This window comes from Pseudomonas syringae, assembly GCF_002157375.1.
GTDB lineage: Bacteria > Pseudomonadota > Gammaproteobacteria > Pseudomonadales > Pseudomonadaceae > Aquipseudomonas > Aquipseudomonas syringae_T.
Genome location: NZ_MTSA01000017.1, coordinates 57,672 through 115,048, shown reverse-complemented (window position 1 = coordinate 115,048; position 57,377 = coordinate 57,672). Strand labels below are relative to the sequence as shown.

At 61.0% G+C, this 57,377-nt stretch carries 52 protein-coding genes and 1 riboswitch (2 of these 53 cut by a window edge); of the genes, 32 read left to right on the top strand and 20 right to left on the bottom strand.

The window, feature by feature from the left end:
- A protein-coding gene (locus BW686_RS20905) for an acyl-CoA thioesterase (RefSeq protein ID WP_002551711.1) crosses the window boundary here: on the bottom strand, positions 1-181 show its start. The gene continues 215 nt to the left of window position 1, outside the view; the window shows 181 of its 396 coding nt (coding positions 1-181); its start codon is at positions 179-181; the stop codon falls past the left edge of the window.
- Between the two features lie 220 nt (positions 182-401).
- Positions 402-512: riboswitch (S-adenosyl-L-homocysteine riboswitch) on the top strand.
- Positions 513-535: 23 nt separating this feature from the next.
- On the opposite strand from BW686_RS20905, the gene ahcY reads away from it, so the two are divergent.
- The 3 genes from ahcY to BW686_RS20890 all read left to right on the top strand — a co-directional run bounded on the left by ahcY (position 536) and on the right by BW686_RS20890 (position 5,151).
- Positions 536-1,945, top strand: coding sequence for an adenosylhomocysteinase (gene ahcY / locus BW686_RS20900; RefSeq protein WP_084919393.1), 1,410 nt, complete (start codon positions 536-538; stop codon positions 1,943-1,945).
- Positions 1,946-2,105: 160 nt separating this feature from the next.
- Positions 2,106-2,951: a methylenetetrahydrofolate reductase [NAD(P)H] gene (gene metF / locus BW686_RS20895; RefSeq protein ID WP_084919392.1), complete on the top strand. Its 846-nt coding sequence runs from the start codon at positions 2,106-2,108 to the stop codon at positions 2,949-2,951.
- A gap of 310 nt (positions 2,952-3,261) precedes the next feature.
- Positions 3,262-5,151, top strand: coding sequence for a DEAD/DEAH box helicase (locus BW686_RS20890; RefSeq protein WP_084919391.1), 1,890 nt, complete (start codon positions 3,262-3,264; stop codon positions 5,149-5,151).
- A 239-nt stretch (positions 5,152-5,390) separates the two neighbouring features.
- Here BW686_RS20890 and BW686_RS20885 read toward each other — a convergent pair whose 3' ends face one another.
- The 3 genes from BW686_RS20885 to BW686_RS20875 all read right to left on the bottom strand — a co-directional run bounded on the left by BW686_RS20885 (position 5,391) and on the right by BW686_RS20875 (position 8,762).
- Positions 5,391-5,969 carry a YceI family protein gene (locus BW686_RS20885; protein ID WP_054988389.1) on the bottom strand — a complete coding sequence of 193 codons (579 nt, stop codon included), beginning with the start codon at positions 5,967-5,969 and terminating at the stop codon, positions 5,391-5,393.
- Positions 5,970-5,996: 27 nt separating this feature from the next.
- Complete coding sequence (locus BW686_RS20880) at positions 5,997-6,545, bottom strand: cytochrome b (protein WP_084919390.1); 549 nt, start codon at positions 6,543-6,545, stop codon at positions 5,997-5,999.
- A gap of 357 nt (positions 6,546-6,902) precedes the next feature.
- Positions 6,903-8,762 carry a flavin monoamine oxidase family protein gene (locus BW686_RS20875; protein WP_084919389.1) on the bottom strand — a complete coding sequence of 620 codons (1,860 nt, stop codon included), beginning with the start codon at positions 8,760-8,762 and terminating at the stop codon, positions 6,903-6,905.
- Positions 8,763-8,972: 210 nt separating this feature from the next.
- Here BW686_RS20875 and BW686_RS20870 point away from each other — a divergent pair, with 210 nt between their 5' ends.
- Positions 8,973-10,379: an adenosylmethionine--8-amino-7-oxononanoate transaminase gene (locus tag BW686_RS20870; RefSeq protein ID WP_084919388.1), complete on the top strand. Its 1,407-nt coding sequence runs from the start codon at positions 8,973-8,975 to the stop codon at positions 10,377-10,379.
- A 102-nt stretch (positions 10,380-10,481) separates the two neighbouring features.
- On the top strand, positions 10,482-11,201 hold the full coding sequence (locus BW686_RS20865; protein WP_084919387.1) for a 16S rRNA (uracil(1498)-N(3))-methyltransferase: 720 nt from the start codon (positions 10,482-10,484) through the stop codon (positions 11,199-11,201).
- Positions 11,202-12,251: 1,050 nt separating this feature from the next.
- Here the strand turns inward: BW686_RS20865 and trhA are convergent.
- Positions 12,252-12,866 (bottom strand): PAQR family membrane homeostasis protein TrhA, encoded by a 615-nt coding sequence (trhA, locus tag BW686_RS20855; RefSeq protein WP_084919385.1) that lies wholly within the window; start codon positions 12,864-12,866, stop codon positions 12,252-12,254.
- Positions 12,867-13,020: 154 nt separating this feature from the next.
- Here trhA and BW686_RS20850 point away from each other — a divergent pair, with 154 nt between their 5' ends.
- Positions 13,021-13,947 (top strand): LysR family transcriptional regulator, encoded by a 927-nt coding sequence (locus tag BW686_RS20850; RefSeq protein WP_084919399.1) that lies wholly within the window; start codon positions 13,021-13,023, stop codon positions 13,945-13,947.
- Between the two features lie 10 nt (positions 13,948-13,957).
- Here BW686_RS20850 and madM read toward each other — a convergent pair whose 3' ends face one another.
- From madM to mdcA, 9 genes are all read right to left on the bottom strand, one after another.
- Positions 13,958-14,722: a malonate transporter subunit MadM gene (gene madM, locus BW686_RS20845; RefSeq protein WP_084919384.1), complete on the bottom strand. Its 765-nt coding sequence runs from the start codon at positions 14,720-14,722 to the stop codon at positions 13,958-13,960.
- 1 nt (position 14,723) lies between these two features.
- Positions 14,724-15,140, bottom strand: coding sequence for a malonate transporter subunit MadL (gene madL, locus BW686_RS20840; protein ID WP_084919383.1), 417 nt, complete (start codon positions 15,138-15,140; stop codon positions 14,724-14,726).
- Between the two features lie 69 nt (positions 15,141-15,209).
- Positions 15,210-16,145 carry a malonate decarboxylase subunit epsilon gene (gene mdcH, locus BW686_RS20835; protein ID WP_084919382.1) on the bottom strand — a complete coding sequence of 312 codons (936 nt, stop codon included), beginning with the start codon at positions 16,143-16,145 and terminating at the stop codon, positions 15,210-15,212.
- Complete coding sequence (locus tag BW686_RS20830; RefSeq protein ID WP_179149339.1) at positions 16,142-16,780, bottom strand: malonate decarboxylase holo-ACP synthase; 639 nt, start codon at positions 16,778-16,780, stop codon at positions 16,142-16,144. The genes mdcH and BW686_RS20830 overlap by 4 nt, the downstream gene beginning before the upstream one ends.
- Positions 16,774-17,574 carry a biotin-independent malonate decarboxylase subunit gamma gene (mdcE, locus tag BW686_RS20825; protein ID WP_084919381.1) on the bottom strand — a complete coding sequence of 267 codons (801 nt, stop codon included), beginning with the start codon at positions 17,572-17,574 and terminating at the stop codon, positions 16,774-16,776. The genes BW686_RS20830 and mdcE overlap by 7 nt, the downstream gene beginning before the upstream one ends.
- A complete protein-coding gene (locus tag BW686_RS20820; protein ID WP_084919380.1) occupies positions 17,571-18,422 on the bottom strand; it encodes a biotin-independent malonate decarboxylase subunit beta in 852 nt (283 codons plus the stop codon). The genes mdcE and BW686_RS20820 overlap by 4 nt, the downstream gene beginning before the upstream one ends.
- Positions 18,415-18,714, bottom strand: a complete 300-nt coding sequence (locus tag BW686_RS20815; RefSeq protein WP_084919379.1) for a malonate decarboxylase subunit delta — start codon at positions 18,712-18,714, stop codon at positions 18,415-18,417. The genes BW686_RS20820 and BW686_RS20815 overlap by 8 nt, the downstream gene beginning before the upstream one ends.
- A gap of 1 nt (position 18,715) precedes the next feature.
- Positions 18,716-19,591, bottom strand: coding sequence for a triphosphoribosyl-dephospho-CoA synthase (locus tag BW686_RS20810; protein ID WP_084919378.1), 876 nt, complete (start codon positions 19,589-19,591; stop codon positions 18,716-18,718).
- Positions 19,591-21,270 carry a malonate decarboxylase subunit alpha gene (gene mdcA, locus BW686_RS20805; RefSeq protein WP_084919377.1) on the bottom strand — a complete coding sequence of 560 codons (1,680 nt, stop codon included), beginning with the start codon at positions 21,268-21,270 and terminating at the stop codon, positions 19,591-19,593. Before mdcA ends, BW686_RS20810 begins: the two co-directional genes overlap by 1 nt.
- Positions 21,271-21,533: 263 nt before the next feature.
- Between mdcA and BW686_RS20800 the strand changes: the two genes are divergently transcribed.
- Complete coding sequence (locus BW686_RS20800; RefSeq protein WP_084919376.1) at positions 21,534-21,926, top strand: PAAR domain-containing protein; 393 nt, start codon at positions 21,534-21,536, stop codon at positions 21,924-21,926.
- 601 nt (positions 21,927-22,527) lie between these two features.
- Here BW686_RS20800 and BW686_RS20790 read toward each other — a convergent pair.
- Entirely contained in the window at positions 22,528-23,307 is a 780-nt protein-coding gene (locus BW686_RS20790; protein ID WP_084919375.1) for a ParA family protein, read from the bottom strand.
- A gap of 308 nt (positions 23,308-23,615) precedes the next feature.
- Here BW686_RS20790 and BW686_RS20785 point away from each other — a divergent pair, with 308 nt between their 5' ends.
- From BW686_RS20785 to BW686_RS20695, 19 genes are read left to right on the top strand one after another with little or no spacing between them, the layout of a single operon-like run.
- Entirely contained in the window at positions 23,616-24,335 is a 720-nt protein-coding gene (locus BW686_RS20785; protein ID WP_084919374.1) for a beta-ketoacyl synthase chain length factor, read from the top strand.
- A complete protein-coding gene (locus BW686_RS20780; protein ID WP_084919373.1) occupies positions 24,311-25,123 on the top strand; it encodes a lysophospholipid acyltransferase family protein in 813 nt (270 codons plus the stop codon). The genes BW686_RS20785 and BW686_RS20780 overlap by 25 nt, the downstream gene beginning before the upstream one ends.
- On the top strand, positions 25,098-25,361 hold the full coding sequence (locus BW686_RS20775; protein ID WP_084919372.1) for a phosphopantetheine-binding protein: 264 nt from the start codon (positions 25,098-25,100) through the stop codon (positions 25,359-25,361). Before BW686_RS20780 ends, BW686_RS20775 begins: the two co-directional genes overlap by 26 nt.
- 2 nt (positions 25,362-25,363) lie before the next feature.
- Entirely contained in the window at positions 25,364-25,618 is a 255-nt protein-coding gene (locus BW686_RS20770; RefSeq protein ID WP_084919371.1) for an acyl carrier protein, read from the top strand.
- Entirely contained in the window at positions 25,615-26,160 is a 546-nt protein-coding gene (locus BW686_RS20765; protein WP_084919370.1) for a hypothetical protein, read from the top strand. Before BW686_RS20770 ends, BW686_RS20765 begins: the two co-directional genes overlap by 4 nt.
- A 10-nt stretch (positions 26,161-26,170) precedes the next feature.
- The gene (locus tag BW686_RS20760; RefSeq protein ID WP_179149338.1) at positions 26,171-27,868 is read left to right on the top strand and encodes an acyl-CoA synthetase family protein; all 1,698 of its coding nucleotides are present in this window, start codon (positions 26,171-26,173) and stop codon (positions 27,866-27,868) included.
- Positions 27,861-28,595 (top strand): glycosyltransferase family 2 protein, encoded by a 735-nt coding sequence (locus BW686_RS20755; protein ID WP_084919368.1) that lies wholly within the window; start codon positions 27,861-27,863, stop codon positions 28,593-28,595. Before BW686_RS20760 ends, BW686_RS20755 begins: the two co-directional genes overlap by 8 nt.
- The gene (locus BW686_RS20750; RefSeq protein WP_084919397.1) at positions 28,592-29,539 is read left to right on the top strand and encodes an LpxL/LpxP family acyltransferase; all 948 of its coding nucleotides are present in this window, start codon (positions 28,592-28,594) and stop codon (positions 29,537-29,539) included. The genes BW686_RS20755 and BW686_RS20750 overlap by 4 nt, the downstream gene beginning before the upstream one ends.
- The gene (locus tag BW686_RS20745; protein ID WP_084919367.1) at positions 29,520-31,067 is read left to right on the top strand and encodes an HAL/PAL/TAL family ammonia-lyase; all 1,548 of its coding nucleotides are present in this window, start codon (positions 29,520-29,522) and stop codon (positions 31,065-31,067) included. The genes BW686_RS20750 and BW686_RS20745 overlap by 20 nt, the downstream gene beginning before the upstream one ends.
- On the top strand, positions 31,057-31,482 hold the full coding sequence (locus BW686_RS20740; RefSeq protein ID WP_084919366.1) for an acyl-CoA thioesterase: 426 nt from the start codon (positions 31,057-31,059) through the stop codon (positions 31,480-31,482). Before BW686_RS20745 ends, BW686_RS20740 begins: the two co-directional genes overlap by 11 nt.
- Positions 31,479-32,093 (top strand): outer membrane lipoprotein carrier protein LolA, encoded by a 615-nt coding sequence (locus BW686_RS20735; RefSeq protein ID WP_084919365.1) that lies wholly within the window; start codon positions 31,479-31,481, stop codon positions 32,091-32,093. Before BW686_RS20740 ends, BW686_RS20735 begins: the two co-directional genes overlap by 4 nt.
- The gene (locus tag BW686_RS20730; protein WP_179149337.1) at positions 32,077-34,440 is read left to right on the top strand and encodes an MMPL family transporter; all 2,364 of its coding nucleotides are present in this window, start codon (positions 32,077-32,079) and stop codon (positions 34,438-34,440) included. The genes BW686_RS20735 and BW686_RS20730 overlap by 17 nt, the downstream gene beginning before the upstream one ends.
- A gap of 2 nt (positions 34,441-34,442) precedes the next feature.
- Positions 34,443-35,690: an NAD(P)/FAD-dependent oxidoreductase gene (locus BW686_RS20725; RefSeq protein ID WP_084919363.1), complete on the top strand. Its 1,248-nt coding sequence runs from the start codon at positions 34,443-34,445 to the stop codon at positions 35,688-35,690.
- The gene (locus BW686_RS20720) at positions 35,687-36,421 is read left to right on the top strand and encodes a class I SAM-dependent methyltransferase (protein WP_084919362.1); all 735 of its coding nucleotides are present in this window, start codon (positions 35,687-35,689) and stop codon (positions 36,419-36,421) included. Before BW686_RS20725 ends, BW686_RS20720 begins: the two co-directional genes overlap by 4 nt.
- Positions 36,418-36,900, top strand: a complete 483-nt coding sequence (locus BW686_RS20715) for a hypothetical protein (RefSeq protein WP_084919361.1) — start codon at positions 36,418-36,420, stop codon at positions 36,898-36,900. The genes BW686_RS20720 and BW686_RS20715 overlap by 4 nt, the downstream gene beginning before the upstream one ends.
- Positions 36,897-38,093, top strand: a complete 1,197-nt coding sequence (locus tag BW686_RS20710; protein WP_084919360.1) for a beta-ketoacyl-[acyl-carrier-protein] synthase family protein — start codon at positions 36,897-36,899, stop codon at positions 38,091-38,093. Before BW686_RS20715 ends, BW686_RS20710 begins: the two co-directional genes overlap by 4 nt.
- Complete coding sequence (locus BW686_RS20705; protein WP_084919359.1) at positions 38,090-38,545, top strand: ApeP family dehydratase; 456 nt, start codon at positions 38,090-38,092, stop codon at positions 38,543-38,545. Before BW686_RS20710 ends, BW686_RS20705 begins: the two co-directional genes overlap by 4 nt.
- Positions 38,542-39,270: a 3-oxoacyl-ACP reductase FabG gene (gene fabG / locus BW686_RS20700; RefSeq protein WP_084919358.1), complete on the top strand. Its 729-nt coding sequence runs from the start codon at positions 38,542-38,544 to the stop codon at positions 39,268-39,270. Before BW686_RS20705 ends, fabG begins: the two co-directional genes overlap by 4 nt.
- Positions 39,270-40,496 carry a beta-ketoacyl-ACP synthase gene (locus tag BW686_RS20695; protein ID WP_084919357.1) on the top strand — a complete coding sequence of 409 codons (1,227 nt, stop codon included), beginning with the start codon at positions 39,270-39,272 and terminating at the stop codon, positions 40,494-40,496. The genes fabG and BW686_RS20695 overlap by 1 nt, the downstream gene beginning before the upstream one ends.
- 217 nt (positions 40,497-40,713) lie before the next feature.
- Here BW686_RS20695 and BW686_RS20685 read toward each other — a convergent pair whose 3' ends face one another.
- On the bottom strand, positions 40,714-41,604 hold the full coding sequence (locus BW686_RS20685; protein ID WP_084919355.1) for a LysR family transcriptional regulator: 891 nt from the start codon (positions 41,602-41,604) through the stop codon (positions 40,714-40,716).
- 115 nt (positions 41,605-41,719) lie between these two features.
- On the opposite strand from BW686_RS20685, the gene BW686_RS20680 reads away from it, so the two are divergent.
- The 6 genes from BW686_RS20680 (at position 41,720) to BW686_RS20655 (ending at position 48,965) form a co-directional block, all read left to right on the top strand.
- Positions 41,720-42,976, top strand: coding sequence for an MFS transporter (locus BW686_RS20680; protein ID WP_084919354.1), 1,257 nt, complete (start codon positions 41,720-41,722; stop codon positions 42,974-42,976).
- 77 nt (positions 42,977-43,053) lie between these two features.
- Positions 43,054-44,322, top strand: a complete 1,269-nt coding sequence (locus BW686_RS20675; RefSeq protein ID WP_084919353.1) for an AAA family ATPase — start codon at positions 43,054-43,056, stop codon at positions 44,320-44,322.
- Positions 44,319-44,963 (top strand): retron system putative HNH endonuclease, encoded by a 645-nt coding sequence (locus BW686_RS20670; RefSeq protein ID WP_084919352.1) that lies wholly within the window; start codon positions 44,319-44,321, stop codon positions 44,961-44,963. The genes BW686_RS20675 and BW686_RS20670 overlap by 4 nt, the downstream gene beginning before the upstream one ends.
- 294 nt (positions 44,964-45,257) lie before the next feature.
- On the top strand, positions 45,258-46,607 hold the full coding sequence (locus tag BW686_RS20665) for a GntP family permease (RefSeq protein WP_084919351.1): 1,350 nt from the start codon (positions 45,258-45,260) through the stop codon (positions 46,605-46,607).
- Positions 46,608-47,468 (top strand): MurR/RpiR family transcriptional regulator, encoded by an 861-nt coding sequence (locus BW686_RS20660; RefSeq protein ID WP_084919350.1) that lies wholly within the window; start codon positions 46,608-46,610, stop codon positions 47,466-47,468.
- Positions 47,469-47,471: 3 nt separating this feature from the next.
- The gene (locus tag BW686_RS20655) at positions 47,472-48,965 is read left to right on the top strand and encodes an N-acyl-D-amino-acid deacylase family protein (protein WP_084919349.1); all 1,494 of its coding nucleotides are present in this window, start codon (positions 47,472-47,474) and stop codon (positions 48,963-48,965) included.
- A gap of 42 nt (positions 48,966-49,007) precedes the next feature.
- Here the strand turns inward: BW686_RS20655 and hemE are convergent, their stop codons facing one another.
- The 4 genes from hemE to gltB form a co-directional block, all read right to left on the bottom strand.
- On the bottom strand, positions 49,008-50,072 hold the full coding sequence (gene hemE / locus BW686_RS20650; protein WP_084919348.1) for a uroporphyrinogen decarboxylase: 1,065 nt from the start codon (positions 50,070-50,072) through the stop codon (positions 49,008-49,010).
- Positions 50,073-50,211: 139 nt separating this feature from the next.
- The gene (locus BW686_RS20645) at positions 50,212-53,466 is read right to left on the bottom strand and encodes a dermonecrotic toxin domain-containing protein (protein WP_179149336.1); all 3,255 of its coding nucleotides are present in this window, start codon (positions 53,464-53,466) and stop codon (positions 50,212-50,214) included.
- A 284-nt stretch (positions 53,467-53,750) separates the two neighbouring features.
- Positions 53,751-55,169: an FAD-dependent oxidoreductase gene (locus BW686_RS20640; RefSeq protein WP_084919347.1), complete on the bottom strand. Its 1,419-nt coding sequence runs from the start codon at positions 55,167-55,169 to the stop codon at positions 53,751-53,753.
- A gap of 118 nt (positions 55,170-55,287) precedes the next feature.
- Positions 55,288-57,377 carry the end of a glutamate synthase large subunit gene (gene gltB / locus BW686_RS20635; protein ID WP_084919346.1) on the bottom strand. It continues 2,356 nt past the right edge of the window, so only the last 2,090 of its 4,446 coding nucleotides appear in the window; the start codon falls outside the window, past its right edge; it ends in the stop codon at positions 55,288-55,290.

Below are 57,377 nucleotides of genomic sequence, written 5' to 3'. Positions count from 1 at the left end.
GCGAGGCGCTGACAAAGTTGATTTCGGAAATGTACTTGGTCACTACCCGCTGATTGCCCAACTGGACAATCGCGTAGATCGCGGCCTCTTCATCGATCCAGCGCAGCAGGCTGCCACCGAACAGGGTGCCGTTGGGGTTGAGGTCTTCGGGCTTTACCCACTTGCGGGTGTGGAAATTCATGTTCACTCCTGAGCATCTGGCCGGTAGAGACCCGCATGATGGCAGAGCCGACGGCGCACGCCCATGCCCGCGTCATAGCGACAGCATATCGACCCTATTAGCGATAGATGGCTCAATAGTGGCCTTTAAGCCGACAGAAAGCCTTGGGAAGAAGCGCGAGCGAGGCTATACTGGCAAACGTTTCAAAACGGTCATCAACGCTTGATACCGTTCCCGCCACCTGTCCGAGGGGCGCTGCAGCAGGTTCTCCCTGTCAGGCTCGGATGGGGCGTTGTTTGTCAGGTTGATCATCAATCGGCAAGCCTTAAACGCACAACGGCGCCCATTCGCATTTTTATGGAATGGAGACTCTCAATGAGTGCTGTAATCACGCCCGCAGAATTTAACGACTTCAAGGTTGCCGACATTTCCCTGGCTGCCTGGGGCCGTCGCGAAACCATCATCGCCGAATCCGAAATGCCTGCCCTGATGGGTCTGCGCCGCAAATACGCCGCTGAGCAGCCGCTCAAGGGCGCGAAAATCCTCGGCTGCATTCACATGACCATTCAGACCGCCGTGCTGATCGAAACCCTGGTTGCTCTGGGTGCCGAAGTACGCTGGTCGTCGTGCAACATTTTCTCCACTCAGGATCAGGCCGCCGCGGCCATCGCCGCTGCCGGCATTCCTGTGTTCGCCTGGAAAGGCGAAACCGAAGAAGAATACGAGTGGTGCATCGAGCAGACCATCCTCAAGGATGGCCAGCCGTGGGACGCCAACATGATCCTCGACGACGGCGGCGACCTGACCGAGATCATCCACAAGAAATACCCGGCGATGCTGGACAAGATCCACGGCGTGACCGAAGAGACCACCACGGGCGTTCACCGTCTGCTGGACATGCTGGCCAAGGGCGAGCTGAAAATCCCGGCCATCAACGTCAATGACTCGGTAACCAAGAGCAAGAACGACAACAAGTACGGCTGCCGTCACAGCCTGAACGACGCCATCAAGCGCGGCACCGACCACTTGCTGTCCGGCAAGCAGGCTCTGGTGATCGGCTACGGTGACGTGGGCAAGGGCTCGGCTCAGTCCCTGCGTCAGGAAGGCATGATCGTCAAAGTGACCGAAGTCGACCCGATCTGCGCCATGCAGGCCTGCATGGACGGTTTCGAACTGGTTTCCCCGTTCATCGACGGCGAAAACGACGGCACCGAAGCGAGCATCGACAAAGCGCTGCTGGGCAAGATCGACCTGATCGTGACCACCACCGGTAACGTCAACGTGTGCGACGCCAACATGCTCAAAGCGTTGAAAAAGCGTGCAGTCGTGTGCAACATCGGCCACTTCGACAACGAAATCGACACCGCTTTCATGCGCAAGAACTGGGCATGGGAAGAAGTGAAGCCACAGGTTCACAAGATCCACCGTACTGGCGCCGGTTCGTTCGACGCACAGAACGACGACTACCTGATCCTGCTGGCCGAAGGCCGTCTGGTAAACCTGGGCAACGCCACAGGCCACCCAAGCCGCATCATGGACGGCTCGTTCGCCAACCAGGTTCTGGCGCAGATCTTCCTGTTCGATCAGAAATACGCTGACCTGGCACCTGCCAAAAAGGCCGAGCGTCTGACGGTCGAAGTACTGCCGAAGAAGCTCGACGAAGAAGTGGCCCTGGAAATGGTCCGCGGCTTCGGCGGCGTGGTGACCAAGCTGACCAAGACCCAGGCCGACTACATCGGTGTGACCGTCGAAGGTCCGTTCAAGCCGCACGCTTATCGCTACTGATTGATCTTCTGTGAAGAGTGCGCGGCGTTCCTGACGCCCCTCACTCTTGCAGATGGCAATGACCTGTGGGAGCGGCCCTGCCCGCGAAGGCTGTAGGCCACTTCGCGGACAAGTCCGCTCCTGCAAGTATGTGTTCGCTTCTATATCGAGATCGGCCTCCATGAGCCAAGAACGCCGCTTCAGCTTCGAGTTCTTCCCCACCAAGACCGACGCTGGACATGAAAAGCTGCTGACCGTTGCGCGTCAGCTCGCCACGTACAACCCCGATTTTTTCTCCTGCACCTACGGTGCCGGTGGTTCTACCCGCGACCGCACGCTCAATACCGTGCTGCAGCTGGAGAACGAAGTAAAAGTACCGGCTGCCCCGCATTTGTCATGCGTGGGTGACGGCAAGGAAGACCTGCGCAATCTGTTGGCCCAGTACAAGGATGCAGGCATCAAGCGCATCGTGGCCCTGCGTGGCGACCTGCCTTCCGGTATGGGCATGGCCAGCGGTGAGCTGCGTCACGCCAACGACCTGGTGCAATTTATCCGTGAGGAAACCGGCAGCCACTTTCACATCGAAGTCGCCGCCTACCCGGAAATGCACCCTCAGGCGCGCAATTTCGAAGATGACCTCAAGCACTTCGTCAACAAGGCCAACGCCGGTGCCGACAGTGCGATTACCCAATACTTCTTCAACGCCGACAGTTATTTCAACTTTGTCGAGCGCGTCGAGAAGATGGGCGTGAACATCCCGATCGTGCCAGGCATCATGCCGATCACCAATTACAGCAAGCTGGCCCGCTTCTCCGATGCCTGCGGTGCGGAAATCCCGCGCTGGATCCGCAAGCAGCTCGAAGCGTACGGCGATGACGTGCAAAGCATTCAGGCGTTTGGCGAAGACGTCATTACCCGGATGTGCGAACGCTTGCTGCAAGGCGGCGCACCGGGGCTGCACTTCTACACGCTGAACCAGGCAGAACCGAGCCTGGCGGTGTGGAATAACCTGCAATTGCCACGCTGATACCGCAGTAAAGCCGTGATCTGAAGGCTGATTCCCGGAAGATCGCGGCCTGATACACCGTTGGGCAGCAGGAAAGCGGCGTATTGCGCGCGCTCTGTTATACTCCAGCCTTCCCGCCAGGCTTACGCCCGGACGCGCGGTCTTGCAATCGTCACTCGTTCACGCCATCAGCGCACTTTTCATCAAGCGCAGACGTCACGAGATGCACTGAAGACCCTGCAGGACCGGACGGGATCGCGTTGTCTTTACACGCCATTCGCGCCAGGCAAGACATCCCTTGAGCTTAAGCTCCAACAGAACAGGATTACTCATGTCCTTTGCTTCCCTCGGTCTCTCCGAGGCTTTAGTCCGCGCCATCGAGGCAGCGGGCTACACCCAGCCGACCCCCGTGCAACAGCGGGCCATTCCCGCCGTGTTGCAAGGTCGCGACCTGATGGTTGCGGCGCAGACAGGTACTGGTAAAACCGGCGGTTTCGCCCTCCCTATTCTGGAGCGGCTATTTCCCAACGGTGTTCCGGACAAATCCCAGCGTCACGGCCCGCGCCAACCGCGCGTTCTGGTCCTGACCCCGACTCGCGAACTCGCTGCGCAGGTGCATGAAAGCTTCAAGCTGTATGCCCGCGACCTGAAGTTCGTCAGCGCCTGCATCTTTGGTGGCGTCGGCATGAACCCGCAGGTTCAGGCCATGTCCCGTGGTGTGGATGTACTGGTGGCCTGCCCTGGCCGACTGCTCGATCTGGCCGGTCAAGGCAGCGTCGACTTGTCCCACGTCGAAATTCTGGTGCTCGATGAAGCAGACCGGATGCTCGACATGGGCTTCGTTCACGACGTCAAGAAAGTCCTTGCCCGTCTGCCGGCCAAGCGCCAGAACCTGCTGTTCTCGGCAACGTTCTCCAATGACATCACGTCGTTGGCTGGCAAGCTGCTGCACAACCCGGAACGCATTGAAGTCACGCCACCGAACACCACGGTCGAGCGCATCGAGCAACGGGTTTTCCGTCTCCCGGCCAATCACAAGCGCTCGTTGCTGGCGCATCTGATTACCGTGGGCGCTTGGGAACAGGTGCTGATCTTCACCCGCACCAAGCACGGCGCCAACCGTCTGGCCGAGTATCTGGACAAGCATGGCCTTGCGGCTGTCGCGATCCACGGCAACAAGAGCCAGAATGCACGCACCAAGGCTCTGGCCGATTTCAAGGCCGGTGATGTTCGCATCATGGTGGCGACCGATATCGCCGCACGCGGCCTGGATATCGACCAGCTGCCACACGTCGTCAACTTCGAATTGCCGAACGTTGACGAAGACTACGTACACCGTATCGGCCGTACCGGCCGTGCAGGTCGCTCGGGTGAAGCCATTTCGCTGGTTGCCCCGGACGAAGAAAAGCTGCTCAAAAGCATCGAGCGCATGACCAAGCAGAAGATCCCGGACGGCGATCTGATGGGCTTTGACATCACGGCAGTCGAGGCTGAAAAGCCGGAAGTGCGTGAGCGTCCGGATGTTCGCAATTCCCGTGGTGCGCGCCCGGCTCGTGCTGACGGCGACAAGAACAACGGTGGTCGTCGCGACAAGGGCAAGGACAAAGGCAGAGATAAGCCTGCTGCCGCAGCCGCAGCTCCTGGCGAACGCCCTGCCCGGCAACCCCGCGAAAAAAAGCCACGTGAGGGCACGCCTCGCAGCGAACAACGTGCATCGCAGCCTGCAACACCGCGTCCGGCCTCGGATCGCGCGCCGGACGAATTCCGTGATGACGAGGTGGATAACTTCGGCAACCGCGCTGATTACGTAAGCCCTTATCAGGGCAAAGGCCAGAATCGTGGCCGTCGCCCTGCTGCCGCGCCTGGTGCTGCACCGGCTGCGGGTGGCGCACGTCCGGCCAATTCGGGCCGACCTGCAGGCGGCGCACCACGTTCCGGTTCCGGTACTGGCGCACCCAAGCGCAATGGCTCGGGTTCTTCGGCACCGCGTTCGCGCGACGGTCAACCGCGCGGTCGTCGTCCTGCACGTGAAGAGCAGCCCTTGCCACGTGAAGGTCAGGAACCCGCCGTACGCGCTCCACGCGACGGCCAGCCGCAGCCGAAGATCGTTCACAAAGAGTCGAAGATCGACCGCTTCCCGTCTGCCGAGCAACTGGATCAGTTGCCAGCACGCCCACGCGGAGAAAAACCGGCCCTGCTGACCCGCAACCGCGACAGCTGATAGCCACATAACAAAAAAACGCCCCGACATGTTCGGGGCGTTTTTGTTTGTTGTATCGATGATCGCTCCCACGCTACGCGGCCGGTCTTGAGACGGCAGCGCGGCTCAGATCTGTGACGCAGAGCGTCATCCACTGCATGCCAACGCGGAGCATTGCCACGAGAGTCATCTCAGGAAGTTTCATCGCACCAACAAAAACGCCGACCCAAGGGTCGGCGTTTTTGCGATCAGGCGAGCATTTACTTCTTCTGTACGCCTTCGAAGGTGATGTCCAGGTCCAGCGTCTGCGACGTCGGGCCAGGGCCTTTGATACCGAAATCGTTCAGGTTCAGCGTCGATGTACCGTTGAAGCCGGCACGGTAGCCGCCCCACGGATCCTTGCCTTCGCCGTTGAAAGTGGCCTTGATCACGATTGGCTTGGTCACGCCGTGCAGGGTCAGGTCGCCGGTCACGTCAGCCGTTTTCTCACCCGTCGACTTGACGCTGGTGGAGACGAACTTGGCTTCCGGGTACTTGGCAACGTCCAGGAAGTCTTTGCTGGCGATATGCTTGTCGCGCTCGGCGTGGTTGGTGAACAGGCTGGCGGTTTTCAGCTCGACATTGATTTTGCTGGCCTCAGGCTTGGCAGCGTCGAAGCTGAATGTGCCGTCCCAGTCCTTGAAGGTGCCGTGGATGAAGCTGTAGCCCAAATGGCTGATCTTGAAGTCAACGAATGCGTGCTGACCTTCCTTGTCGATAACGTAGTCGGCAGCCATGGCCTGACCAGCAGACAACAGTGCGGTACCCAGAGCCAGAGCGGCGAGAGACTTCTTCAACATGCTTTTCTTCCCGTTTTGGTTGAACAATCAATGACGACCCAGCATGCGCTTAAGGGTCACATCGCGATCGATGAAATGGTGTTTCAGTGCAGCAAGGCCGTGGAGCACCGCGAAAATCACGATGACCCAAGCCAGATATAAGTGAATCCAGCCAGCCGTTTCCGCCTGATCGGGAAGGCCTGAGACCAGTGCAGGCACATCGAACAGGCCAAACACCGGGATACCCACGCCATCAGCGGTGGAGATCAGGTAACCGGCAAACATCACGGCAAACAGTGCAACGTATAAAAACAGGTGACCGAACGCAGCGCCAAGACGCGTCAACTTACTGTAGCTGGCCAACGGCGGCGGTGGCGGACTCAACAGACGCCAGACCACACGGATCAGCATGATCGCGAACAACGTGATGCCAATGCTCTTGTGCAGGTCAGGACCCGCCTTGCGCCAGGTATCGTAGTAATCCAGTCCGACCATCCATAGCCCCAGCGCAAACATGCCAAACACGACAGCAGCCACGCTCCAGTGCAGCACCATGCTGACCAGACCGTAGCGAGAGGATGAGTTACGTAGCTGCATTACCAGTACCTTGTCAGAAGTGTTACCAGACTAGCTTTTTATCTATCGAATGAAAGCGCAAAATGTTGCTTTGACCTATCGAACAATACGATCAGTCCCGCTGCCATTTTTTGCTTATGCCTTGCTGGTGTTATCAGTGCCTGGCAGGCTTCTCAGCATTGCCAGACGGCCCTTGTCGCAGCAGCATCCCGATAATGTGCAGTCAGTAACACTTTGCAATGACCATCGGCCGTCCGGTGCCGATGAACGGCATCATGCGCTCCTGAATGGCCAGCCTGTCAGGGTAGAACGAATTCAACAGGCGAAAAAAAAGGGCGCGGTATTCACCGCGCCCTTTCTCATTCAGCTAACGCTCGATCAGTTGTTGACGTCTGCGGGGGCTGTCCCGTTTGTCGACTTGGCCGGAGCGGGCTGGGTCTGCGCTTTTTTAGCGGCTTCCTTTTTCGCCGCAGCTTTCTTCGCCGCTTCTTTTTTGGCGGCTTCCTTCTTCGCTGCTTCCTTTTTCGCCGCATCGGTCTTGGCAGCAGGCTTTTTAGCCGGTTCGGCTTTTACCGGCGGTTTGACGGGCTCGACTACCGGCGCAACCACTGGCGCGGGTGCCGGAACCGGTGCAGGCGCTGGAGCGGGCTCCGGCGCCTTCTCTACCGGCGCAGGTGCAGGCGCTTCGGCGCCACCGAACAGGCGCGAGAAGAAGCCTGGCTTGTCAGCCTGAGGTTTCGCGGGTTCAGCCGGCTTGTCGGAAGAACCACCCCCAAACAGGTTGCTGAAGAAGTTGCCTTCGGATTTCTGCGAAGCGGGTACCGGGGCTTTCGGCGGAGCGACCTTGACCGGCTCGAACGACTTGCCAGCAGCCAGATCCTGTACCTGGCTGGCGGCTCGCTGACCGCTGCGCAGCGCGCCTTCCAGAGTGCCGGGGTACAAGGTGTCAGTGTGCTCGCCAGCAAAGGCTACGCGCAGAATCGGCCTTTCCCACAAGCGCCAGTATTTGCTGATCTGGCCAGGGCCGAATGCCAGATAGGAGCCGCCCGTCGATGGGTCAACGCTGTAACGGCGAATTTCATAGCCGGTGTACGCACCACGCGCTTCCGGGTAGAACGCATGCAGGCGGATCAGCACCTGATCGACCATCTGCTTGTCGCCGAACGCCTGCATGATGCGGGCGTTATCGCCGGACAGGTTGATCACCACATTGGCACCGCCCTTGAGGGCAGGCTCGACCCACAGCATCCCCAGACCGGTGTTGCTGAACACTTCGCCCGACATGCGCGCCTTGCTGTCCCAGACCGGGGTCTTGAACTTGAGCATGATCTGGTCGCGCCAGCCATAGTTGGTGCTCTTGATCGCGCCCGTGTGCTGAGCATCCAGCGCAGGTGTCATCTGAATCTTGCCCAACGAACGCAACGGTACAGCCATCACCACGTAATCAGCCGTGTAGCTGGTAGCGCCAGCCTTGACGGTGACCTTGTCCTTTTCCTGGATGATTGCCGACACCGGCGAGTTGGTCTTGACGGTCTTGAGCTGTTTCACAAAGGCTTGCGTCAGTACCGCACTGCCACCGGGCAAGCGCGCAGCACGCAAGTCACGCTCATCGACGGCGCGATACACCCGCGATTGCTGGGCAAGGTAAAGCAGCGACAGGCGCGAAGGCTCGTCGTAGCGAGTACGAATCTGCTGGTTGATCAACTGACGAGCCGTGGCAGGCAGGTTCAGACGGTCCAGCCAGTTGGCCACGTTGATCTGGTCCAGGGCAAACAGGGTGCTGTTGGACGCCGGGTTTTCCGGGTCATCCACCGAGCGCGCCAGATTATCCAGCGTGTCGTTGTAGCGCTTGATCGCTTCGGCGGTCGCAGGCTGTTTGGCGGCCAGGTCAGCCTGAGTGAAGTACACGCCATCAATCAAATAGCTGGGCGTTCGCACGAATTCAGGTGCTGGCACGGTAGGAAGCTTGAAGCTGTCCAGGTAGTGGTTCAGTACTGGCTGCGCCTTGGTGTTGCCGATCCACTCGCTGGTCGCCAGACCGGAGCGGCCACCCAAAACCGGTTTGGCTTCCAGCAGCGTCACTTGCCAGCCTTTGGCCTGCAGCTCATAGGCCGCAGTCAGGCCTGCCAGACCACCGCCGACGACTATGGCCGTTCGTTGTTTTTCATCGGCGAGCGTCGAAACGCTGACCAACCCTGCCACTATCAGCGCACATGCGCGCAGCCACCCAGAAAGCATTCGGCGAACTCCGAAAAAACGTAGGAAAGGTTGGGCCAGTCAGCCCGAAACATCGACTCGCTGCGCAGGATACGCGAGCCATCAAATCGCCGCCAGCAATGTCCATCAGGCGTTAAAACTGCATCAAAGGTTGTTCCACGGGCGGGCATTGCATAGGCTTGCGCGATTGTTCGTCCTCGCATCAGGCGAGTCGCTACCCGGAGATTGAAAATGGGCCTCAATGACCAGTGGATGCAGCGTGACCTCAAGGTCCTGTGGCACCCCTGCACCCAGATGAAAGACCACGAAAATCTGCCGCTGATACCGATCAAACGTGGCGAAGGCGTATGGCTCGAAGACTTTGAAGGCAAGCGCTATCTGGACGCTGTCAGCTCTTGGTGGGTCAACGTTTTCGGGCATGCCAACCCACGCATCAACCAGCGCATCAAGGATCAGGTCGACCAGCTTGAGCACGTGATCCTCGCCGGCTTCAGCCATCAGCCGGTGATCGAACTGTCCGAGCGGCTGGTCAAACTCACGCCCGAGGGCCTGACCCGCTGTTTCTATGCTGACAACGGTTCGTCGTGCATCGAAGTCGCCCTGAAGATGAGCTTTCACTACTGGCTCAATCGCGGCCAGCCGGACAAGAAACGCTTCGTCACCCTGACCAACAGCTACCACGGCGAAACCATGGCCGCGATGTCGGTCGGTGACGTGCCGCTGTTCACGGAAACCTACAAGGCGCTGCTGCTGGACACCCTCAAGGTGCCAAGCCCCGATTGTTATCACCGCCCTGACGGCATGAGCTGGGAAGAACACTCGCGCAACATGTTCGCGGCAATGGAGCAGACCCTGGCCGAGCACCACGCCAGCGTCGCGGCGGTGATCGTCGAGCCGCTGATTCAGGGCGCTGGTGGCATGCGCATGTACCACCCGGTCTACCTCAAACTGCTGCGCGAAGCCTGTGACCGTTACGGCGTACACCTGATTCACGATGAAATCGCCGTGGGTTTCGGCCGCACCGGCACTATGTTCGCCTGCGAACAGGCGGGCATCCGACCGGACTTCCTGTGCTTGTCCAAGGCGCTGACGGGCGGCTATCTGCCGCTGGCGGCGTGTCTGACCACCGATGATGTGTACGACGCCTTCTACGACGACTACCCGACACTGCGCGCCTTTCTGCACTCGCACAGCTACACCGGTAATCCGCTGGCCTGCGCGGCGGCACTGGCGACACTGGATATCTTCGAGCAGGACAACATCATCGAAAACAACAAGGCCCTGGCGCAGCGTATGGCGACGTCGACGGCGCATCTGGTGGATCATCCGCATGTGGCCGAAGTGCGTCAGACCGGCATGGCCATCGCCATCGAGATGGTTCAGGACAAGGCCACCAAAACGGCTTACCCGTGGCAGGAGCGCCGTGGCATGAAGGTTTTCCAGCATGCGCTGGAGCGCGGCGCCTTGCTGCGGCCGCTGGGCAGCGTGGTGTATTTTCTGCCGCCGTACGTGATTACGCCGGAACAGATCGACTTTCTGGCTGAAGTGGCCACTGAAGGCATTGATATCGCGACCCGCAGCAGCATCAGTGTGGCGGTACGCGAGAACTTCCATCCGGACTTCAGGGATCCGGGTTAAGGGCTGGCACTTGCGGCGCAAGGGCTGAGCGGCCCCTGACATGGGAGCGGACTTGTCCGCGAATACGCCATCACAGAACGAACACCGGAACCGAGACACACCATGAGACTGTCCCGCTTTTTTACTGAAACGCCGCTGAGCCTGGGCGAGCACGAGCTGCCTGAAGCGCAGGCGCATTACATCAGCCGCGTGTTGCGCATGACCGAGGGCGATGCGCTGCAACTGTTCGACGGCTCGGGCCACGAGTTTCGCGGCACGCTGCTGGAGGTGGGCAAGAAACGCGTGCGCGTGCAACTGACTGAACGCTTCGACGGACAGATCGAGTCAGGCCTGCGCATTCATCTGGGGCAGGGTTTGTCGCGCGGCGAGCGCATGGACTGGGCGATTCAGAAAGCCACCGAGCTGGGCGTCAGCGAGATCACCCCGATTGTCAGCGAACGCTGCGAAGTGCGCCTCAAGGACGAACGCGCCGAGAAGCGTCAGGCGCATTGGCAACAGATCGCAATCAGCGCGTGCGAACAGTGCGGTCGCTCGGTAGTGCCGGTGATTCATCCGCCCATGCCGCTGGCCGACTGGATCAGGCTGACCGAAGCCGACCTGAAACTGGTTCTGCACCCGGTGGCAGAACCGCTGACCAGCCACGACAAACCCGCCCGCCTGGCCTTCCTGATCGGCCCGGAAGGCGGCCTGAACGATGCAGAAATCGATCAGGCACAACATGCCGGCTTCCAAGCCGCCCGCCTCGGCCCCCGCGTCCTGCGCACCGAAACCGCCCCAGTGGTCGCACTCAGCGTGGCGCAACAATTGTGGGGCGATTTTTGATCGCTTGATACGTCATCAAACACACCGCAGCGCTCATAGCCAGACACTCGCTTTGTGGGAGCGAGCTTGCTCGCGAAGCGGCCGGTACAAACCCTGAAATGGTGCGTCTGGACCAGCGTCTTCGTGAGCAAGCTCACTCCCACAGGGATCACGGTTTCAGGTACTACGGCTTCCACTCGCGCAGCAGTTGTGGGCCGATTTTTATCGTTTGATTACGTCATCAAACACCGCAGCGCTCAGAGTCAGACACTGGCCTTGCTCGCGAAGGGGCCAGTACACCCCCTGAAATTGGGCGTCTGGACCAACGTCTTCGTGAGCAAGCTCACTCCCACAGGGATCGCGGTTTCAGATACTACGGCTTCCACTGGCGCAGCAGTTGTGGGGCGATTTTTGATCGTTTGATACGTCATCAAACACACCGTAGCGCTCAGGGTCAGACACCGGCTTTGTGGGAGCGAGCTTGCTCGCGAAGAGGCCGGTACAACCCCTGAAATGGGGCGTCTGGACCAACGTCTTCGTGAGCAAGCTCACTCCCACAGGGATCGCGGTTTCAGGTACTACGGCTTTCACGCCGCCCGCCTCGGCCCCCGCGTCCTGCGCACCGAAACCGCCCCGGTTGATCGTTTGATTACGTCATCAAACACCGTAGCGCTCATAGCCAGACACTGGCTTTGTGGGAGCGAGCTTGCTCGCGAAGAGGCCGGTACAACCCCTGAAATGGTGCGTCTGGACCAACGTCTTCGTGAGCAAGCTCACTCCCACAGGGATCGCGGTTTCAGGTACTACGGCTTTCACGCCGCCCGCCTCGGTCCCCGCGTCCTGCGTACCGAAACCGCTCCGGTTGATCGTTTGATACGTCATCAAACACACCGCAGCGCTCATAGCCAGACACTGGCTTTGTGGGAGCGAGCTTGCTCGCGAAGGGGCCGGTACATGGTGCGTCTGGACCAACGTCTTCGTGAGCAAGCTCACTCCAACAGGGATCACGGTTTCAGGTACTGCGATGAGCGCTCCAGCAAGGCAACGAGAGCTTGGCCGAAACGCTCACTTTCACAGCACGTAAAAGCAGATCGCCACGAAGTGCATCAAACTGCCGCCGATCACGAACAGGTGCCAGATGCCGTGAAAGTGGCGGACCTGGTCGTAGGCGAAGAACAGGATGCCGACGGTGTACAGCACGCCGCCGCCAGCCAGCCATATGAAGCCCGCCAAGCCAAGCGCCGCGATCAGGGGTTTGACGGCCACCAGCACGATCCAGCCCATCACCGCGTAGATCACGATGGACATGATTCGCGCTTCAGAGCGGGGTTTGATCTCTTGCAGAATACCGATCAGCGCCAGCCCCCAGACGATGCCGAACAAGGTCCAGCCCCAGGCACCGCGCAAGGTCACCAGGCAGAACGGCGTGTAGCTGCCTGCAATCATCAGGTAGATCGAAAAATGATCCACTTTCTGCATGATTGCTTTCGAACGGCCTTTGACGCTGTGGTACACCGTCGAGACGCTGTACAGCGTGACCAGACAGACACCGTAGATGGCCATGCTGACCACCTTCCAGACATCCCCATGCAGGCACGCCATCACCAATAGCCAGATCGCGCCGACGGCGGCCAGCACAGCGCCTACCAGATGTGACCATGCGTTGAATTTTTCTCCGTAGTACATCCGCTCATTACCCTCGTCTGGCGAAAACACTGATTGCAGAGACTCCGGGTTATTGAAACAAACCGCAACATCTCTGTCTGTGACGGATATTTTAAGCAGCTATCGGCGCATGAGTTGGGCACAATCAGCGCACACCAACAACCAGCGCCACGACATGCAGATCGATGACGAACTCACGCTGAAGAAACTGGAAATATTCCTGGCGTTCATGCGCACTGGCAACCTGGCCCGTGCAGCGGAAGCGTTGCAGACCAGTAATGTCAGCGTCCACCGGGCGATCCATTCACTGGAAAGCGCCCTGCGCTGCCCGCTGTTCAAACACGAAGGCCGTAACCTGACGCCGCTGGAAAGCGCTTATGTGCTGGAAGAACGTGCGCAGAAGCTGGTGCAGGATGTGCTCGCAACGGTCGAGCTGACCCGTCAGGCGGCAGGCTTTTCGGCGGCGCGGTTCCGGCTCGGGGCGCTGTACTCACTGACGGTCAAGACTGTCCCGCAGTTGATCATGGGGCTGAAGATACGCCGCAGCGAGCTGAACATCGACCTGATCCTGGGCTCGAACATCGACCTGCTCTACAAACTCAAGAACATGGAAGTCGATGCGATGCTGGTGTCGCTGGACGAAAGCACCAACGACCCGGACTGCGAGCACCTGGCACTGTTTTCCGACGATATCTTTCTCGCCGTGCCTACGGATTCGCCGTTCGCCGAACACAACGAAGTGGACCTGAGCGACCTGCGCGAGGCGACGTTCATTACCCTGACCCAAGGCTTCGCCACCCATCGCGACGGCATACGGGTTTTCCAGCAAGCGGGGTTCGAACCCAAGGTGGCGATGCAGGTGAATGACATCTTCACCTTGTTGAGCATGGTCAGCTCAGGCGTGGGCTACGCCCTGCTGCCAGGGCGCATTGCCGCGGTCTATGAAAACCGCGTCCGGCTGATTCCGTTGCAAGGCCGCTACCGGATGCAGCAGCACATCGGCATGGTCTTTCTCAAATCAAAAGAACGCGATCCCAACCTGCTGGCGCTATTGGCCGAATGCCGAATGTACGCCAATCGCCTGCTGGAACAGGCGACCTGATCGACAGCCTCTAACCGACGATGCCACGCACGATGAAATACAGCACCGACGGCCCGAGCAGGCAGCCAAGCCCGGTATGGAAGGTGGCCGTCAGCGCACCGTAAGGCACCAGACGCCGATCCGTCGCTGCCAGCCCTGCCGTGACGCCGCTGACCGTGCCGGCCAGACCACCGAAGACCATCGCCGAACGCGGGTTGTCCAGGCCCATCCAGCGCGCAGCCATCGGTGTACCGACCATCACCAGAATCGCCTTGATCAGGCCGGTGGCAATCGACAGTGCCATGACGTCAGAGGTCGCGCCCAAGGCAGCCCCCGTTACCGGACCCACGATATAGGTCACCGCGCCCGCACCGATGGTGGTCATGCTGATTGCATCGCGATAACCGAACACCCAGGCGATGCTCGCACCGACGATAAACGGCAGGATGGTGCCCAGCAGCAGGGCAATCGCGCCGATCAGGCCGGCCTTGCGTGCTTCGGTGGCCTGTACTTCGAAGGCGGTTGCGACGATAGCGAAATCGCGCAACATCGCCCCGCCCATCAGCCCGATGCCGGAGAACAGCGTGATATCGGCAAGACCTTTCTGGCCGCCGGTCATGGTGCCCCCGACCCAGGCCAGCACCAGACCAATGACGATGGCGATGGCTGAGCCATGCACCCTGCCAAACGTCAGGCGTTTTGAAAGCACCACGGAGACCCACATGATGATGCCGACGAAGGCGAAAGCGGTGATCAGGCCGTTGTGCTCAAGCCCCTTTTCGATAAGGTCCCACATATCAGCGACCTCCAGCCGGGGTGATTACAGGGGGCAGCAGCGGCTCTTCCTTGGGCAAAGGCTCACCCCGATTGGTGCGGCTGATCAGCGCGATAGTGCAGGCACACAGCACCACGGAACCGACCGCAGCCAGCACGGCCACAGGCCCGCCCTTCAAGGCGGTCACGACGTTCTGTTGCGCCGCCATCGCGACCACGACCGGAATGTACAGCGCGCCCCAGAAGCCGACGCCCATTTCGCAGTCCTTGGTCATGCCGCCGTTTTTTTGCATCCAGAGGCGTGCGCAGATCAACAGGATCATCGCGATCCCGACCCCGCCCACGTTGGATTTGACGCCCAGCAGAACGCCGAGCATGTCGCCGAGAATCACGCCCGCAAGCGTGCAGATAGCCAGTAGTGCAACACCGTAGATAATCATTGTTGTTATTCCTCTGTTTGCATTGCTGAAGTTGTTGTTTTTGTCCTTCGTAGCAGCTGCACGGCGGCTCTATCGGGTTCGGCAACCCTCCTCGCGCGACAGCGCGATCAAGCTGTCCAGACGCGCCGCCTGAAAGGCCAGCGCGGTCCCCTGCTGGAAGACCTTGCGCGCCAGCCCGGTCAGTACGGCACCGGGCGGCAGTTCGATGTGCAGACGCACACCGCGCTCGTAAGCGGTTTCAATCGTGCTGCGCCAGTCGATGACCCGGCACATGTTGAACGCCAGGTCGTCACGCAGTTTTTCGGCACTCAGCACCGGACGCGCCGTGCTGCCACTGAGGTAGCGCACGGTGGGTGTTTTCAACTCAACCCTGGAAAAAGCCTCGGCCAGTTGCTGCGCAGGCGCCTCAAGCAACGCGCAATGAGAAGGCACGCTGACTGCAAGCCGCTTGATCGCGGCAGCGCCGGCTGCTTTGGCCTGTTGCCCGACCTGCTGCATGGCGTGGGCACTGCCCGAGATCACCATCTGGTTATCGGCGTTGATATTGGCGAGGAACACCGGTGTCTTCGCGCTGTGTACCTGGGCGATCATTGCCTCGACCTGAGCCTGGTCCAGCCCGATGACAGCGGTCATGCCATAACCTTCGGGCCAGGCGCTTTGCATCAGTTCGCCGCGCAACGCGACCAGGCGCACGGCATCGTCGAAGGCCAGCGCCCCCGAAATCACGGCGGCCGGATAAGCGCCGATGGACAGCCCGGCGACGTAATCCGGCACGCCCGCCCGGGCCAGCAGCAAGCGGGCACAGGCAACACCGGCGATCAGCAGGCAAAGCTGGACGGCACGGGTCGATTGCAACGCGTGAACCGTGTCCAGCGCCAGCACGTCTTCACCCAGCGCATCGGCAGCTTCTTGCAGGCAGTCGCGAATAACCGGGTCATCGGGCAATTGATGCAGCATGCCTGCCTGTTGCGCGCCCTGGCCGGGAAACACCCAAAGGCTGCTCATGCGCACACCTCAACCAGGTGCCACGGGTCTGTGACCAGTCGCGCACCGGTCGCGGTCTTCAGCAGCACCCGCCCGCTCGGGCGTGCCCATTCACGCAGCGCCACGGCGCCCTGATCAAGTTGCAACTGGACATCGACGCGACAGACCGGCGTGTCCAGCGCTTCAACCAGCTCGGCAGCGCAACGACGGCTGAACGGCTCGGGCGTGCGTAAAATCAGGTCCAGGTCACTGTCCTGATTCAACGCCGCAAAGCCGCTGGCCAATTCAAATCCGGCACTGCCGGCGATGCCCCAGGTCATGTCCAGCGCAACCATCACCGGGCTAACCTGACGCAAGGCCCGCAACGCCGGCCAGTCACGCACGCTGTCAGCCGGGCTGTCGATCAATTGCTCGGGGCTTACCCGGCGCTCAATATCCGACAGCGACATGCTCGCGCCATAACGTTGCTCACGCCCACGACCACGCAACCCCACCGCCACCTGACCGGACGGCATCGCCTGACGCCGCACCACCACCGGTTGCCCGGCCAGCAGCGCTTCGACCGCCCATTTGGGCGCGTCATCCGGCAAGGCCGACAGCGGCATGCCCCACAACAAATCATGGGGCAGCACTGCCAGGGCGCGGTCGATCACCACTGCGCCCGCAACAACTGACGCACCTTCGCCGACGCCGCCCGGTTGCTCGCGCCCAGGCGGCTGCTCAGGTCAACACCGCCGGCCTGCACGTCTTTGATCGCGTTGCTCAGCACGGTGCGAACCTGCGCAAGGTCATCCGCCGCAGGTTGTTCGATCTGGCTGACCGACAAGGTTTCCCACAGCAGACCAAGGCTGGCATAGCTGTCGATGTCGTAGGCCATCGGCGGGATGCTGGCGGCGAGTTTTTCCAGGTCTTCGACGCTGCGCAAGGTCACGCGGGCGGCTGATGCCTTGCCCATCGCATGCACCATGACGCCGGGATCACGCAGCGCAATCAGCCGATTGGCCTGATACCCATGCGCCAGAAACGCGCCGGACATCGCTTTGCCGACCAGCAGGCCAATGACCGGATGCCCGGCCAGCCTTGCCCGCGCATAACTGTCCACCGCCCCGGCCAACGCCTGATGAATGCCGAGCGCCTCTTCACGTCGTCCGTAGGCCTGGCTTGGCACATCGACAATCGCGATCAACGCGCGCTTGCTGGCACGGTCGCGATCCTGCTCGATGGCGTCATCCACTGCTTTGGCCAGGCCCCAGCCTTCCAGCAGGCCAACCTCACCCTGGCGCGCCCGGGGAAAGCGATTGTCGGTATCGGCCACCACCGCCAGAAAGCGCACCGGCTGCTCACCCAGCAGACCGTCGGCCACGTTGAGCGAGGCAGGCAGACCGGTGACTTCAGTCGCGCCTGCGCTTAATGCGTTGAACCAGTTCAAACCGCGTTGCGAATGGCTCATGACCGGGCTCCTTGATAAAGGGTGCGCACACGTTGTGGTTCGATTTGCGGTTCAGCGTCGAGGCTGGTCAGGCGTTGCAGGAACAGTTCGTGTTGACTGCTGCGATGCGTTGCCGGTACGCCTTGCTTGAGCCAGCCACTGACGTGTTGACGGATGTCGGCAACATCGTCAGCAGCAAAACCGTCCACCAGGTGGCTGGCGAAACGCTGTTCGCCACCGGTCAGGCTCCAGATAAACGGCCGGTCGCGGGAGTCGTACTCTTCGATGCCAGCTTCCTGCTCGATCACTTGCGGACCGTTCAGGCCCAGACGGGCTTCCTGAGTCACCAGCAAATAGCTGCACAGGCCTGCGGCGATGGACATCCCGCCAAAACAGCCGACGCTGCCCGCCACTACCCCGATCACCGGCTGGTACTGGCGCAGATCGACCATCGCGGCATGAATCTCGGCAATCGCCGCCAGGCCCAGATTGGCTTCCTGCAAACGCACGCCACCGGTCTCCAGCAGCACGATGGCCGCGGTGGGAATGCCGTTGCGGTTGTCTTCGGCTGCCAGCTCCAGCGCACCGGCCATTTTCGCGCCGCCGACCTCACCCATGCTGCCACCCTGAAATGAACCTTCGATGGCCGCGATGACCACCGGCAACCCGTCCACAGTGCCTTTGGCGACCACAACACCGTCGTCGGCCTGCGGCACGACGCCCTGCATGGCCAGCCAGGGCGACATGACGCGGTCGAACGGGCCGAGCAGTTCACGAAAGCTGCCGGCATCCAGCAAGGCGCGGGCGCGTTGACGGGCTCCGAGTTCGATAAAGCTGTGCTGGCTCAGCAAGCGTGCGTTATCAGTCATGACCGATCTCCTCGAAGCCTTGCTCCAGACGCAGACGCACCACGCCGGGGGTTGCACCGAAATCGTGAATATCGATGCTCAATGCCGGCGGGTTCTGCCCCTCGAACATGCGCTCGAACAGGTGCTTCCAGCGCAACGAGGCACCGTTGACCGACGTCACCACCTGAATGGACAACGTGCCCGGCTGGCCCGGTTCCAGCAGCACTTCCAGATCACCGGAGCCAACCACACCCACCAGCGCCCGGCCTTGCGGCGGCTGACCGGCGGGGAATTCAAAAGACAGGGTTTCCATTTCAGGCACTCCTCGAAACAGGGCCGAGCGCAGGCTCCAGGCCATCAATGAACAGGCAGGCGGCAAGCAGGTCAGCCGCTCCGCCCGGCGACGCGTTGAGGGCCAGCAGTTGCTGATCCAGTTCGTTCAGCGCACGTCGACCGGCCAGACTGGCGCTGCCGCCAGCGTCCAGCACGCGTTGCGCGCCGACGTGCATGGCGTTCAGCCCTTCGATCCCGGCGCGATGCAACACGCAGGTGTCCGCCAGGCCCGTCATGATTGCCAGCAGCGCATCCAGCCGGGCGTTCTGCTCGCCACTGCCCGCCGCCCGGCTGCGCTGCAATTGCGGCAAGGCCCTCTGAATCACGGCGGGAAAGCCCTGTTGCGCTTGCTCTCTGGCACCCATGACACCGTAGCGACGAACCGCTTCACTGCCGTGACTCTGTTGCGCAGGCGCTTGTCGATCCTTGATCAGCGCCAGGCCAGCCGCACGTTGGCAAACCGCCTCAGGCCTGCAACCTTGAGGGTCCAGCGCCGCCGCCGTGACCAGCAGGCCCAGCGCCCAGATCGCGCCACGGTGAGTATTCACCCCGCCAGTGGTGCGCAACATGACGGCCTCACCTTCGCGCCCGATACGGCCCAGCGCTTCACGCAGCGGCTGGGCCACGCTCCCGAATTGAGCAACAGACTCGGCCATCAGCTTGAACGTCGGCCATAACGAGAGCGCCGAAGAATGCATCAGCCCCAGGTGCAGGTCGGTGTGCGCGCCACTGCCACGCCGGTCCACCAACGCAGGTTTGGGCGACAGGTCGGCCTCGGCAATCAGTGCATCGACGGCCAGATCAGCCAGTCGTTCGGCCAGCGAAGCCGGCTGCGGTGTCAGTTGAAGTGCGCTCATCACCAGCTCCTGAATTTGGCAGGCGGGTTGTAGAGGCCACCGGACCACTCGACCAGCTCGGCAATGCTCTTGGCGGCCAGCAGTTCGCGGCTGGCATCAGTGCGCCGGATGCCGAGGTCTTCAGGCAGTGCGATCAGCCCTTCGCGACGCATGCGGGCGGTGTCTTTCGGGTTATGGCGCAAACCGATCACGGTCACGCCGGCCACGGCGGCGGTCATCGCCTGCCGCTCTTCCAGGCTGCGCGCCTTGTAGAGGTAGGCGATGCCTTCTTCGGTGAGCAAATGGGTGACGTCATCGCCGTAGATCATGATCGGTGCCAGCGGCATGCCGCTTTTTTTCGCCACTTCGACTGCGTCCAGGGTTTCAACGAAGGTCGGTTTGCCGCCTTCCTGGAAGGTCTCGACCATCTGCACCACAAGCTTTTTGCCACGTTCCAGGTAAGCGGCCGGTCCGTCCTCGCTCTGCTGGCGCATGTCCAGCCAGGCCGGGGTGGCATGACGCCGACCGCGAGGGTCGTGCCCCATGTTTGGCGCGCCGCCGAAGCCTGCCAGGCGGCCTCGGGTCACGGTCGAGGAATGCCCGTCGCCATCGACCTGCAGGGTCGCGCCGATGAACAGGTCCACGGCGTACTGACCGGCCAGTTGACAGAGTTGCCGGTTGGACCGCAGCGAACCGTCGCGACCGGTGAAAAACACGTCCGGGCGGGCGGCGATGTAGTTTTCCATGCCCAGCTCGGTGCCAAAGCAATGCACGCTCTCGACCCAGCCGCTTTCGATGGCCGGAATCAGGGTCGGGTGCGGGTTGAGTGTCCAGTTGCGGCAGATCTTGCCCTTCAGCCCCAGCGACTCGCCGTAAGTCGGCAGAATCAGTTCGATGGCCGCAGTGTTGAAACCGATGCCGTGGTTCAGTGACTGGACGTTGTGTTTTTCGTAGATGCCGCGAATCGCCATCATCGCCATCAGCACATGGACTGGCTTGATGTGGCGCGGGTCGCGGGTGAACAGCGGCTCGATGTAAAACGGCTTGTCGGCCACCACCACGAAGTCGACCCACGAGGCCGGGATATCGACCCGTGGCAACTCGCTGACGTCATCAACAAGCTGATTGACCTGCACGATGACGATGCCATCGCTGAAGGCTGCCGGCTCGATCAGTGCGGGGGTGTCTTCGGTGCTGGGGCCGGTGTAAATGTTACCGGCCCGGTCGGCCATGAAACCTGCGGCCAGTACGACGTTGGGGATCAGGTCCACCACCAGCCGCGAATACAGTTCGATGTAGGTGTGAATCGCGCCGATTTCCAGCAGGCCGTCTTCCAGCAATTGGCTGATGCGCAGGCTTTGCGTGCCGGCAAACGAGAAATCCAGCTTGCGGGCAATGCCCTGCTCGAACAGGTCCAGGTGCTCGGCGCGGCCAACGCTCGGCATGATCATGTGCAGGTCATGCACCTTGCCCGGATCGACCTTGGCCAGCGCGCGCGACAGGAAGTCCGCCTGCTTCTGGTTATTGCCTTCAAGCACCACCCGATCACCGGACACCAGCAAGGCCTCCAGTGCCGCGACGATTTTGTCGGTCGGCAACACCACGCCATCGGCCAGTACACGCACCTGTTCCAGACGTCGCTGCTTCTCGGTGCGACGACGTGTCCAGCGCGCGTCGGGGGAAGTTGTTGTTGTTGTCATGATCGCTCCACGATTTTGCTGTCGTGGGCCACCTTAGGAGCGATGGACGTCGGGCATCAATCAAGCACCGCGCCGAATCATTACGGCTGGAGTAACGATGAAGAAAATGATCATTTTTTGACCACCTACGCCGGTCACAGCAACATGCGTGAAACGCCCTGCTGATGTTCGCGTAGGACAGGTCTTTAAGTGGTTTTTAACCATCACGAGCCACAGATTTGCGCCTAGCCTTCAGGTTTTCCAGAACCCGAGGAAGTACAGCCATGTCGTTCGTAGTCAGGGAAGGCGATCCAACCACCACCGGCGGCTTTGTGCTGAGCGCAACGGCCAGCGAGGTCATTGATCAGCGTCGAGTGGCCCGCATGGGCGACCCGGTATGGTGTCCGGCCTGTGTGCGCATCGGCTTCATCGCCCAAGGCAACCCGACGTACGTCGACGACCTGGTGGCGGTCGCCACTCACGGCCATGAAGTCGCATGCGGCTGCGCCCCCGGCAGCAACCGACTGACTGCGTCACAGGAACACGTTAAAGCCGACATGGACGCTGCTGTCACCCTGTCCGAAGAAATGACCTCGACAGCGCGACTGAATGCCGAGCATCTGGCCCGCTCATTGAGAGACGGCAGTTACACACCAGAGGTGCTCAAGCCGCGCTGACTCATGCATGCGGCGCAGCGCAGGTCTGTGACGCGGAGCGTCACCCAAGGCATTCCCACGCTGGAGCGTGAGGAACGATAGGTGTCCGCAAGAGCACCTCTCGTGCCCATGCTCCGCGTGGGCATGCAGTTCTGGACGCTCCGCGTCCTGCCCCGGACATGCAGCGTGGCGCAGATCTGTGACGCGGAGCGTCACCCAAGGCATTCCCACGCGGAGCGTGAGGAACGATAGGTGTCCGCAAGAGCACCTCTCGTGCCCATGCTCCGCGTGGGCATGCAGTTCTGGACGCTCCGCGTCCTGCCACGGACAGGCGGCGCGGCGCAGATCTGTGACGCGGAGCGTCACGCAAGGCATTCCCACGCTGGAGCGTGAGGAACGATGGGGGTCCGCAAGAGCACCTCTCGTGCCCATGCTCCGCGTGGGCATGCAGTTCTGGACGCTCCGCGTCCTGCCACGGACAGGCGGCGCGGCGCAGATCTGTGACGCGGAGCGTCACGCAAGGCATTCCCACGCGGAGCGTGAGGAACGATAGGTGTCCGCAAGAGCACCTCTCGTGCCCCCGCTCCGCGTGGGCATGCAGTTCTGGGTGCGCAATGGCCCATCACGGATGAGCGTTGGTTTCCAGCAGGTGGTGCAGGTCCACAAACTGTTGCGTCAGTTTGTGCCGGGGGTCCAGGTGGATCAGCGGCAGGTTGGCCTGGTGGGACTCACGCATTTTCACCGACGCGTTGAGATAGACCGGCAGCACTGGAAGGCCTTCGGCGATCAGTTCGTCGAGCATCTGCTGAGGCAGGCTGGCTCGGGGCTGGAACTGATTGACGATGATGCCCTCGACCAGCAGGTCCTCGTTGTGATCCTCTTTCAACTCGTCTATTTCACGCATCAGCCCGTACAGCGCTTGCCGCGAGAAGCTGTCGCAATCGAAGGGGATCAGCACGCGATCCGATGCAATCAGCGCCGAAACCGCATAGAAATTCAACGCTGGCGGGGTGTCCAGGTAGATCCGCTCGTAATCTTCGCTCAGTTCATCCAGCAGTTTGCGAAGCTTGTTGATCTTGTGCTTGGCCTCAAGCTTGGGTTGCAGGTCGGCCAGCTCGGCGGTGGCGGTGACCACGTGCAGGTTGTCGAACGGCGTTTCATAGATATCGACATGGTTCTTCTTGGCGAACGGTGCCGCTGACAGCGTGTTCTTGAAGAATTCGGCGATCCCCATCGGAATATCGTCGCCGGTCAGGCCGGTCAGATACTGGGTCGAGTTGGCCTGGGCATCGAGGTCGATCAACAGCGTCCGGTAGCCTTCGTGAGCGCTGACAGCAGCCAGATTGCAGGCGATGCTTGACTTGCCGACACCGCCTTTCTGATTGAATACCACGCGACGCATGCTTTGGACTCCTTGAAAGATGAAGAAACGGCAAGAGTGGCCGATAACGACCATAGACAGGTCGAGTCTAGGCAGTGCATATGACAACGACGAGCTTAACCCAAAACAGAATGTGTCTGGTTGTCATGCACATACCCGACTTGAACCTTACAATACCGCCCTGTAAACAGTTTTTATGTAACAAATTTGCTAGTAATGACCCCCATCGGGATAATGCGCGCACTCGGAACAATGACCGCACCCAGGCTGATATCGACCTGATATCGATGTAGCGAGAAACAGGCCCTCAGGGGGCGGGAAGAGAAGTCTTGATCACGTTCAATATTGCGAGATGGCAGGCTTGGGCTCCGGGCCTGGCGAGTGCGGATGACTGGCAGGAATGGAGTCGAAATCCGACGCGTTTGCAGGACAGTGATGAAGCGCCGGACGTGTCTTTTCTGCCTGCCATGCAGCGCCGACGTCTGGGCCGCATGGCGCGAATGGCATTTGCGGTCGGCTGGCCGCTGACCGAGGGCTACGGGCGAGTGCCGCTGGTGTTTGTTTCGCGCCACGGAGAAACCCCCAGGACGTTTGAAATTCTGCGTGATCTGGCCGCAGACGAGCCGCTTTCACCGACCCAGTTCAGCCTGTCAGTGCATAACGCAGTGATCGGTCTGTGGTCGATAATGCGCGGCGAGACCAGTGAGATGACGGCGTTGGCAGCCGCAGGCGATGGCCTGGAATATGGAGCATTCGAGGCAGCTGCGCTGCTGGCCGAAGGAGCCGAAGCAGTGCTGCTGGTGGTGACGGAAGAGCAACCACCGCAAGCCTATGCCCAATGGATTGATGATGTGCCTTTTCCCTACGCCGTCGGCTTGCTGCTGACGCCTGGCAGCGAGTGGGAATTGTCTTTGCACTGCGACACACAAGGAACCACGCGGACTCAATGGCCCCACGCCCTGAATCTGCTGCAAGCCTTGCACACTAATCAATCCGCCTGCCTGCACCCCTGGAATAACCGGTTATGGAACTGGCAACGCAATCACTGAAAAAAGGTCGGGACGCTTACTACTGGCGCCTGTTGGCAACCGGCATCAGTTTTGCCCTGTTCGGGGTGAGCGGCCTTTGTCTTCGATTGTTCGTTTTTCCGGTATTGAGTTGCCTGCCCGGCACCACAGCCAGCCATCAGCGCCGCGCCCGGCGGACCATCAGCCGCCTGTTCTGGCTGTTTATCCGCATCATGGCGCGCATGGGTGTGTTGACCTACGAGGTACAGGGCGCCGAAAAGCTGGGGCGGCCCGGCCAGATGATCATCGCCAATCACCCGTCGCTGATCGACGTGGTGTTTCTGATCGGGCTGGTGCGTGACGCCAACTGCGTGGTCAAGCGCAGCCTCTGGGAAAACCCGTGTACCCGCGGCCCCGTGCGCTCTACCGGCTATATCAGCAACGACGGCAGCATGGACATGCTCGACGCCGCCGTGGAGCGCCTGCAAAGCGGCCAGACACTGATTATCTTCCCGGAGGGCACGCGCACCCAGCCCGGTCAGCCGCCGGTCTTTCATCGTGGCGCGGCCGCCATTGCGCTGCGGGGCGCGAGCCTGATCACGCCTGTGACCATCAAGGTTCACCCGACCACCCTGACCAAGGCCGAGCCCTGGTATCGCATTCCGCAACGCCGCGTGCATTTCACTTTTCGTGTCGGTGCCGATATAGACCCCAACGCCTTCAGTTCGCTTGGCCCTGCACCCATTGCGTCCCGCAAGCTGAACGATTACCTGCATGACTATTTCACCAAGGAGCTCGCCTCAGATGAGCGATCTGCACCAGGACATTAAATTGTTGATCATCGATGCCCTGGGCCTCGAAGACATCTCTCCCGAGGATATCGGCAACGATATGACGCTGTTCGGTGAAGGGTTGGGACTGGATTCGGTCGATGCGCTGGAACTGGGTCTGGCCATCCAGAAACGCTACGGCATCCGGATAGACGCCGATGCAAAGGACACCCGTAACCATTTTGCCAGCGTCGACAGCCTTGCGGCCTTCGTCAGCGCCAACCGGCCTGAGAATTGAACATGCAAACCCGTGAAGACATCTTCGAAATCCTGCGCACCGCAATGGTGGAACTGTTCGAACTGGAGCCTGAGAGGGTCACGCTTGAAGCCAACCTCTATCAGGACTTGGAAATCGACAGCATTGATGCCGTGGACCTGATCGACCACATCAAACGCAAGACAGGCAAGAAGATTGCCGCTGAAGAGTTCAAGTCGGTCAGGACCGTCAACGATGTGGTCGAAGCCGTCTACCGACTGGTCAACGCGACCGAATGAAACGCCTGATTGGCCTGATTCTGGTCCTGGTCGGTGTGCTGTATCCGTTTGCCGTCTACTGGGGAACCGAGCACTTCGCTGCGTGGCAGTTTGCGCTGCTGCTGGGAAGCCTGTGGCTCGCGCGCGCCCTGACCGGCGAACGCAAACCCGGCAGCCTGGCCATGGCAGTCGTGGCATTGGCGTTCTGCGGGGTGCTCGGCGTACTCGACAGCCACGCGATGCTGCGCTGGTATCCGGTGCTGGTCAGCGCGTTCATGCTCGGCCTGTTCGGCTCAAGCCTGATCTACGGGCCACCGATTGTGGAAAAAATGGCGCGACTGAACCGCCCCGACCTGCCTGAGACCGGCATTCGCTACACCCGCAGGGTCACACAGGTCTGGTGCGGTTTTTTTCTGTTCAACGGCCTTGCCGCAACGGGGTTGACGCTGTGGGCGCCGTTGTCATGGTGGACGCTGTACACCGGGCTGATTTCCTACGGATTGATGGGCGTGTTGTTCGCCGTCGAATGGATCGTTCGCCCACCCGCTGCGGGCGGCAAATGAAATGGACCGCATGAACTGGTCGAATCTGGAATCACTGCTGCTCGAGGCCTTGCCGGACCGGCTGCTGACCCTCGCCCCGGCGCTGGATCACGCGCAGTTTCGCGATCAGGCGCTGAGCGTCGCAGCCGCCTTGCAAGCCCGGGGCACAACGCAGATTGCGGTGCATCTTGAAGATGCCGCCGAGCTGGCCATTGCACTGTTCGGTGCCTGGCGCGCGGGTGTTCACGTCTTGTTGCCCGCCGACCTGCAGGGACAAACGCGCGCGCGCTGGGCGAGTCAGGTCGATCTGTGGCTGACCGACCTGCCGGGCGACACGCACCTGAACGACCTGCACGCCGCGCCTTTGCCAGCGGCAGCGCTGGACCTTGACCAGTGCCGGCTGAGCCTGTGTACCTCAGGCTCCAGCGGCGAGCCGAAGCTGATTGAAAAGCGCCTTCGACAAATTGCCAACGAAGTCTGCGGGCTGGAACGGTTGTGGGGCGCGCAGCTGGGTTCGGCGTGCATAATCGGCAGCGTGTCCACCCAACATATTTACGGCCTGCTGTTCCGCCTGCTGTGGCCGCTGTGTGCAGCACGTCCGTTCGTGCGTCGCCAACTGCCGTTTGCCGAAGACCTGCAGCGCGCCAGCCGCGAATACCCGAGCTTTGCCTGGGTCGCCAGCCCGGCGCTGCTCAAGCGCATGGGCGACAACCTCGACTGGGCCAGCCTCAGTGCCGTGCGCCGGGTGTTTTCGTCCGGCGGCGCGCTGCCTGCCGACGCCGCACAAATCCTGCAACAACGCCTCGGCCAGTGGCCTACGGAAATTCTCGGCAGCTCTGAAACCGGCGGCATCGCCTGGCGTCAAGGCGAGCCACACTGGCAAGCCTTCGAGGGTGTCGAGCTGAGTCAGGACGGTGAAGGTGCGCTGCGCATTCGTTCGCCCTACCTGCCGCCCGGCCATGTCGAACAGACGGCCGACGCCGCTCGCATCGGCGAGGACGGGCATTTCGAGCTGCTGGGCAGGCTGGACCGCATCGTCAAGCTCGAAGAAAAACGCATCTCGCTGCCGCTGATCGAACAGGCGCTGGTGGCCCATGAATGGGTCGGTGACGCACGCCTGGGCGTGGTTCAGACCAACCGGGCGTCCCTCGGTGCGCTGCTGGTGCTCAGTGACAGCGGGTTGCTGGCGCTGCGCACTCAAGGCCGTCGCGCCCTGACGGAAACCTTGCGGCACCATGTGCGCCCCCACTGTGAAACCATCGCGCTGCCCCGCCGCTGGCGCCTGCTGCGGCAGATGCCACTCAATGCGCAGGGCAAACTGCCGCAGACGGACGTTCAGGCCTTGCTGATGGCGCCCCGTCCGAAACAACCGGAAGTCCTCGAACACCAGACCGTCGAAAACGAGCTGCTCGGGCATGTGCTGCACCTGCAATTGATGGTCCCGCCGGATCTGGCGTTTTTCAGCGGTCATTTTCCCAAGGCCCCGGTCTTGCCTGGCGTGGTTCAAGTCCAATGGGCAATCAGCCTGGGCCAGCGCCTGCTCGACCTGCCAGCAGATTTTGCCGGCATGGAAGTGCTCAAGTTTCAGCAACTGGTGCGCCCCGGTGACCGTCTCAATCTGACCCTGCGCTTCGATGCCGCGCGCTCCAAGCTGCATTTCGCCTTTCACAACAGCGAAAACGCGCCCTGTTCCAGCGGCCGAATCGTACTGGGGAGCGAGCATGCATAAGCCTTGCGTGATCATTCCGGTGTTCGATCACGAGTTGGCCGTGCCCAATGTGGTCAGGGCCGTCAGGGACGCCGGGTTGCCCTGCGTGCTGGTGGACGACGCCAGCAGCCCGGCCTGCGCCGCCGTGCTGCAACACCTTGCCCGAGGCGACGATATCTATCTGCTGCGCCTGCCGGTCAATCAGGGCAAGGGCGGCGCGGTCATGGCCGGCTTCCGCGAAGCGGCACGGCTGGGTTTCAGCCATGCGTTGCAGGTCGATGCCGACGGCCAGCATGACCTGAGTGACATCCCGGTGTTTCTGGAGCAGTCGCGCCAGCATCCCGAAGCGTTGATCTGCGGTTACCCGCAATACGACGACAGCGTGCCGAAAAGCCGTTTGTACGCGCGCTACCTCACCCACGTCTGGGTATGGATCAACACGCTGTCGTTGCAGATTCGCGATTCGATGTGCGGCTTCCGGCTGTACCCGCTGGCCCCCGTGCTGACCCTGATCAACCACGTGAAAATCGGCAAACGCATGGACTTCGATTCGGAAATCCTCGTGCGCCTGGCTTGGCGTGGTCAGGCCATGCGCTGGCTGCCGACCCGCGTTCATTACCCACAGGACGGCCTGTCGCATTTCCGCCTGTTTCACGACAACGTACTGATCTCGACCATGCACGCCAAACTGTTCATCGGCATGCTGGTTCGCCTGCCGGTGATCCTGTGGCGGCGGTGGCGTTCATGAGCCTTCATAAAACGCCTAAAGAACATTGGGCCAACCATCAGGAACGTGGCAGCTTCATGCTCATGAAGCTCACGGCCTGGGGCATGCGCGTGCTGGGTCGTCGCCTGCTCAGCCCGGTGCTGTATGGCATCGTCCTGTATTTTTTCGTGTTCGGGCGACGTGCCCGGCGCAGCATCTGGCACTACCAGCAACGCCTCTGTGACTGGAGCGGCAGGCGAGAACTGCGCCCCAGCCAGCGACGCGTGTTCGGCCAGTTCATGGCGTTTGCCGAGGCGCTTCTCGACAAGCTCGACGTATGGAACGGCAGGCTGGGCCTCGACCAGATCGAGATCATCGACAGCGGCCAGATCCGCCAGAACCTGCGCGGCGAACGCGGCCAGATGCTGGTGGGTGCGCACCTGGGCAACCTTGAGGTGTGCCGCGCACTGGCTGAACTCGGCGAAAAGATCACCATGAACGTGCTGGTCCACACCAAGCACGCCGAACGCTTCAACCGCCTGCTCGGTGAGGCCGGGGCGACCAACCTGCGGCTGATTCAGGTCAGCGAGCTGGACCCGGCGATCATGCTGCAATTGAGCCAACGCCTGGACGAAGGCGAGTGGCTGGCCATCGCCGGTGACCGCGTCGCATTGCATGGCGGACGCAACGTACGTGTCGATTTCCTCGGCCATCCCGCCGCTTTTCCGCAAGGCCCGTGGCTGCTGGCCGGCCTGCTCAAATGCCCGGTCAGCCTGTTCTTCTGCCTGAAGGGCGCGACGGGGTATCGGGTGATTCTCGAACCGTTCGCCGAGGCCATCGAATGGCGCCGCAGCGACCGCCCGCACGTCATAGCCCACTGGGCCACACGCTACGCCGAACGACTGGGGCATTACTGCCTGGAAGCGCCGCAGCAGTGGTTCAATTTCTACCCGTTCTGGAAGTCCGATGACGAATCAAGCTCCTGACCCGATCATTTTCGGCGAACGCGCCCTGTGTATCGAAGACGTGCTGGCCTTGGCCAATCGGCAGGCACCCAGCGCGTTGCAAGGCGACGACGAGTTTCGCGCACGCATCGCCAGGGGCGCGCAGTTTCTCGATTCGTTGCTGGACAAGGAAGGCGTCATTTACGGCGTCACCACCGGCTACGGCGATTCCTGCGTGGTGGCCGTGCCGCTGGAGCACGTCGAGGCGCTGCCACGCCATCTGTACACTTTTCACGGCTGCGGGCTGGGCAAGCTCTTGGACGAGCAGGCCACCCGCGCGGTACTGACCGCGCGATTGCAGTCGCTGTGTCAGGGCGTTTCCGGCGTACGTGTCGAACTGCTCGACCGTTTGCAGGGGTTTATCGATCAGGACGTCCTGCCGCTGATACCCGAAGAAGGCTCGGTGGGCGCCAGTGGCGATCTGACGCCGCTGTCTTATGTGGCGGCAACCCTCTCTGGCGAACGTGACGTGATGTTCCGTGGCGAGCGGCGTTCGGCCAGTGATGTGCATCGCGAGCTGGGCTGGACGCCGCTGGTGCTGCGCCCCAAAGAAGCACTGGCGCTGATGAACGGCACCGCCGTGATGACCGGCATCGCCTGCCTGGCGTTCGCCCGCGCCGATTACCTGCTGCAACTGGCGACCCGCATCACCGCCATGAATGTGGTGGCGCTTCAAGGCAACCCGGAGCATTTCGACGAACGCCTGTTCGCTGCCAAGCCGCACCCGGGGCAGATGCAGGTCGCGGCGTGGCTGCGTCAGGACCTGGCCATCGATGCGCCGACCGCCCCGCTGCACCGTTTGCAGGACCGCTATTCGCTGCGCTGCGCACCGCATGTGCTGGGCGTGCTGGCCGACAGCCTGACCTGGCTGCGTTCGTTCATCGAGATCGAACTGAACAGCGCCAATGACAACCCGATCATCGATGCCGAAGCCGAGCGTGTGCTGCATGGCGGGCATTTCTACGGCGGCCATATCGCCTTTGCGATGGACAGCCTGAAAACCCTGGTCGCCAACGTCGCAGACTTGCTCGACCGGCAATTGGCGCTGCTGGTGGACAAGCGTTACAACCACGGCTTGCCGAGCAACCTGTCCGGCGCCAGCGCCGAGCGGGCGATGCTCAATCATGGCTTCAAGGCGGTACAGATCGGCACCAGCGCGTGGACGGCCGAAGCGTTGAAAAACACCCTGCCGGCCAGCGTGTTCTCGCGCTCCACCGAATGCCACAATCAGGACAAGGTGAGCATGGGCACCATCGCCGCGCGCGATGCCATTCGCGTGCTGGAGCTGACCGAACAGGTTGCCGCCGCCACGCTGATCGCCGCCAACCAGGGCGTCTGGCTGCGCAGCAAGGCCGCCGATGCGCGTCCGCTGCCGCCGGCACTGGCGACCATGCACGCCGAGCTGGCCGAAGACTTTGCCCCCGTCATCGAGGACCGGGCACTGGAGAGCGAACTGCGCCTGTGCCTGAAACACATCGCCAACCGCCGCTGGAGGTTGCATGCGCAGTAAAGGCTTTCTGCACATCGACACCGAGATCGTGGTGCCGTTTTTCGACGTCGACATGATGAACATCGTCTGGCACGGCCACTACGTCAAATACCTTGAAGTGGCGCGCTGCGCGTTGCTGGACCGTATCGGTCATAACTACATGCAGATGCTCGAATCCGGTTATGGTTGGCCGGTGATCGATCTGCAATTGCGCTATGTGCGCAGCACCGTGTTCGGTCAGAAGCTGAACGTGCGCGCCAGCCTGGTGGAATGGGAGAACCGTCTGAAGATCAACTACCTGATCACCGATGCACACACCGGGGAGCGACTGACCCGCGCCAGCACGGTGCAGGTCGCTGTCGAGATCCAAAGCCGCGAAATGCAACTGGCCTCACCCAAGGTCTTTATCGACGCCGTAATGAGAGCATTGCCATGACCCGCCCCTTTCGCACCTTGATGCTGCTGGGTTTGCTGTGCCTGTCTTCACTGGCGCAGGCGTTCGATCTACAGCAACTCAGCGACCAGCTCGCCAGACCTGCGGTGGTGCAAGGTCGCTTCATTCAGGAAAAACACCTGCGCGCCCTGCCACAGCCGCTGATCAGCAAAGGCCGCTTCGTCCTCGCCAGGGATTTCGGTCTGCTCTGGCTGCTGGAAACGCCGCTGAAACAGGATTACCGCATCACCGCCACCGGCATTGCCCGTCGCGAAGCCGTGGGCGACGTCAGCACCTGGAAGCCGGTGCCTAACAAGAATGCCGGCGCCGAGCAGAACCGGCTGTTCCTCGCCGTGCTGCAAGGTGACAGCAGCGGCCTGCAGCGGGATTTCGACTTGCAGCTCAAAGGTGAAGCAAGCGCCTGGCAACTGACCCTGGTGCCGCGCTCGCTGTTGCTGCAACAGGTGTTCAAACAGATCAACATTGACGGCGGCGAGCTGGTGCAGCGCATCGAACTGCTGGAAACCCAAGGCGACAGCACGGTCCTGAAGATGATCGACAGCAGCAGCGCCCCTACCCTGACCGATGCGCAGCGTAATGACTTCAACCACTGAGCGGCTCCTGCCGCGCCTGTTCCTGCTGATTCTGACGGCCGTGCTGGCGCTGGCCGTCTGGCAGTGGCACGACCGCTCCCCGCTGTCGGCCAACCTCATGGAGCTGGTGCCGGGCACTGACAACGACGCGCTGGTGGCAAGCGCCGAAAAACGTATGCAGGAACCGCTCAATCGCGAAATGCTGGTGCTGGTCGGCCATGCCGATCGCCAGCAGGCCGTCGAGCTGGCTCGCACACTGGGCGAGCAGTGGCAAGCGAGCGGCCTGTTCGAGAAGGTCCAGTGGACGCTGCAAGCCGACCTGCCCGCCCTGCGCACCCAATTGCTGCAAGGTCGGATCGCTATGCTGCCGGCAGCAGATCGCGCCCTGCTGATCGACGACCCGAAAACCTTTATCGAGCAACGCGTCCAGACCCTGTTCGATCCGTTTGCCGGTTTCAGCCTTGTGCCGGGCCAGGATGACTGGCTGGGCCTGACCGGACGCATTCAGAACGGTCTGCCGAAACAGGGCTCGGTCGAGGCCGATCTGACCAGCGGCGCATTGATTGCCACCGCCGAGGGCAAAAGCTGGGTGCTGCTGCGCTCGCGAACCCGCAGCGATGCCTTCGACATGCAACTGCCCGGTCAGGTCGCTGATCTGCTGGCGAAAGGTCGTGTGCAGGCGAGTGGAGCCGGTGGCCAGTTGCTCGCCGCCAGCGGCCTGCTGTACGCCGCAGACGGCCAGAAACAGGCCAGCCGGGAAATCACTTGGGTGGGCGGCGGCGCAACGGTCGGCATTCTGTTGCTGCTGTTGCTGGCCTTCCGCCGCTGGAGCGTGCTGCTGGCCTTCGTTCCGGTGGTGGTCGGCATGCTGTTCGGGGCGGTGGCCTGCGTGGCGTTTTTCGGCAGCATGCACGTCATGACGCTGGTGCTGGGTTCCAGCCTGATAGGCGTGGCCGTGGATTACCCGCTGCATTACCTGTCCAAAAGCTGGAGCATGAAACCCTGGCGCAGTTGGCCGGCCTTGCGCCTGACCCTGCCGGGGCTGAGCCTGAGCCTGATCACCAGTTGCATCGGCTACCTGGCGCTGGCCTGGACGCCCTTCCCGGCGCTGACGCAAATAGCGGTGTTTTCGGCTGCCGGCCTGGTGGGCGCTTACCTGACCGCGGTATGCCTGCTGCCTGCGCTGCTCGCCAAGGTAGAGATTCGTCCTGCCCAATGGCCACTGAAACTGGCGCAGCAAATGCTCGATTGCCGGGCTGCGTTGTTGCAGCGCATCAGCACGCCGATCCTGCTGGCCCTGCTGTTGGCGTTTTGTGCCGGCGGCATCTGGCACCTGACCACCAAAAACGATATCCGCCAATGGGTGGCTGCCCCTCAGGCACTGACCGACGAAGCGCAGACCATCGCGCGGATCACCGGTTACCAGCCGACCAGCCAGTTCTTTCTGGTGCGTGGCAAGGATCAACAGCAATTGCTGGATCGCCAGTCGGCATTGACCCAGCGGCTCGATCAACTGGTCAGTCTGGACAAGCTGCAGGGCTACATGGCAATCAATCAATTGCTCGATTCGCCTGCCGAGCAGCAGGCGACCCGCGATGCTCTGGGCACGTTGCCGCAACACTGGGCGCCGCTGGTGCAGCTCGGCGTTCCGGCCAGCGCCTTGAAAACCGAACTCGCTCAGTTGCAGGCCTTGCCGACGCAAGACATCGACCTTGCCCTGCAAGGCCCGCTGAGCGAACCGTGGCGGACACTCTGGCTGGGCGCCACGGATGACGGCGTGGCCGGCATCGTCAGCCTGCGCGGCCTGAACAGCATGGCCTTGTTGCGCGTGCAAGCAATCGGGCTGGAAGGCGTGCAACTGGTCGACCGCCTGGGTGAACTCAATGATGTGTTCGCCCACACGCAGGTCAGCGCCGCAGAACTGAAACTGGCCTCGTGTGTATTGATCGTTTTGCTGCTGACAGTCCCGTTCGGCTTCAACGGTGCGTTGCGCATCGTCGCCCTGCCTTTGCTGGCAGCCTTGTGCAGCCTGGCGAGCCTGGGCTGGCTTGGCCAGCCGCTGACGCTGTTCAGCCTGTTCGGGCTGTTGCTGGTCACAGCGATCAGCGTCGATTACGCCATCCTGATGCGCGAGCAGATCGGCGGTGCAGCGGTGAGCCTGCTGGGTACGCTACTGGCAGCCGTCACCACCTGGCTGTCGTTCGGCCTGCTGGCGGTTTCCGGCACCCCGGCCATCAGTAATTTCGGCCTGTCGGTGAGCCTGGGGCTGGCGTTCAGTTTTCTTCTGGCGCCGTGGGCCAGCCCTCGTCAAAACCCTCATGCGCCCTTGTCGTCATCCCCTGCCACCGTCAAAACCGGAAAGGAATAGCCGTGCCCATCATTGATAGGGAAATTCGTCAGGTTGTCGTCATTGGTGCCGGCCCCGCCGGCTCAATCGCCGCTGCCCTGCTCAAACGCCAGGGCCACGACGTGCTGATCATCGAGCGCCAGCTTTTTCCGCGCTTCTCAATCGGCGAAAGCCTGCTCTGCCATTGCCTGGACTTCGTCGAAGAGGCCGGAATGCTCGACGCGGTGCAGGCCGCCGGTTTCCAGCGCAAGAACGGTGCAGCCTTCGCGCGCGGCGAGCAGTACAGCGACTTCGATTTTGCAGACACTTTCAGCGACGGCAAACCCACCACCTTTCAGGTGCAGCGCAGCGAGTTCGACAAACTGCTGGCCGATCAGGCCGAGCTGCAAGGCGTGGAGATTCGCTATCAGCAGGAAATCGTCAGCGCTGACTTCGACGGCCCGCAACCGGTGCTGCGCGTGAAGCGCGAGGATGGCAGCGAATACAGCGTGCAGACGACCTTTGTGCTCGACGCGAGTGGCTACGGTCGCGTTCTGCCACGTTTGCTGGACCTGGAAGCCCCTTCAGGTTTTCCGGTGCGCCAGGCGGTGTTCACGCACATCGAAGACCACATCGACAGCCCGCCTTTCGACCGTCAGAAGATCCTCGTCAGCATTCATCCGCAGCACAGCGATGTGTGGTTCTGGTCGATCCCGTTCAGCGAGGGGCGCTGCTCGGTCGGCGTGGTGGCCTCCGCCGAGCGTTTCAAGGACAAGCCCGACGATCTGGACGCCTGCCTGCGGGCCTTTATCGATGAAACACCGCAACTGGCCAACGTGCTGAAAAACGCCGTCTGGGATACGCCCGCGAGAACCATCGGCGGCTATTCTGCCAACGTCAAAACCCTGCACGGCAAAGGCTTTGCGCTGCTGGGTAACGCGGCGGAATTTCTCGACCCGGTGTTTTCCTCGGGCGTGACCATCGCCATGCGCTCGGCGAGCATGGCGGCTGGCGTACTGAGCCGGCAGTTGCAGGGTGAACCTGTGGACTGGGAAAGCGAGTTTGCCGTCCCGCTGAAGCGCGGTGTCGACACCTTCCGGGCCTATGTCGAAGGCTGGTACGACGGCACGTTCCAGAGCGTCATTTTCTACCCCGGCAGCGCCCCGGACATCCGCCGCATGATCAGTTCGATTCTGGCCGGTTATGCTTGGGACGAACGCAACCCCTTCGTCAGCGAGCCCAAACGACGCTTGCGCACGCTGTCGGAAATCTGTGCGGACAGCGGCTCATGACTCGACCGTTTTTGAGCGACAGCTACGTCGAAGAAACCCGTTTCGGGCTTTGGTTTCTGCGCAGTCATACCTGGCAACACCGCGTGCTGCGCGTGGCAATAGACGACTTGCGTACGCTGTTTGCCAGCCCGCCCCCGGTCGCGCCGGTCCTGCTCGATGCCGGTTGCGGTCAGGGCAAGTCGTTCCAGCACCTGAGCAAGGTCTTCAAACCGTCCAGGCTGATCGGTGTCGACGCCGACCCGCACAGTCTGAACATGAGCCGCCAGGAGGCAGTTGCCAAGGGCCTTGAGGTCGAGCTGATCGGCTGCGATTGCGCCGCGCTGCAATTGCCGGATGCCAGCGTCGATCTACTGTTCTGTCACCAGACCTTTCATCACCTGGTCGAACAGGAACAGGCGCTGGCCGAGTTCTATCGGGTACTCAAACCGGGAGGTTATCTGCTGTTCGCCGAGTCCACCGAAGCCTATATCGACACGTGGGTGATTCGCTGGCTGTTCCGTCACCCGATGCACGTTCAGAAAAGCGCCGCTCAGTACCTGGACATGATCCGTGAGCAGGGCTTCGAATTCGCCGCACCCAACGTTTCGTACCCTTACCTGTGGTGGAGCCGCGCCAGGGATTTCGGTTTGCTGGAAGCCCTCAAACTGCGCAAGCCCAAGCCGTTCGGGCAACGGGAAGAGACGCTGGTCAACGTTGTGGCCCGCAAACCGTTGTCAGGTGCAGCCTCATGATTCGTTTCCTGTTCGTGGCTTTTCTCCTGCTCGGCGGCTGCGCTGCGCAGGCACCGCTGCCAGCGACCACGCCGACCCTGCCATTGCCGATGCAACTGCACATCGAGCGTCGGCAGGCCGAGCAGCATCAGGACTGGGTGCTGGTCATCCAGCGCGAAAATGCCGGGCTGCGCTGGTCGATGATGGACCCGATGGGCATTCCTCAGGCGCGCCAGTTGCTGATCAACGGGCAATGGCAGGCCGACGGCCTGCTGCCGCCCAATCCCGAGGCTCGCGAGCTGTTCGCGGCGCTGATGTTCGCCATGACTCCGGACATGGAAATGCATGGCCGCTACCCCACGGCTTATCGCCAAGGCATGCAACGCCGCCTGGATGACCGCTGGCTGGTCGAGTACCAGTCGGCCAACGCGTTCACCATTCGCCTCAAGGACGGGCTGAGCTACGGTGTAACGCCGTTGAACAACGAGACCGCGCCATGACCGCCTACCTCAATGCACTCGGGGTCATCTGTTCGCTGGGCGCAACTCGCGATGACGTCTCGCGCAGCCTGTTTGCCGGCGACAGTTCGGGCATGGTGACCGAAAGTGGCTGGGTGCCTGATCGCGCGTTGCCGGTCGGCGCCGTCAAAGCCGAGCTGCCCGCCATGCCGCCCGCCATGAGTGCGCAGCACAGCCGTAACAACCAGTTGCTGCTGGCCGCCGCCTTGCAGATCGAAGACGACATTCGTCTGGCCATCGAACGCTTTGGTGCCGCTCGCATCGGCGTCATCATCGGCACCAGCACATCCGGCATCGACGAAGCCAGCAGCAGCATGGCCATCTGGCTGCGTGATCAGGCGTTTCCCGAGCATTACGATTATCGCCAGCAGGAACTGGGCGCACCGGCGAATTTTCTCGCCAACTGGCTGCAACTGACCGGCCCGGCCTACGTGATTTCAACCGCCTGCACCTCCAGCGCGCGGGCCTTGCTCAGTGCCCGGCGGGCCCTGGACATGGGCCTGTGCGACGCGGTGCTGTGTGGCGGCGTCGACAGCCTGTGCAAACTGACCCTCAACGGCTTCTCGGCCCTTGAAGCGATGTCGCCACACCTGTGCAACCCGTTCTCGCGAAACCGGAACGGGATCAATATCGGCGAGGCGGCGGCGCTGTTTCTCATGACGCGCGAAGCCGGCAGCACGCATTCGATTGCACTGCTGGGCGCGGGTGCCAGTTGCGACGCTCACCATATCTCCGCCCCTGAACCCAGCGGGCGCGGCGCGCAGAACGCCATGTTGCAGGCACTGAGCAATGCCCGCCTGGATGCAGCCCGGATCAACTACCTGAACCTGCATGGCACCGCAACGCAGCTCAACGACGCGATGGAAAGTCTGGCCGTGCAGGCCGTGTTTCCGGACGGCGTGCCCTGCTCTTCGACCAAACCGCTCAGCGGCCACACGCTGGGTGCGGCGGGCGCACTGGAAATCGCGTTCTGCTGGCTGAGTCTGACGTCTCACAACCGTGAACAGGTTCTGCCCCCTCATGTCTGGGACGGCGAGGCCGATCCCCTGTTGCCTGCCCTGCAATGGACGGTGCCAGGCACACGCCTTGTGGCTGATGGCGCTCGCTGCATGATGAGCAATTCCTTTGCCTTCGGTGGCAATAACATCAGTTTGATTATCGGAGATGCCCCATGATCGAGTGGTCGCTCGCCGAACTCATTCCCCATGCTGGCGACATGATCCTCATCGATCAGGTGCTGGCCTTCGACGAAGAGCAGATTCGCACCCGGCTGACCGTGCGCGCCGACGGGCTGTTCAATGAGCCGGACGGCAGCCTGCCCGCCTGGCTGGGTATAGAGCTGATGGCTCAAAGCGTGGCGGCCTATGCGGGCTGTCAGGCGCGCAGCAAGGGCGATGCGGTCAAGCTGGGTTTTCTGCTCGGCAGCCGCAAGTTCGACTGCAACGTGGCACGCTTTCCACTGGGCAGCGAACTGCACATTCATGCCGTGCGCTCCCTGCAAGACGACAGCGGCATGGGCGTGTTCGAATGCACCCTGACCGGCCCGGGCATCACAGCGTTTGCCCGCCTCAATGTATATTGCCCACCCAACACTGCTGATTACCTGGCTGAAGGAGCCCCGGCATGACTGAATCGATACTGGTCACCGGCTCCAGCCGGGGCATCGGCCGCGCCATCGCCTTGCGTCTGGCTCAAGCCGGGTATGACCTGATCCTGCATTGCCGCACCGGGCGCAGCGAAGCCGAGGCTGTGCAGGCCGAGGTCATCGCGCTGGGCCGTCAGGCGCGGGTCCTGCAATTCGATGTTTCGGACCGTGCGGCCTGCAAAGCGATTCTCGAGGACGATGTGGAAACCCACGGCGCGTATTACGGCGTGGTGCTCAATGCCGGCCTGACCCGTGACGGTGCTTTTCCGGCACTCAGCGACGACGACTGGGATCAGGTGCTGCGCACCAATCTGGATGGGTTCTACAACGTCCTGCACCCGCTGACGATGCCGATGATTCGCCGTCGTGCGGCGGGCCGTATCGTGTGTATCACCTCGGTATCGGGGCTGATTGGCAACCGCGGACAGGTCAACTACAGCGCGTCCAAGGCGGGGCTGATCGGCGCCGCGAAGGCATTGGCCATCGAACTGGGCAAGCGCAAGATCACCGTGAACTGTGTGGCGCCCGGGCTGATCGACACCGCCATGCTCGACGAGAACGTTCCTGTCGAAGAACTGATGAAAATGATCCCGGCGCAGCGCATGGGCACGCCCGAAGAAGTAGCCGGCGCGGTGAATTTCCTGATGTCGGCGGAAGCCAGTTACATCACCCGTCAGGTGCTGGCCGTCAATGGAGGGTTGTGCTGATGAAGCGTGTGGTGGTTACCGGTATGTCCGGCATTACCTCGGTGGGCAGCGACTGGCCCACCATCAATGCGAGCTTTACGGCCAACCGCAGCGGTATTCGCCGGATGGACGAGTGGGACCGTTTCGTCGAGCTGAATACCCGGCTGGCCGGCCCCATCGATGACTTCGCCGTGCCTGCGCACTGGACGCGCAAGCAACTGCGCAGCATGGGCCGTGTATCGCGACTGGCGGTCGGCGCTGCAGAGCAGGCGCTGATCAATGCCGGGCTGCTCAATGACCCGATCATTCGTGACGGGCGCATGGGCACAGCCTGCGGTTCATCCACCGGCAGCACCGATGAGATCAAGGCATTCGGCAACATGCTGATCAACTCGGTGGCACTGGACCTGAATGCTAACTCGTATGTGCGCATGATGCCGCACACCACGGCGGCCAACATCAGCATCTTCTTCGGCCTGACCGGACGCCTGATCCCGACTTCCAGCGCCTGCACCAGCGGCAGTCAGGGAATCGGCTATGCCTACGAGGCCATCAAGTTCGGACGCTTGCCACTGATGCTGGCGGGCGGCGCCGAAGAACTGTGCCCGACCGAAGCGATGGTCTTCGACGCGCTGTATGCCACCAGCCTGAAGAACGACGCGCCCCACACCACGCCGCGCCCTTACGACAGCGGCCGCGACGGGCTGGTCATTGGCGAAGGTGGCGGCATGCTGGTGCTTGAAGAGCTCGAACATGCCTTGGCCCGTGGAGCGTCTATCTATGCCGAGATCGTCGGTTTCGGCAGCAACGCCGATGGCGCCCACAGCACCCGCCCGGAACAGACCACCATGCGCCGCGCGATGGAGCTAGCGCTGGAAGACGCCGGTTTGCCGCCTGAAGCCATCGGCTACGTCAACGGCCACGGCACTGCTACCGAGCAAGGCGACATCGCCGAAACCCTGGCCACCAGCAGCCTGTTCGGCTCACGCATGCCGCTCAGTTCCCAGAAAAGCTTTCTCGGCCATACATTAGGTGCCTGCGGCGCACTGGAATCGTGGTTCAGCATCGAAATGCTCAACAGTGACCGGTATATCCACACGCTGAACCTGGTCGATGTCGATGCACAATGTGGCGAACTGGACTACATCGTCGGCGAACCCCGGCACATGAGCAATGAATACGTGATGAACAACAACTTCGCGTTCGGTGGGGTGAATACGTCGCTGATCTTCAAGCGTTGGGCGTGATCCACGATAACCTCAACTATCGTGCGACGCTCCGCGTCGCATGCAGTTCTGGACGCTCTGCGTCCGATCCGAAATGTGCGGCGCGGCGCAGACTTGTGACGCAGAGCGTCACGCACGGCATTCCGACGCTGGAGCGTGCGGAACGATAATCTCAACTTCTCAACTATCGTGCGGCGCTCCGCGTCGCATGCAGTTCTGGACGCTCTGCGTCCGATCCTCACCCGACATTACGCGTCAAGAGCTCGGTAAATGCCTTGGCCATCGGTGACTGTTCGTCCTTGCGTTGCACCAGCCACACTGCGCTGGTCGCGCCGGGGTCGAGGACGTTGCGGTAGACCACACCGTCGATGCGCATGCGCCGGTAGGAGGCAGGCAACACCGTCACGCCCAATCCGGCTGCGACCAGGCCGATGATGGTCATCACCTCCCCTGCTTCCTGAGTGATCAACGGGCTGAAACCTGCGGCGCGTGCCAGGCTCAGGACCTGCGCGTAGATGCCGCTGCCGTAGGTGCGGGGAAAGAACACGAACGGCTCTGCAGCCAGTGCCGACATGTAGATGCCGTCCTCGCTACCTGCGGCAAGCGGATGGTCCGCGCGCATGATTGCCACCAGCGGCTCGCTCAGCAATTCGAACACCACCAGCGAATCGGGCAACGCCAACGGGCGCATGATGCCGACCTGTATGGTCTTGTCTTCAAGGCCTGCGGCCACTTCCTGACTGGTGATTTCCGTCAGGGTCAGGTGTACATCGGGATAAGCCTGACGAAACGCAAAGATCGCCTGCGGAATGCTGGACGTGAACGGCGCAGACGAGGTGAAGCCGATCTTCAGCTCACCGATTTCGCCCAGTTGCGCGCGGCGTGCGACATCAGTGGCTTTGTCGACCTGCGCCAGCACCAGCCGCGCCTCATCAAGAAACAGCCGCCCGGACTCACTCAGTTCGACGCGCCGGTTGGTGCGTTCGAACAAACGCGTGCCCAGCTCCTGCTCCAGCGCCTGGATCTGCTGGCTGAGCGGCGGCTGGGAAATGCCCAGCGCCAGCGCTGCACGACCGAAATGCAGCTCTTCGGCCACCGCAATGAAGTAACGCAGATGGCGCAATTCCATGCGGCCTCCATTAAGTCGTTTTACCTATCAAACAGGTCGAACAATATATTGGATGGAATGATTAGCGGGCTATATGATTTTTTCATCGCCCGCCCCATCTGTTCCGAGGTCTCTCTTGAATCCTGCCGTCGCCCCGCCCACCACCGACCTGAATACGTCCGCTAAACCGCCTGGCGACAGTTACATTGAAAAGAACACACCGCTTTTCAAACGCACCGCACTGGCGCTGTTCGCGGGCGGATTCTCGACGTTTACCCTGCTGTATTGCGTCCAGCCCATGATGCCGACGCTGTCCAGCGAGTTCTCGCTCTCGGCGGCCCAGAGCAGCCTGATTCTGTCGGTCGCCACGGCGATGCTCGCCATTGGCCTGCTGATCACCGGCCCGATATCGGACCGGCTTGGGCGCAAGTCGGTGATGGTCATGGCGCTGTTCTGTGCGTCGCTGTTTACCATTGCCAGCGCGCTGATGCCGAGCTGGGAAGGCGTGCTTGTCACACGGGCCCTGGTCGGCCTGTCATTGAGCGGGCTGGCGGCGGTGGCTATGACTTACCTGAGCGAGGAAATACACCCCGCGCACCTGGGCCTGGCGATGGGGCTGTATATCGGTGGCAGCGCGGTCGGCGGCATGAGCGGACGCCTGATCGTCGGGGTCATGATCGATTACGTGAGCTGGCATGCGGCGATGCTGGTGGTCGGCGGGCTGGCGCTGATCGCGGCGGTGGTGTTCTGGAAAATCCTCCCGGAATCACGCAACTTCCGCCCCCGCTCGCTGCACCCTCGCAGCCTGCTGGACGGTTTTGTGGTGCAGTTTAAAGATGCAGGCCTGCCGCTGCTGTTTCTGGTCGGTTTTCTGCTGATGGGCGCCTTCGTCACGCTGTTCAACTACATTGCCTATCGCTTTTTGAGCGAACCCTACAACCTCAGCCAGGCCGTGGTCGGCGTGTTTTCCGTGGTGTATCTGTCGGGTATCTACAGCTCGGCGAAGATCGGCTCGCTGGCCGACCGTCTGGGCCGCCGGAAGGTACTGTGGGCCGTGATCGTCATGATGCTGGCCGGTCTGACCCTGACACTTTTCACGCCGCTAGCGCTGGTGATCATCGGCGTACTGATCTTCACCTTCGGCTTCTTCGGCGCGCATTCGGTGGCCAGCAGTTGGGTAGGCCGCAGGGCCACCACCGCCAGGGGTCAAGCCGCGTCGCTGTACCTGTTCTGCTATTACGCAGGCTCCAGCGTGGCCGGAACCGGCGGCGGAGTGTTCTGGCATTACGCCGGGTGGAACGGCATCGGGCTGTTTATCGCCACGCTGCTGCTGATGGCGCTGGGTGTGGCACTGAAGTTGGCGAGGTTGCAGCCGTTAGGCGCCAGTATTTAGTCACTGATCAGGCGCTGGCAGATGGGGTGAGCCAAGGTACACTGGCGCATCCGCCAGTTCTGGTAAAGGAAACCGACATGCGCCTCGACCACCTCCGCCTGCAGAATTTTCGTTGTTACGAAGATGCTCATTTCGATTTCCAGCCGGGGTTCAATCTGGTGGTGGGGGTCAATGGGAGCGGGAAGACGTCGTTGTTGCTGGGGGTCGCGGAATGCCTCGTCCCTTATGGCAATGCACTGGGGCAAAACGAAGAAGTGTTGAGTAGAGAAGACATTCGTTTTGTCATTGACAGGCATGAAGGACGTAGTCGATTTGAGAGAAAGTATCCTGTCTTCATCAAAGCGGATGGCAATATTTTCGACCTGCCAACCTGGGGGACACTCCGTTTAAGCGAGTCTTGGGAAGGAGGAATCGATCCGTCTCTACGCCCCCACTTAGATGCTGTGCTAGCCAGAAGCAACGCCGGAGAGCAGATTGACTTTCCGATGCTTGCCTTTTATCGCGCCAATCGTCGCTGGAGCAGTGCCCGCGTATCTGCCGAGTTCGCAGCACAGCAGCGGACTTCCCGATTTGACGGGTACGCAAACTGGTTTGACGCAGTGGCTGATCTGCGCGACTTCGAAAGCTGGTTAATTGCAAGGACGCTTGAACGTCTTCAGGACCGCCTGGATTCAACGCCACCTGTCGAGCTTGAAGATGAACTTGAATGGGTCAATCGGGCGATAAGACTTGCCATACCGGATGCCCATGATCTCCGATATGACTTGAGGCTACAAAGCCTGCTTGTCGATATGGGGAAAGGCCACGCTGTTCCGTTTCACGAACTCAGTGATGGTCAACGCAGCTTGATTGCGTTGATTGCAGACATTGCACGACGCATGTGCGTTCTCAATCCGCACTTGGGAAAAGACGTTCTGGCGAATACCGGTGGCATCGTCATTATTGATGAGCTGGACATTCATCTTCATCCCGCCTGGCAACGCACTATTGCGCCGACGCTCAAAAAAGCATTCCCAAAAGTGCAATTTATCGCCACCAGCCACTCACCTCAGGTGATTGGCAGCCTGCAACCTGGCGAAGTCATCCTGCTGAACAACGGCGACAATTCTCACCCGCGAGCAACCTACGGCCTGGATTCCAGCACCATTCTGGAAGAAGTCATGGGCGTGCCCCCGCGCGAGCCCGACATTGAAGCGTTGCTTGACCAACTATTCGGTACTCTGGAAAACAATGAACTTGAAAAAGCCAGACTGCAGCTCGATGCACTAAAGAAAAAAGCACCCGATCTGCCCGAGTTCGCCGGTGCCGAAGCACTGCTCAAGCGCAAGGAGCTCATTGGCCGATGAAACGCATCATCAAAGGAACTGAGCCTGCGTCATTCACCGAATGGAAAGCCGGTGCGAACGAAAACTGGGCGCCCACTTATCCAACCTTGCAAAACCCGCAAAAACGCGACCTGCACACAAGCCTGCTGCAAGAGCAGGACTTCTCATGCTGCTACTGCGGCAGAGAGATAGGGCTGGACAGCAGCCACATCGAACATTTCAGGCCGCAAGAGCACTACAAGCCACTGGCACTTGAATACAACAATCTCCATGCGTCCTGCCTGCGAGAAACAAAGCCAGGCAATCCATTGCACTGTGGCCACCACAAGAGCAGTTGGTTCGATGAGAACTTGCACATCTCGCCAACAGAAGAAAATTGCGAGCAACGGTTCCGCTACCTGCTGACAGGCAAAATCCAGAGCAACCATCCAGAAGACGCTCCCGCCGCAACGATGATCGAAAAGCTCGCACTCGATATTACCTACCTGACAAGAAGACGCCAGGAAGCCATTACGGGCGTTTTTGATGAACAGTTTCTAACCAGCGCCAGTGAAGCGGAGTTAACGCATTTGGTGCAGGGCCTGCGCTCGAGGGATGCCGATAAACAGCTCACGTTTGGTCATGTCGTTGCACGCTATGCGGAGCAGTTGCTGGCGCCCTGACACATGGTCACGAAAAGCAGGGCTGGAACATGCGGCAAACGCGCCTTTCCGTCCCAAACTCGACACCGGAATAGAAATTTATTTTCATATATTTGTTTATATCCAGTTTTCGTGTAATTTATTTTCATCACGAAAACAGAGATAAAAACAATGAATGCCTGTGATCGCCCTGAAACCGTCTTGCACTCTCTTCTTGCGTCGTCCCTGCCGAGTACTCACGGGTTGCCTCCCAACTGACAATTTGCGTCGTTGGTGTTGCGCGCTCGCCTACCTACTTTGCAAGGAACCGTCGCTATGTCGCCGTCACCCGGTATGTCGCTGTTGGTTTACGCCGCTGTCGCAATCATTGCCTTGATCGTGCTGATCGCACGTTATCGCCTTAACCCGTTTATCGTCATTACGCTTGTTTCGGTCGGTCTTGCGCTGGTTGCCGGGATGCCGGCCAGTGGCGTGGTTGCCTCTTATGAGGCGGGGGTCGGCAAGACGCTGGGGCATATTGCGCTGGTCGTGGCGCTGGGCACCATGCTCGGCAAGATGATGGCCGAGTCTGGCGGTGCCGAGCAGGTGGCGCGCACGTTGATTGATCGCTTTGGTGAGCGCAACGCGCACTGGGCGATGGTCTGCATCGCCTTCCTGGTGGGCTTGCCGCTGTTTTTTGAAGTCGGCTTCGTGCTGCTGGTGCCGATTGCGTTTACCGTCGCCCGCCGTGTCGGGGTATCGATTCTGATGGTCGGCTTGCCAATGGTCGCGGGGCTGTCGGTGGTACACGCGCTGGTGCCGCCGCACCCGGCAGCGATGCTGGCCGTTCAGGCTTATCAGGCGTCGGTCGGGCAAACCCTGTTCTACGCCATTTTGATCGGCATCCCCACGGCCATCATCGCCGGCCCGGTCTATGCCAAATTCATCGTACCGCGCATCCATTTGCCGGCTGAAAACCCGCTGGCGAAGCAGTTTCTCGACCGCGAACCGCGTGCAAAACTGCCCAGCTTCGGCCTGACCATGATGACCATTCTGCTGCCGGTGGTGCTGATGCTATTGGGCGGCTGGGCCAACCTGATCAGCACGCCGGGCAGTGCCTTCAACGGCTTTCTGTTGTTCATCGGCAACTCGGTGATCGCCCTGCTGTTGGCCACGCTGTTGAGCTTCTGGACGTTGGGCATCGCTCAGGGTTTCAATCGCGACTCGATCCTGAAATTCACCAATGAGTGCCTGGCGCCGACCGCCAGCATCACGCTGCTGGTCGGTGCCGGTGGCGGCCTGAACCGCATTCTGATCGACAGCGGCGTGACCAACCAGATCGTAGGTCTGGCGCAGGACTTTCACCTGTCGCCTTTGTTGATGGGCTGGCTGTTCGCGGCGCTGATGCGGGTTGCGACAGGCTCGGCGACGGTGGCGATGACCACCGCCTCGGGGATCGTGGCGCCTGTGGCGATGGGCTTGGGTTATCCGCATCCCGAGTTGCTGGTGCTGGCGACGGGTGCAGGCTCGGTGATCTTTTCCCACGTCAACGACGGCGGTTTCTGGCTTATCAAGGAATACTTCAACATGACCGTAGCGCAAACATTCAAAACCTGGACGGTATTGGAGACGCTGATTTCCATCGTCGCCTTTGCCTTGACGCTGGGTCTGGCACAGGTGCTTTGAGTGGACATTTTGTATCAGATACGCGCCCGCCAGGATTCACTCAGCGCGGGCGAAGGCCGGATCGCCAGGCTTTTGCTCAGCGATATTGCCTTCGCTGCCAGTGCCAGCCTGGACGAGCTGGCCAGCCGCGCCGAGGTCAGCAGCGCCACGCTGTCGCGCTTCGCCCGCACCATCGGCTGCCGTGACCTGCGCGACTTGCGGCTGCAACTGGCCCAGGCGAGCGCTGTAGGCAGCCGTTTTCTGCACCCGGAACAGGCCCCGGAGCAGTCGGCCTTTTTCAATCAGATAGTCGGTGACATCGAAGCCACGCTGCGTCAGCACCTCTCAGGGTTTGAGGCATCACGCTTTGCGGCCGCCGTGGCCTGTGTCGCCGAGGCCAGCATGATTCATGCGTTCGGCATGGGCGGTTGCTCCAGCCTGTGCAGCGAGGAACTGCAAAACCGGCTGGTGCGCCTGGGTTACCCGGTGGCCGCCTGCCGCGACCCGGTCATGATGCGCATGATTGCCGCCACACTCGGCCCGCAACACAGCCTGATCGTTTGCTCACTCAGCGGTCGCACGCCAGAACTGCTCGACGCGGTAACCCTGGCGCGCAGCTACGGCGCTCGCGTGCTGGCGATCACCTTGCCCGACTCACCGCTGGCGCAACTGGCTGACGTGGTGTTGCCGCTGCAAATTGCCGAAACCAATTTCATCTATAAACCCACGGCCGCGCGCTACGGCATGCTGCTGACCATTGATGTGCTGGCCACTGAACTGGCGTTGCTCGGCCCTGAAGACAATCAGGAGCGGCTGCGCCGGATCAAGCTTGCGCTGGATGAATACCGTGGCGGCGAAGACGGCCTGCCGCTGGGAGACTGAACCATGATGTACGACCTGATCATTCGCGACGCACTGGTCATTGATGGCAGCGATACGCCGGGAGTGCGCACCGACGTGGCGGTCAGCGACGGGCGCATTCAGCGCATCGGCAATCTGCCTGATGCCCGTGCGCGGGAAGAGGTCAATGCGGCAGGTCGCGTACTGGCCCCCGGATTCATCGACGTTCACACCCACGACGACACGGTGGTCATTCGCAAACCCGAGATGCTGCCCAAGATCAGTCAGGGCGTGACGACGGTGATCGTCGGCAACTGCGGGATCAGCGCGTCACCGGTCTCGCTGAGCGGCAATCCGCCCGACCCGATGAACCTGCTGGGCGATGCGGCTGCGTTCGTCTATCCGCGCTTCGCCGACTATCGCGCCGCTCTGGACAACGCCCGGCCTGCCGTGAACGTCGCCGCCCTGATTGGCCATACGGCATTGCGCAGTAATCACATGGATGACTTGTTGCGTAGCGCCAGCCCGGAAGAAATCGCCGCGATGCGCAAACAGTTGCGCGACAGCCTTGAAGCCGGCGCGCTGGGCTTGTCGACCGGCCTGGCCTACGCCTCGGCCTTCTCGGCTGAAACCGGCGAGGTCAAACAACTGGCTGAAGAGCTGACGGCTTTCGGTGCGGTTTACACCACGCATTTGCGCAGCGAATTCGAACCGGTGCTGGAGGCGATGGCGGAGGCATTCGATATCGGTCGCCACGCGCGCGCGCCGGTCATCATTTCCCACCTGAAATGCGCGGGCGCAGGCAACTGGGGCCGCAGCCCGCAACTGCTGTCGGCGCTGGAAAAAGCGGCGCAGGACCATCCGGTCGGCTGCGACTGTTATCCCTATGCGGCCAGTTCTTCGACGCTGGACCTGAAACAGGTTACCGATGCGTTCCGCATCACCATCACCTGGTCAACACCGCACCCGGACCAGGGCGGCCGGGACCTGAAGGACATTGCCGCGGACTGGGGACTTTCAATGCAGGAGGCCGCCCGCAAGCTGCAGCCCGCAGGCGCGGTGTATTACGGCATGGATGAGGGCGACGTCGAACGCATCATGTCTCATCCGCTGTCGATGATCGGTTCCGACGGGCTGCCGGAGGACCCGTTTCCACATCCGCGCCTGTGGGGAGCCTTCCCCCGAGTGCTCGGCCACTTCAGCCGGGACAAAGGGCTGTTTGCACTGCACACCGCCGTACACAAAATGACCGGGCTTTCGGCAGCACGCTTTGCCTTGCACGAACGCGGCCTGATCCGTGAGGGCTATTGGGCGGATCTGGTGTTGTTCAACCCGCAAACCGTGCGCGACGTCGCGGACTTCAAAGACCCTCAGCGAGCAGCAGAAGGCATTGACGGCGTCTGGGTCAACGGACAGTTGAGCTATGCCGAAGGCAAACCGCAAGGCCAGCGCCAAGGCAGGTTCCTGCCTCGCAGCGGGTCACTGGTGGGAGGGTTTGCGGATACAAAAACGCCGACGTTGCCGTCGGCGCTGACATAAACCGATGCGTCTTGATCTGTCGACGCATCGTTACCTCAACGGTTACTGATGATACTGCGCCGACAGCTCATGCACCGCTTCGATGAAGGCACCGGCATTGGCCGGGTCGACTTCGGGGGTGATGCCGTGGCCGAGGTTGAAGACGTGGCCGGTGCCGCTGCCGTAGCTGGCGAGGATGCGCGCGACTTCCTGGCGTATGGCTTCCGGACGGGCGTAGAGCACGGTCGGGTCCATGTTGCCTTGCAGCGAAACCTTGTTGCCCACGCGCTGACGCGCTTCGCCGATGTCGCAGGTCCAGTCGAGGCCGAGGGTGTCGGCGCCGATGTCGGCGATGCTTTCCAGCCACAGGCCGCCGCCTTTGGTGAAGACGATGACCGGCACCTTGCGCCCGTCATGCTCGCGAATCAGGCCGTTGACGATCTTGCGCATGTAAGCCAGCGAGAACTCCTGATAAGCCGCCGAAGAAAGGCTGCCGCCCCAGCTGTCGAAAATCTGCACCGCCTGGGCACCGGCCAGAATCTGGCCGTTCAGGTACGACGTCACTGACTGTGCCAGCTTGTCCAGCAGCAGGTGCATGGCCTGTGGGTTGTCGTAAAGCATGGCCTTGGATTTGCGGAAGTCCTTGGAGGAACCGCCTTCGACCATGTAAGTCGCCAGGGTCCACGGGCTGCCGGCAAAACCAATCAGCGGCACACGGCCGTTGAGTTCACGGCGGATAGTGCTCACCGCGTCCATCACGTAACCCAGGTCCTTCTGCGCATCAGGGATCGGCAGCGCTTCGATGTCGGCCAGCGAACTGACGGTTTTCTTGAAGCGCGGACCTTCGCCGGTCTCGAAGTACAGGCCCAGGCCCATCGCGTCAGGAATGGTCAGGATGTCGGAAAACAGGATCGCCGCATCCAGCGGGTAGCGATCCAGCGGCTGCAACGTGACTTCACAGGCGAACTGCGGGTTCTTGCACAGGCTCATGAAGTCCCCTGCGCTGGCACGGCTGGCGCGGTATTCCGGCAGGTAACGGCCTGCCTGACGCATCATCCATACCGGCGTAACGTCTACGGGTTGCTTGAGCAGGGCGCGAAGGAAACGGTCGTTCTTCAGGGCAGTCATGTCGGCATCCGCAATAAAAGTGCGCGCATTTTCTCAGAGCGCGACGCAAAAGGCACGGCGAGAGCCGTGCCTTTTGTCTATCAGGACGATTGGCTGTGGTTATACGGGGGCACGCGCCCTCCGAACCGGCCCGCTTCTGTCACATATCCTTATGATTCAGGATATCGAAAGGCTGAAGCATGCCTTTCTCTGCACGCCTGAGGACCAGACGCCAATCCCCTCTTCCCGTGCTGTTGCCAATGGACGTCAGGTCCAGGAAAAACAGCCGTTCCTTCTTGTCTATGTGATTTTTTCCATCGTGTTTCCACCTATGCAGGTGACCACTGCCATCCAGAACGTACTTCTCGATAGCATTCTTGACGGCGCCCTCGAGGTCTTTGGCCTGTATGTCCTTGTCTGCTTTTTTGAATTCAGTGCTGTTGAAGAAATCATTCATGTTTACTTTGTAACGGAGTTTTCCACCGCTCTGGCCTGCTTCATCTTTAGCCTTTCCGACTTCAGAGGGCAGTTTCTTAACCGGGTGTTTGCCGCCGCCGCGCAAACCGGTCGAGGCATGCACCCAGACGCCTTGATCATCGAGCTGGATCGGCAACTGGTAATAGGCATCAGGTCGCCGCGAATCAATCACCCGCCATGCCGCAGAATCGGAATCGTATCTGACGGCATAGGCTTTTTCCTGTTGTACGGCGTAAAAGCGGCTCGGTACGCCCTCTTGAGCTTTCTCGTGGAGGCCACGGTAAATCCCGTCATCGCGCAATGTCATGCCGACAGGTGCTTTGGGTACCGCTGTTTTCGGATCGAGCACAGAGCGACCCACCGTTGCCGCAGAAAACGGTTTAACCCGCCGCCCTTTTGGCAGCGTCAGTCCATCGGCCAGCAACAGCGCCGCCTGAACGAAATACAACGGCGCACTGCCCTCCTCGTCGGCGGCCTTCCCGACGCCCTGCCAGATGGCGTAGAAACTGCGGATGGCGGCGATCGGCAGTTGTACTTTGAAAGGCGTGAACGTGAGGATGATATTGCCAACGGTTTTGGTGATTTCCCAGGCACTTTGCCAATTGGTTTCCCAATTGCTGTGGGTCTGCTCATCCACAGCCGATATCACGCGCTCGACTTCAGCGTCATAAACCGCCTCAAGAAAGTTTTCGCTGCAAGGCAGCAGTTCCATGAACAGCGCATCCCGGTCAACGGTCAATGCCCGTCGTACCTCTGCCTGAGAGGGGAGCGCTGCCCTGCCCACCAGATAATCCAGCATCGCAGGCTCAAGCAGGAACTGCTGAAGTTCTTTCGGGCTGCTCATTTCCCGAAAACAGGTACCGTCAGGCGCCTGCGGCGTAAAAATCACCAGCGAGCCGACGCTGGCGCGAGCCTCGACGCCGATGGCCAGTACGCCGCTCAATGGCACGCCGTTAATGGACAACGGGCTGGCCTGAATGCGATGCCCCTCAACGGTTGCACGGTCATCACTTTCGACCGGATGGTCCAGCACCGCCGTTAACCACTTGTGGCCTCTGTTCGCCAGGTCGGGAGGAAGGCTGCCATCACCCAGAAAGTCGCCTGCCATCTTTGCCTCGATACCGTCCAGTCGCATCTGGGCCTGCATCACGCGCGCATAGCGTTCGCGGTGCCATTTTCCGGTGGTCGAGGTCGACAGTAAGGTTCTCAGGTACTGAGGATAATCCTCGCCAATGTTCAGATCACGGATCAGCCCGAACAGATAACCGGCTTTGAGGAAACCGATCAATTGCCCCTGAGCGTCGAACGCGCGACTGGTCAGCAAAAAGTTGAGATCGGTCACAGCGATGTTTTCAAGGGATAAGTCCGTGAGACTGCGCTGCTGCGTTTCGTAATGCGCCTGCGCCTCCGAAGGGCCTGCGAACTCATAATCCAGATCCAGGAAGAAGCCCGGATCGATTTCAATGCTCACGGTATGGATGCTGACCTCATCAGGGTTCACCTCTACACCGTGATCCAGCAGGATTCGCTCCTGCAGTTTCTCGCGGGCATAGTGGCGAAGCTGATCAGGCGCTCCGTAGCCGGCGGGTTCAAGCAGATCAGGGGCCTGGGCTTCGAGCAAGGCCTGACTGTAGTCCTGTACGGCGAGCTTCCAGTTGTACTTGTCGTCATCGGACGCCTCGGCGAACCACTCGGGCAAGAGTTCGCGTTCAATGCCTGTCGGCTTTTCGGGATCGAACCAGCCTCCGTTGTCCTTGATCGCATGCTGGGTCAGAACCTTGCGGAACCCCGCGACATCCTGCTCGAACTGCATCCCCAGCAAAGAACGCTCCTCAGCCTTCAATTGCGAACTGATTGCCAGATAAAAACTGTCGGTGCCTTCCTTGAAAACGCTGATCTCACCGTTGCTTATATCCTGAGCACGGTAATGACCGAAGCCGTCATGCAATAGGACGATACTGGTATCGTCAGGTCCTTCGGGCACGTACTTGCTCATGCCGTAGTCGACGATCACCAGATTCCGCCCTGACGCAGCCAACAGTTCCCAAGCCGTAGTGCGAGCGAGTTCATCGGTGTATTGATTGAAAATCCGGGTGCGCGACAGACCATCGATAGCCGTACTGCGGGTCCATTCATCCAGCGAAATCGCCATCGCCTCGTCGAACGCGTCTGGCAGAACATCATTCTCCAGAAAGTCGACTTGCTGTTCTTCTGTCAGTTGCATCCGTTCCAGCAACTCTTCAAGGCGGCCGACCGGAACCTCGGGGCACAAGGCACACAACCAGCCCAGCACCGGCGGAAGCTTAGCGCTCCTGCGGTCCCAAAGTGGCAAAAAGGGGTTGGGCTGGCGAACGTCCAGCGTGCTTTTGGAAGCCCCTTCATCTGCCAGCAACGCCGCGAATAAAAGCGGGCGCTGCTCACTCGCCAATCCGGCGACCTGTTCACGCAAGGTGACGATCCGGCCAGCGACACTGCTGCTACCCGGAAAATTCCCGCCCATCCCGAGCGTCGAGTTGCCAGGCAGCTGGCTGAAGATCAGATGCAACAACGGCTCTTCGTCGGAAAGAACGGTGCCCTCGGGTGCAACGTAGTCTTTGTCTTCATTCAGCGTCAGGACAACAGCGTTTTGAATATCACTTTCGTTCTTGCCTTTCAGATAAACCGCGAGCACTTCTTCGCGCTCGTTCTGAACCCTGATCGACAGGTCCGCGGGCCATTCCGGCAACTGAACCAGCAAGGCGAACACTGCATGATCGCCATCGTCGGGGAAGTCATTTTTTACCGCGAAACGCTCGACAATCTGATCGATGAGGCGATCTGCCCCTTCACGGGCTCGGTGTTCGCGAATGGCGACGGTGCTGGGCGTGAACTGTTTCGGTCCGAGAGACTGTCCATCAAGGGAGCGGGCACGTTTGCCCATAGGTGCTGCTTTCGACATGGCTATTTCCTTATAGCGACATGGTGGTTGGAGGAGCCGATCCGAAGAAGTCCTCCCACTGAAGCGCAGATCCTAACGCCTCGCGAACGCAGAAACCGCTGTCGGAAACAGGGCGTAAACAACCGACCGCCTGCCTGATGACGCAAAGACAGGGGTTGGGAGCAAAAAAGGGGAGTGAGACGCCGAACTGCCGCCCCTTGGAGGGGCGGCGAAGTTCGAACGAAGGCGGGTCGCCATGACCCTTTGGAGTTATTTCAAAAAATCAAAAACAAGCGGGCGTGTACTCAAACGCCCAGGTAATCCATGATCCCTTCAGCGGCATTGCGGCCTTCGAAGATGGCAGTGACCACCAGATCGGACCCGCGAACCATGTCGCCACCGGCGAAGATCTTCGGGTTGCTGGTCTGGTGTTTGTACTGCGCCTGCTCCGGAGCCACGACACGGCCCTGGCTGTCGGTGCTGATCGTGAATGGCTCGAACCACGACGCCGGGCTTGGACGGAAGCCGAAGGCGATGACCACGGCGTCTGCCGGAATGATCTCTTCAGAACCCGGAATCGGCTCAGGACTGCGACGGCCACGGGCATCAGGTTCGCCGAGACGGGTCTCGACCACCTTCACGCCTTCAACCTTGCCTTCGCCGACAATGGCGATGGGCTGGCGGTTGTAGAGAAAACGCACGCCCTCTTCCTTGGCGTTCTTCACTTCCTTGCGCGACCCCGGCATGTTTTCTTCGTCGCGACGGTAAGCGCATGTCACTGACTTGGCGCCCTGACGGATCGAGGTGCGGTTGCAGTCCATCGCCGTGTCACCACCGCCCAGTACGACAACGCGCTTGCCCTTCATGTCGACAAAGTCTTCCGGCGCTTTTTCAAAGCCCAGGTTGCGGTTGACGTTGGCGATCAGGAAGTCGAGCGCATCGTGTACGCCCGGCAGGTCTTCACCGGCAAAACCGCCTTTCATGTAGGTGTAGGTACCCATGCCCATGAACACGGCATCGTACTCTTCGAGCAGTTGATCGATGGTCACGTCCTTGCCGACTTCGGTGTTGAGCCGGAACTCGATACCCATGCCGGTGAACACTTCACGGCGATGACTCAGCACGGATTTTTCCAGCTTGAACTCGGGGATCCCGAAGGTCAGCAGACCGCCGATTTCCGGGTTCTTGTCGAACACCACCGGTGTCACGCCGCCCCGCACCAGCACATCGGCACAGCCCAGGCCCGCCGGACCGGCACCAATGATCGCAACACGCTTGCCGGTCGGGACCACCCGCGACATGTCCGGACGCCAGCCCATCGCAAACGCGGTGTCAGTGATGTATTTCTCGACCGAGCCGATGGTCACCGCACCGAAACCGTCGTTCAGCGTGCAGGCACCTTCACACAGACGATCCTGCGGGCACACGCGGCCACAGACTTCCGGCAAGGTATTGGTCTGATGAGACAATTCCGCCGCCGCCAGAATATTGCCCTCGGCGACCAGCTTGAGCCAGTTGGGAATGAAGTTGTGTACCGGGCACTTCCACTCGCAATACGGGTTACCGCAGCCCAGGCAACGGTGCGCCTGATCGGCGGACTGCTGAGGTTTGAAGGGTTCGTAGATTTCCACAAACTCTTTCTTGCGTTGACGCAGCAGTTTCTTCTTCGGGTCTTTACGTCCGACGTCGATGAACTGGAAGTCGTTACTGAGACGTTCAGCCATTCTCTGGAGCCTCTTTGCGGCAGCTTCAAGCGACAAGCCTGAAGCTGCGAGAAATCAATTCAGTTCAATTCACAGGGCGGCACACTCGCGGCGCAAAACTCGCCGCAGGCAGTGGCCTTTATTGCGGATTCGCCCGAGTGCTGGAGAGCAGCGATTTCAGGTTGGCAGCCTTGGGCTTGACCAGCCAGAAACGACGCAGGTAGTCGTCCAGGTTTTCGGCGAGGTTACGCCCCCATTCACTGCCGGTTTCAGCCACGTACTCGTTCAGAACGCTCTGCAAGTGGGTGCGATAGGCTTCCATCGACTCGCCGCTGATGCGCTGGATCTCGACCAGCTCATGGTTGACGAGGTCAACGAACGTGTTGTCCTGATCGAGCACATAAGCGAAGCCGCCGGTCATGCCGGAACCGAAGTTGTAACCGGTCTTGCCCAGTACGCAAACAAAGCCACCGGTCATGTATTCGCAGCAGTGATCACCCGTGCCTTCCACAACCGTGTGGGCGCCCGAGTTACGTACCGCGAAACGCTCGCCCGCCGTGCCCGCCGCAAACAGCTTGCCGCCGGTTGCGCCGTACAGGCAGGTGTTGCCGATGATGGCGCTTTCGTTGGTCTTGAACGGGCTGCCCTTGGGCGGCACGATCACTAGCTTGCCAGCGGTCATGCCTTTACCGACGTAGTCGTTGGCATCGCCTTCCAGGTACATGTTCAGGCCACCGGCGTTCCACACCCCGAAGCTCTGACCGGCAGTGCCTTTGAAGCGGAACGTGATCGGCGCCTTGTTCATGCCCTGATTGCCATGCAGCCTGGCGATTTCGCCGGAGATCCGTGCGCCAATGGAGCGGTCGCAGTTGCAGATATCCAGTTCGTATTCACCGCCGCTGAGCGATTCGATGGCTGGCTTGGCCAGCTCGACCATTTTCTCGGCCAGCAGGCCCTTGTCGAATGGCGGGTTGCGGTCCACCAGGCTGAACTGCGGCTTGTCGGCAGGGATGTGGTCGCTGCCCAGCAACGGTGTCAGGTCCAGGTGCTTCTGCTTCTCGGTTTCGCCCGGCAGGATATCCAGCAGGTCGGTACGGCCGATCAGCTCTTCCAGCGAACGAACGCCCAGCCTGGCCAGCCACTCGCGGGTTTCTTCAGCCACGTAGGTGAAGAAGTTGATCACCATGTCGACAGTGCCGATGTAGTGGTCCTTGCGCAGCTTTTCGTTCTGGGTCGCGACGCCGGTGGCGCAGTTGTTCAAGTGGCAGATACGCAGGTATTTGCAGCCCAGTGCGATCATCGGCGCAGTGCCGAAGCCGAAGCTTTCGGCACCGAGAATGGCCGCCTTGATCACGTCCAGACCGGTTTTCAGACCACCGTCGGTCTGCACCCGGACCTTGCCGCGCAGGTCGTTGCCGCGCAAGGTCTGGTGCGTTTCAGCCAGGCCCAGTTCCCACGGCGCGCCAGCGTACTTGATCGAAGTCAGCGGCGATGCGCCGGTGCCGCCGTCGTAGCCGGAAATGGTGATCAGGTCGGCATAGGCCTTGGCCACGCCTGCGGCAATGGTGCCCACACCGGCTTCTGCTACCAGCTTGACCGACACCAGCGCGGCCGGGTTGACCTGTTTCAGGTCGAAAATCAGCTGCGACAGGTCTTCGATGGAATAGATGTCGTGGTGCGGCGGCGGCGAAATCAGCGTTACGCCCGGCACGGCATAGCGCAGCTTGGCGATCAGGCCATTGACCTTGCCGCCCGGCAATTGCCCGCCTTCACCCGGCTTGGCGCCTTGCGCGACCTTGATCTGCAGCACATCGGCGTTGACCAGATACTCAGGCGTCACACCGAAACGGCCGGTGGCGATCTGTTTGATCTTGGAGCTGCGGATGGTGCCGTAGCGTGCCGGGTCTTCGCCACCTTCACCGGAGTTGGAACGTGCGCCCAGACGGTTCATTGCCTCGGCCAGCGCTTCGTGAGCCTCTGGCGACAAGGCACCCAGCGAAATCCCGGCCGAGTCGAAACGCTTGAGAATTTCGCTCAATGGCTCAATTTCGTCGATGTTCAGCGGCTGGTCGAGGGTCTTGACCTGCAGCAAGTCACGAATCATCGACACCGGACGCTGGTCCACCAGCGCGGTGTATTCCTTGAACTTGCTGTAGTCGCCCTGCTGCACGGCGGCTTGCAGGGTGCTTACCACGTCCGGGTTATAGGCGTGGTATTCGCCACCGTAGA

Bases quoted from the DNA above. Each gene is read 5' to 3' on its own strand.
- BW686_RS20695 (WP_084919357.1), top strand. From the start codon at position 39,270: ATGAAGCGTGTGGTGGTTACCGGTATGTCCGGCATTACCTCGGTGGGC.
- hemE (WP_084919348.1), bottom strand. From the start codon at position 50,072: ATGACTGCCCTGAAGAACGACCGTTTCCTTCGCGCCCTGCTCAAGCAA.
- mdcE (WP_084919381.1), bottom strand. From the start codon at position 17,574: ATGAGCCATTCGCAACGCGGTTTGAACTGGTTCAACGCATTAAGCGCA.
- BW686_RS20640 (WP_084919347.1), bottom strand. From the start codon at position 55,169: ATGGCTGAACGTCTCAGTAACGACTTCCAGTTCATCGACGTCGGACGT.
- fabG (WP_084919358.1), top strand. From the start codon at position 38,542: ATGACTGAATCGATACTGGTCACCGGCTCCAGCCGGGGCATCGGCCGC.
- mdcH (WP_084919382.1), bottom strand. From the start codon at position 16,145: ATGAGCAGCCTTTGGGTGTTTCCCGGCCAGGGCGCGCAACAGGCAGGC.
- BW686_RS20710 (WP_084919360.1), top strand. From the start codon at position 36,897: ATGACCGCCTACCTCAATGCACTCGGGGTCATCTGTTCGCTGGGCGCA.
- BW686_RS20730 (WP_179149337.1), top strand. From the start codon at position 32,077: ATGACTTCAACCACTGAGCGGCTCCTGCCGCGCCTGTTCCTGCTGATT.
- madL (WP_084919383.1), bottom strand. From the start codon at position 15,140: ATGATTATCTACGGTGTTGCACTACTGGCTATCTGCACGCTTGCGGGC.
- ahcY (WP_084919393.1), top strand. From the start codon at position 536: ATGAGTGCTGTAATCACGCCCGCAGAATTTAACGACTTCAAGGTTGCC.
- madM (WP_084919384.1), bottom strand. From the start codon at position 14,722: ATGTGGGACCTTATCGAAAAGGGGCTTGAGCACAACGGCCTGATCACC.
- BW686_RS20890 (WP_084919391.1), top strand. From the start codon at position 3,262: ATGTCCTTTGCTTCCCTCGGTCTCTCCGAGGCTTTAGTCCGCGCCATC.
- BW686_RS20750 (WP_084919397.1), top strand. From the start codon at position 28,592: ATGAGCCTTCATAAAACGCCTAAAGAACATTGGGCCAACCATCAGGAA.
- metF (WP_084919392.1), top strand. From the start codon at position 2,106: ATGAGCCAAGAACGCCGCTTCAGCTTCGAGTTCTTCCCCACCAAGACC.
- BW686_RS20780 (WP_084919373.1), top strand. From the start codon at position 24,311: ATGGAACTGGCAACGCAATCACTGAAAAAAGGTCGGGACGCTTACTAC.
- BW686_RS20760 (WP_179149338.1), top strand. From the start codon at position 26,171: ATGAACTGGTCGAATCTGGAATCACTGCTGCTCGAGGCCTTGCCGGAC.
- BW686_RS20645 (WP_179149336.1), bottom strand. From the start codon at position 53,466: ATGTCGAAAGCAGCACCTATGGGCAAACGTGCCCGCTCCCTTGATGGA.
- BW686_RS20850 (WP_084919399.1), top strand. From the start codon at position 13,021: ATGCAGATCGATGACGAACTCACGCTGAAGAAACTGGAAATATTCCTG.
- BW686_RS20765 (WP_084919370.1), top strand. From the start codon at position 25,615: ATGAAACGCCTGATTGGCCTGATTCTGGTCCTGGTCGGTGTGCTGTAT.
- BW686_RS20790 (WP_084919375.1), bottom strand. From the start codon at position 23,307: ATGCGTCGCGTGGTATTCAATCAGAAAGGCGGTGTCGGCAAGTCAAGC.
- BW686_RS20715 (WP_084919361.1), top strand. From the start codon at position 36,418: ATGATTCGTTTCCTGTTCGTGGCTTTTCTCCTGCTCGGCGGCTGCGCT.
- BW686_RS20815 (WP_084919379.1), bottom strand. From the start codon at position 18,714: ATGGAAACCCTGTCTTTTGAATTCCCCGCCGGTCAGCCGCCGCAAGGC.
- BW686_RS20675 (WP_084919353.1), top strand. From the start codon at position 43,054: ATGCGCCTCGACCACCTCCGCCTGCAGAATTTTCGTTGTTACGAAGAT.
- BW686_RS20740 (WP_084919366.1), top strand. From the start codon at position 31,057: ATGCGCAGTAAAGGCTTTCTGCACATCGACACCGAGATCGTGGTGCCG.
- BW686_RS20770 (WP_084919371.1), top strand. From the start codon at position 25,364: ATGCAAACCCGTGAAGACATCTTCGAAATCCTGCGCACCGCAATGGTG.
- BW686_RS20875 (WP_084919389.1), bottom strand. From the start codon at position 8,762: ATGCTTTCTGGGTGGCTGCGCGCATGTGCGCTGATAGTGGCAGGGTTG.
- mdcA (WP_084919377.1), bottom strand. From the start codon at position 21,270: ATGACAACAACAACAACTTCCCCCGACGCGCGCTGGACACGTCGTCGC.
- BW686_RS20655 (WP_084919349.1), top strand. From the start codon at position 47,472: ATGATGTACGACCTGATCATTCGCGACGCACTGGTCATTGATGGCAGC.
- BW686_RS20670 (WP_084919352.1), top strand. From the start codon at position 44,319: ATGAAACGCATCATCAAAGGAACTGAGCCTGCGTCATTCACCGAATGG.
- BW686_RS20820 (WP_084919380.1), bottom strand. From the start codon at position 18,422: ATGACTGATAACGCACGCTTGCTGAGCCAGCACAGCTTTATCGAACTC.
- BW686_RS20705 (WP_084919359.1), top strand. From the start codon at position 38,090: ATGATCGAGTGGTCGCTCGCCGAACTCATTCCCCATGCTGGCGACATG.
- BW686_RS20775 (WP_084919372.1), top strand. From the start codon at position 25,098: ATGAGCGATCTGCACCAGGACATTAAATTGTTGATCATCGATGCCCTG.
- BW686_RS20810 (WP_084919378.1), bottom strand. From the start codon at position 19,591: ATGAGCGCACTTCAACTGACACCGCAGCCGGCTTCGCTGGCCGAACGA.
- BW686_RS20745 (WP_084919367.1), top strand. From the start codon at position 29,520: ATGACGAATCAAGCTCCTGACCCGATCATTTTCGGCGAACGCGCCCTG.
- BW686_RS20800 (WP_084919376.1), top strand. From the start codon at position 21,534: ATGTCGTTCGTAGTCAGGGAAGGCGATCCAACCACCACCGGCGGCTTT.
- BW686_RS20880 (WP_084919390.1), bottom strand. From the start codon at position 6,545: ATGCAGCTACGTAACTCATCCTCTCGCTACGGTCTGGTCAGCATGGTG.
- BW686_RS20865 (WP_084919387.1), top strand. From the start codon at position 10,482: ATGAGACTGTCCCGCTTTTTTACTGAAACGCCGCTGAGCCTGGGCGAG.
- BW686_RS20665 (WP_084919351.1), top strand. From the start codon at position 45,258: ATGTCGCCGTCACCCGGTATGTCGCTGTTGGTTTACGCCGCTGTCGCA.
- BW686_RS20885 (WP_054988389.1), bottom strand. From the start codon at position 5,969: ATGTTGAAGAAGTCTCTCGCCGCTCTGGCTCTGGGTACCGCACTGTTG.
- BW686_RS20685 (WP_084919355.1), bottom strand. From the start codon at position 41,604: ATGGAATTGCGCCATCTGCGTTACTTCATTGCGGTGGCCGAAGAGCTG.
- BW686_RS20720 (WP_084919362.1), top strand. From the start codon at position 35,687: ATGACTCGACCGTTTTTGAGCGACAGCTACGTCGAAGAAACCCGTTTC.
- BW686_RS20870 (WP_084919388.1), top strand. From the start codon at position 8,973: ATGGGCCTCAATGACCAGTGGATGCAGCGTGACCTCAAGGTCCTGTGG.
- BW686_RS20755 (WP_084919368.1), top strand. From the start codon at position 27,861: ATGCATAAGCCTTGCGTGATCATTCCGGTGTTCGATCACGAGTTGGCC.
- BW686_RS20735 (WP_084919365.1), top strand. From the start codon at position 31,479: ATGACCCGCCCCTTTCGCACCTTGATGCTGCTGGGTTTGCTGTGCCTG.
- trhA (WP_084919385.1), bottom strand. From the start codon at position 12,866: ATGTACTACGGAGAAAAATTCAACGCATGGTCACATCTGGTAGGCGCT.